General features: G+C 53.7%; 48 protein-coding genes, 1 tRNA gene, 3 pseudogenes and 1 riboswitch (2 of these 53 cut by a window edge). Of the genes and pseudogenes, 26 read left to right on the top strand and 26 right to left on the bottom strand.

Annotated elements, in window-relative coordinates; all coding sequences use genetic code 11:
- Window positions 1–1274 carry the 5' portion of an MFS transporter gene (locus CUN67_RS17530; protein WP_208717256.1) on the bottom strand. The gene continues 28 nt to the left of window position 1, outside the view, so only the first 1274 of its 1302 coding nucleotides appear in the window; its start codon is at window positions 1272–1274; its stop codon lies beyond the left edge, outside the window.
- Between the two features lie 397 nt (window positions 1275–1671).
- Between CUN67_RS17530 and uxaC the strand changes: the two genes are divergently transcribed.
- Genes uxaC through CUN67_RS17515 form a run of 3 tightly spaced genes read left to right on the top strand, consistent with a single transcriptional unit; the run spans window position 1672 to window position 6033 of the window.
- The gene (uxaC, locus tag CUN67_RS17525) at window positions 1672–3087 is read left to right on the top strand and encodes a glucuronate isomerase (RefSeq protein WP_208716560.1); all 1416 of its coding nucleotides are present in this window, start codon (window positions 1672–1674) and stop codon (window positions 3085–3087) included.
- Between the two features lie 2 nt (window positions 3088–3089).
- Window positions 3090–4538, top strand: coding sequence for a tagaturonate reductase (locus CUN67_RS17520; RefSeq protein ID WP_208717255.1), 1449 nt, complete (start codon window positions 3090–3092; stop codon window positions 4536–4538).
- 4 nt (window positions 4539–4542) lie between these two features.
- Window positions 4543–6033 carry a UxaA family hydrolase gene (locus tag CUN67_RS17515; protein WP_208716559.1) on the top strand — a complete coding sequence of 497 codons (1491 nt, stop codon included), beginning with the start codon at window positions 4543–4545 and terminating at the stop codon, window positions 6031–6033.
- 36 nt (window positions 6034–6069) lie between these two features.
- On the opposite strand, the gene sstT is transcribed toward CUN67_RS17515, so the two are convergent.
- The 3 genes from sstT to CUN67_RS17500 form a co-directional block, all read right to left on the bottom strand.
- Window positions 6070–7296: a serine/threonine transporter SstT gene (sstT, locus tag CUN67_RS17510; RefSeq protein ID WP_208716557.1), complete on the bottom strand. Its 1227-nt coding sequence runs from the start codon at window positions 7294–7296 to the stop codon at window positions 6070–6072.
- A gap of 232 nt (window positions 7297–7528) precedes the next feature.
- Complete coding sequence (locus tag CUN67_RS17505; protein WP_208716555.1) at window positions 7529–8500, bottom strand: TerC family protein; 972 nt, start codon at window positions 8498–8500, stop codon at window positions 7529–7531.
- A gap of 252 nt (window positions 8501–8752) precedes the next feature.
- A complete protein-coding gene (locus CUN67_RS17500; protein WP_208716553.1) occupies window positions 8753–9745 on the bottom strand; it encodes a Gfo/Idh/MocA family protein in 993 nt (330 codons plus the stop codon).
- A gap of 151 nt (window positions 9746–9896) precedes the next feature.
- On the opposite strand from CUN67_RS17500, the gene CUN67_RS17495 reads away from it, so the two are divergent.
- Window positions 9897–11585 carry a chloride channel protein gene (locus CUN67_RS17495; RefSeq protein WP_208716551.1) on the top strand — a complete coding sequence of 563 codons (1689 nt, stop codon included), beginning with the start codon at window positions 9897–9899 and terminating at the stop codon, window positions 11583–11585.
- Here the strand turns inward: CUN67_RS17495 and CUN67_RS17490 are convergent.
- Window positions 11582–12082 (bottom strand): M48 family metallopeptidase, encoded by a 501-nt coding sequence (locus CUN67_RS17490; protein WP_208716549.1) that lies wholly within the window; start codon window positions 12080–12082, stop codon window positions 11582–11584. The two genes, CUN67_RS17495 and CUN67_RS17490, sit on opposite strands and share 4 nt — an antisense overlap.
- Window positions 12083–12163: 81 nt before the next feature.
- On the opposite strand from CUN67_RS17490, the gene rlmG reads away from it, so the two are divergent.
- Complete coding sequence (gene rlmG / locus CUN67_RS17485) at window positions 12164–13282, top strand: 23S rRNA (guanine(1835)-N(2))-methyltransferase RlmG (RefSeq protein ID WP_208716547.1); 1119 nt, start codon at window positions 12164–12166, stop codon at window positions 13280–13282.
- On the opposite strand, the gene CUN67_RS17480 is transcribed toward rlmG, so the two are convergent.
- The gene (locus CUN67_RS17480; RefSeq protein ID WP_208716545.1) at window positions 13283–15286 is read right to left on the bottom strand and encodes an NADPH-dependent 2,4-dienoyl-CoA reductase; all 2004 of its coding nucleotides are present in this window, start codon (window positions 15284–15286) and stop codon (window positions 13283–13285) included.
- A 466-nt stretch (window positions 15287–15752) separates the two neighbouring features.
- On the opposite strand from CUN67_RS17480, the gene idnD reads away from it, so the two are divergent.
- The 4 genes from idnD to idnR all read left to right on the top strand — a co-directional run bounded on the left by idnD (window position 15753) and on the right by idnR (window position 20009).
- Window positions 15753–16784, top strand: coding sequence for an L-idonate 5-dehydrogenase (gene idnD, locus CUN67_RS17475; RefSeq protein WP_208716544.1), 1032 nt, complete (start codon window positions 15753–15755; stop codon window positions 16782–16784).
- A 10-nt stretch (window positions 16785–16794) separates the two neighbouring features.
- Window positions 16795–17559, top strand: coding sequence for a gluconate 5-dehydrogenase (gene idnO / locus CUN67_RS17470; RefSeq protein ID WP_208716543.1), 765 nt, complete (start codon window positions 16795–16797; stop codon window positions 17557–17559).
- Window positions 17560–17629: 70 nt separating this feature from the next.
- Window positions 17630–18949 carry a gluconate:H+ symporter gene (locus tag CUN67_RS17465; RefSeq protein WP_208716542.1) on the top strand — a complete coding sequence of 440 codons (1320 nt, stop codon included), beginning with the start codon at window positions 17630–17632 and terminating at the stop codon, window positions 18947–18949.
- A 31-nt stretch (window positions 18950–18980) separates the two neighbouring features.
- Window positions 18981–20009 carry a DNA-binding transcriptional regulator IdnR gene (gene idnR / locus CUN67_RS17460; protein ID WP_208716541.1) on the top strand — a complete coding sequence of 343 codons (1029 nt, stop codon included), beginning with the start codon at window positions 18981–18983 and terminating at the stop codon, window positions 20007–20009.
- Here the strand turns inward: idnR and CUN67_RS17455 are convergent.
- Complete coding sequence (locus CUN67_RS17455; RefSeq protein ID WP_208716540.1) at window positions 19973–20692, bottom strand: polyphenol oxidase family protein; 720 nt, start codon at window positions 20690–20692, stop codon at window positions 19973–19975. The two genes, idnR and CUN67_RS17455, sit on opposite strands and share 37 nt — an antisense overlap.
- Window positions 20693–20801: 109 nt before the next feature.
- On the opposite strand from CUN67_RS17455, the gene CUN67_RS17450 reads away from it, so the two are divergent.
- The 4 genes from CUN67_RS17450 to CUN67_RS17435 all read left to right on the top strand — a co-directional run bounded on the left by CUN67_RS17450 (window position 20802) and on the right by CUN67_RS17435 (window position 25960).
- Window positions 20802–21611, top strand: coding sequence for a 5'-nucleotidase, lipoprotein e(P4) family (locus CUN67_RS17450; protein ID WP_208717254.1), 810 nt, complete (start codon window positions 20802–20804; stop codon window positions 21609–21611).
- A 570-nt stretch (window positions 21612–22181) separates the two neighbouring features.
- Window positions 22182–22823: a carbonic anhydrase gene (locus tag CUN67_RS17445; protein ID WP_208717253.1), complete on the top strand. Its 642-nt coding sequence runs from the start codon at window positions 22182–22184 to the stop codon at window positions 22821–22823.
- Window positions 22824–22825: 2 nt separating this feature from the next.
- A complete protein-coding gene (locus CUN67_RS17440) occupies window positions 22826–24274 on the top strand; it encodes a SulP family inorganic anion transporter (RefSeq protein ID WP_208717252.1) in 1449 nt (482 codons plus the stop codon).
- A 261-nt stretch (window positions 24275–24535) separates the two neighbouring features.
- A complete protein-coding gene (locus CUN67_RS17435) occupies window positions 24536–25960 on the top strand; it encodes a GGDEF domain-containing protein (protein WP_208716539.1) in 1425 nt (474 codons plus the stop codon).
- Between the two features lie 3 nt (window positions 25961–25963).
- On the opposite strand, the gene ddlA is transcribed toward CUN67_RS17435, so the two are convergent.
- From ddlA to CUN67_RS17405, 6 genes and pseudogenes are all read right to left on the bottom strand, one after another.
- The gene (gene ddlA / locus CUN67_RS17430) at window positions 25964–27058 is read right to left on the bottom strand and encodes a D-alanine--D-alanine ligase (protein ID WP_208717251.1); all 1095 of its coding nucleotides are present in this window, start codon (window positions 27056–27058) and stop codon (window positions 25964–25966) included.
- 523 nt (window positions 27059–27581) lie between these two features.
- A complete protein-coding gene (locus CUN67_RS17425) occupies window positions 27582–28031 on the bottom strand; it encodes a lysozyme inhibitor LprI family protein (protein WP_208716538.1) in 450 nt (149 codons plus the stop codon).
- Window positions 28032–28503: 472 nt separating this feature from the next.
- Window positions 28504–28956 (bottom strand): lysozyme inhibitor LprI family protein, encoded by a 453-nt coding sequence (locus CUN67_RS17420; protein ID WP_254711365.1) that lies wholly within the window; start codon window positions 28954–28956, stop codon window positions 28504–28506.
- 295 nt (window positions 28957–29251) lie between these two features.
- Window positions 29252–29497 carry a hypothetical protein gene (locus CUN67_RS30420; RefSeq protein WP_254711364.1) on the bottom strand — a complete coding sequence of 82 codons (246 nt, stop codon included), beginning with the start codon at window positions 29495–29497 and terminating at the stop codon, window positions 29252–29254.
- Window positions 29498–30170: 673 nt separating this feature from the next.
- Window positions 30171–30785 (bottom strand): hypothetical protein, encoded by a 615-nt coding sequence (locus CUN67_RS17410; RefSeq protein WP_208716537.1) that lies wholly within the window; start codon window positions 30783–30785, stop codon window positions 30171–30173.
- Window positions 30786–30858: 73 nt separating this feature from the next.
- A pseudogene (locus CUN67_RS17405) lies at window positions 30859–31842 on the bottom strand (phage integrase).
- 194 nt (window positions 31843–32036) lie between these two features.
- On the opposite strand from CUN67_RS17405, the pseudogene CUN67_RS30690 reads away from it, so the two are divergent.
- Window positions 32037–32273, top strand: a pseudogene (locus CUN67_RS30690) (tail fiber assembly protein); the annotation flags it as partial.
- 357 nt (window positions 32274–32630) lie between these two features.
- Here the strand turns inward: CUN67_RS30690 and CUN67_RS17395 are convergent.
- Window positions 32631–33236, bottom strand: a complete 606-nt coding sequence (locus CUN67_RS17395) for a hypothetical protein (protein ID WP_208716536.1) — start codon at window positions 33234–33236, stop codon at window positions 32631–32633.
- Between the two features lie 261 nt (window positions 33237–33497).
- Here CUN67_RS17395 and CUN67_RS30410 point away from each other — a divergent pair.
- Window positions 33498–33621: pseudogene (locus CUN67_RS30410) on the top strand (phage tail protein); the annotation flags it as partial.
- A 130-nt stretch (window positions 33622–33751) separates the two neighbouring features.
- Here CUN67_RS30410 and CUN67_RS17390 read toward each other — a convergent pair.
- Together CUN67_RS17390 and CUN67_RS17385 are read right to left on the bottom strand one after the other, a co-directional pair.
- Window positions 33752–33827, bottom strand: a tRNA-Ile gene (locus CUN67_RS17390).
- A 199-nt stretch (window positions 33828–34026) separates the two neighbouring features.
- Window positions 34027–34812, bottom strand: coding sequence for an SDR family NAD(P)-dependent oxidoreductase (locus tag CUN67_RS17385; RefSeq protein ID WP_208716535.1), 786 nt, complete (start codon window positions 34810–34812; stop codon window positions 34027–34029).
- Window positions 34813–34947: 135 nt separating this feature from the next.
- Between CUN67_RS17385 and CUN67_RS17380 the strand changes: the two genes are divergently transcribed.
- Entirely contained in the window at window positions 34948–35535 is a 588-nt protein-coding gene (locus CUN67_RS17380; protein ID WP_208716534.1) for a TetR/AcrR family transcriptional regulator, read from the top strand.
- Entirely contained in the window at window positions 35532–36053 is a 522-nt protein-coding gene (gene mug / locus CUN67_RS17375; protein WP_208716533.1) for a G/U mismatch-specific DNA glycosylase, read from the top strand. The genes CUN67_RS17380 and mug overlap by 4 nt, the downstream gene beginning before the upstream one ends.
- 39 nt (window positions 36054–36092) lie before the next feature.
- Here mug and rpoD read toward each other — a convergent pair whose 3' ends face one another.
- The 3 genes from rpoD to rpsU form a co-directional block, all read right to left on the bottom strand.
- Window positions 36093–37937 (bottom strand): RNA polymerase sigma factor RpoD, encoded by a 1845-nt coding sequence (rpoD, locus tag CUN67_RS17370; protein WP_208716532.1) that lies wholly within the window; start codon window positions 37935–37937, stop codon window positions 36093–36095.
- 245 nt (window positions 37938–38182) lie between these two features.
- Window positions 38183–39928 carry a DNA primase gene (gene dnaG / locus CUN67_RS17365; protein ID WP_208716531.1) on the bottom strand — a complete coding sequence of 582 codons (1746 nt, stop codon included), beginning with the start codon at window positions 39926–39928 and terminating at the stop codon, window positions 38183–38185.
- Window positions 39929–40046: 118 nt separating this feature from the next.
- Complete coding sequence (rpsU, locus tag CUN67_RS17360; protein WP_001144069.1) at window positions 40047–40262, bottom strand: 30S ribosomal protein S21; 216 nt, start codon at window positions 40260–40262, stop codon at window positions 40047–40049.
- Window positions 40263–40543: 281 nt separating this feature from the next.
- On the opposite strand from rpsU, the gene tsaD reads away from it, so the two are divergent.
- Complete coding sequence (gene tsaD, locus CUN67_RS17355) at window positions 40544–41557, top strand: tRNA (adenosine(37)-N6)-threonylcarbamoyltransferase complex transferase subunit TsaD (RefSeq protein WP_208716530.1); 1014 nt, start codon at window positions 40544–40546, stop codon at window positions 41555–41557.
- A 31-nt stretch (window positions 41558–41588) separates the two neighbouring features.
- Here the strand turns inward: tsaD and plsY are convergent, their stop codons facing one another.
- Entirely contained in the window at window positions 41589–42194 is a 606-nt protein-coding gene (gene plsY / locus CUN67_RS17350; protein WP_208716529.1) for a glycerol-3-phosphate 1-O-acyltransferase PlsY, read from the bottom strand.
- Window positions 42195–42300: 106 nt separating this feature from the next.
- Here plsY and folB point away from each other — a divergent pair, with 106 nt between their 5' ends.
- Complete coding sequence (gene folB / locus CUN67_RS17345) at window positions 42301–42660, top strand: bifunctional dihydroneopterin aldolase/7,8-dihydroneopterin epimerase (protein WP_013510542.1); 360 nt, start codon at window positions 42301–42303, stop codon at window positions 42658–42660.
- Window positions 42661–42849: 189 nt separating this feature from the next.
- Window positions 42850–43668, top strand: coding sequence for an undecaprenyl-diphosphate phosphatase (bacA, locus tag CUN67_RS17340; RefSeq protein WP_208716528.1), 819 nt, complete (start codon window positions 42850–42852; stop codon window positions 43666–43668).
- A 16-nt stretch (window positions 43669–43684) separates the two neighbouring features.
- Here bacA and CUN67_RS17335 read toward each other — a convergent pair whose 3' ends face one another.
- Window positions 43685–44917, bottom strand: coding sequence for a multifunctional CCA addition/repair protein (locus CUN67_RS17335; protein WP_208716527.1), 1233 nt, complete (start codon window positions 44915–44917; stop codon window positions 43685–43687).
- 136 nt (window positions 44918–45053) lie between these two features.
- Window positions 45054–45674 carry a TIGR04211 family SH3 domain-containing protein gene (locus tag CUN67_RS17330; RefSeq protein WP_084876866.1) on the bottom strand — a complete coding sequence of 207 codons (621 nt, stop codon included), beginning with the start codon at window positions 45672–45674 and terminating at the stop codon, window positions 45054–45056.
- Between the two features lie 204 nt (window positions 45675–45878).
- Here CUN67_RS17330 and CUN67_RS17325 point away from each other — a divergent pair, with 204 nt between their 5' ends.
- Genes CUN67_RS17325 through hldE form a run of 3 tightly spaced genes read left to right on the top strand, consistent with a single transcriptional unit; the run spans window position 45879 to window position 51551 of the window.
- A complete protein-coding gene (locus CUN67_RS17325) occupies window positions 45879–47189 on the top strand; it encodes a CYTH domain-containing protein (RefSeq protein WP_208716526.1) in 1311 nt (436 codons plus the stop codon).
- Window positions 47190–47219: 30 nt separating this feature from the next.
- On the top strand, window positions 47220–50072 hold the full coding sequence (glnE, locus tag CUN67_RS17320; RefSeq protein ID WP_208716525.1) for a bifunctional [glutamate--ammonia ligase]-adenylyl-L-tyrosine phosphorylase/[glutamate--ammonia-ligase] adenylyltransferase: 2853 nt from the start codon (window positions 47220–47222) through the stop codon (window positions 50070–50072).
- A 54-nt stretch (window positions 50073–50126) separates the two neighbouring features.
- The gene (gene hldE, locus CUN67_RS17315; protein ID WP_208716524.1) at window positions 50127–51551 is read left to right on the top strand and encodes a bifunctional D-glycero-beta-D-manno-heptose-7-phosphate kinase/D-glycero-beta-D-manno-heptose 1-phosphate adenylyltransferase HldE; all 1425 of its coding nucleotides are present in this window, start codon (window positions 50127–50129) and stop codon (window positions 51549–51551) included.
- 84 nt (window positions 51552–51635) lie between these two features.
- Here hldE and ubiK read toward each other — a convergent pair whose 3' ends face one another.
- The gene (ubiK, locus tag CUN67_RS17310; RefSeq protein ID WP_208716523.1) at window positions 51636–51920 is read right to left on the bottom strand and encodes a ubiquinone biosynthesis accessory factor UbiK; all 285 of its coding nucleotides are present in this window, start codon (window positions 51918–51920) and stop codon (window positions 51636–51638) included.
- Window positions 51921–52090: 170 nt separating this feature from the next.
- A riboswitch (FMN riboswitch) is annotated at window positions 52091–52240 on the top strand.
- Window positions 52241–52347: 107 nt separating this feature from the next.
- On the opposite strand from ubiK, the gene ribB reads away from it, so the two are divergent.
- Entirely contained in the window at window positions 52348–53004 is a 657-nt protein-coding gene (ribB, locus tag CUN67_RS17305; protein ID WP_208716522.1) for a 3,4-dihydroxy-2-butanone-4-phosphate synthase, read from the top strand.
- A gap of 175 nt (window positions 53005–53179) precedes the next feature.
- Window positions 53180–53965, top strand: coding sequence for a 4,5-DOPA dioxygenase extradiol (gene ygiD / locus CUN67_RS17300; RefSeq protein WP_208716521.1), 786 nt, complete (start codon window positions 53180–53182; stop codon window positions 53963–53965).
- Between the two features lie 38 nt (window positions 53966–54003).
- On the opposite strand, the gene CUN67_RS17295 is transcribed toward ygiD, so the two are convergent.
- The 3 genes from CUN67_RS17295 to tolC all read right to left on the bottom strand — a co-directional run bounded on the left by CUN67_RS17295 (window position 54004) and on the right by tolC (window position 57453).
- Entirely contained in the window at window positions 54004–55167 is a 1164-nt protein-coding gene (locus CUN67_RS17295; RefSeq protein ID WP_208716520.1) for a glutathionylspermidine synthase family protein, read from the bottom strand.
- Between the two features lie 8 nt (window positions 55168–55175).
- The gene (locus CUN67_RS17290; RefSeq protein ID WP_208716519.1) at window positions 55176–55835 is read right to left on the bottom strand and encodes a DUF1190 family protein; all 660 of its coding nucleotides are present in this window, start codon (window positions 55833–55835) and stop codon (window positions 55176–55178) included.
- A gap of 142 nt (window positions 55836–55977) precedes the next feature.
- Window positions 55978–57453 (bottom strand): outer membrane channel protein TolC, encoded by a 1476-nt coding sequence (gene tolC / locus CUN67_RS17285; RefSeq protein WP_208716518.1) that lies wholly within the window; start codon window positions 57451–57453, stop codon window positions 55978–55980.
- Window positions 57454–57666: 213 nt separating this feature from the next.
- On the opposite strand from tolC, the gene nudF reads away from it, so the two are divergent.
- Window positions 57667–57671 carry the start of an ADP-ribose diphosphatase gene (gene nudF / locus CUN67_RS17280; RefSeq protein WP_084876856.1) on the top strand. 631 nt of this gene lie beyond the right edge of the window, so only the first 5 of its 636 coding nucleotides appear in the window; it begins with the start codon at window positions 57667–57669; the stop codon falls past the right edge of the window.

The raw sequence follows: 57671 nt of genomic DNA, 5'->3' as shown, positions 1-57671 counted from the left end.
GGAACTGAGCTTTCCAGCTCGGAAACCGGTTTATTTTTCAGCACGGTCCAGATCACCACAGCACCGATCAGGTCAAATACCGCCAGTGCGGCGAACAGCGGGCTGAAGCCCAGCGTATCGGCCAGTGCACCCACAACCAGAGCGAACAGGGTGCTGGCAGTCCATGCGGCCATACCCGTCAAACCGTTGGCGGTGGCAACTTCATTACGGCCAAATACATCGGACGACAGGGTGATCAGAGCACCGGACAACGCCTGATGCGCAAAACCACCGATACACAGCAAACCAATCGCCACGTAAGGGCTGGTAAACAGGCCGATGGTGCCCGGGCCGATCATCAGCACTGCACCCATGGTCACCACCAGCTTACGTGAGACGATCAGATTGACGCCGAACACGCGCTGAAAAAACGGAGGCAGATAACCGCCGAGAATGCAGCCGAAATCGGCGAACAGCATCGGCATCCAGGCAAACAGCGCAATTTCCTTCAAATTAAAGCCGTACACCTTGAACATAAACAGGGGAATCCAGGCATTGAAGGTCCCCCAGGCCGGTTCGGCGAGGAAGCGTGGCAGGGCAATACCCCAGAACTGGCGGTTACGCAGAATCTGACCCACTGACATTTTGCTGCTGTTGCCGGTTTGATGTTGTACTTCCTGGCCGGCAATAATGTAGTGGCGTTCCTCGTCACTCAGTTTGTCCTGTTGCTTCGGATGCTTATAAAACACCAGCCAGCACAGCGCCCAGATCATGCTTAGCACACCGGTGATGATAAACGCCATCTCCCAGCTATGCGCCACGATGGCCCACACCACCAGCGGCGGTGCCAGCATGGCACCAATCGATGAACCGACGTTGAAATAGCCCACTGCAACGGAGCGTTCTTTGGCCGGGAACCACTCGCTGCTGGCTTTTAATCCCGCCGGGATCATCGCGGCTTCGGCGGCACCCACGGCACCACGTGCCAGAGCAAAACCGCCCCAACTGCCCGCCAATGCGGTAGCGGCACAGAAGATTGCCCATAACACGGCAAATACCGCATAACCCACTTTAGTACCCAGCATGTCCAGTACATAACCGGCTACCGGCTGCATCACCGTATAACAGGCAGAGTAGGCGGCGACGATATATGAATATTGCTGTGTGGTGATGTGCAGCTGAGTGGCCAGTGTGGGTGCTGCTACGGCAATGGTGTTACGCGTCAGGTAACCCAGTACGGTGCCCATTGTCACCAGCCCAATCATGTACCAGCGTAGCCCTTTGATCTTACGCATCATTAACCTCTTCCAGTTTGTCGTTGCGGCGCTGCCGCTGTTGTTATCTGGAGCGGGACTGCACGTGATACAGCTCTCTTCACGCCCGCTGGCGCACAAACTGCCGCCTTATTTCCTTGCCTGTGCCATCGGTCTGGCATCAATGGAGCGAGAGATTAACTTGTTATACAACTTTAAAAGTTGAGAGCTATCACAAAAACCCTTAAAGCTGTGTGTGATACTGTCATACACCGTAATAACAGCCATTTAGCTGCGTTAGTGCGGCTTTTTTGTCCATATCCACACTAAAAAGCTGTCATTAATGTGAGGTGTATCGCAAAGAATTTTGCCGTTTAATAAAATTGGTATGATAACTTTGTGTCATTAGCCGACAGGCTACAAAAATGAGGAAGCAGGTATGCCGCGTTTTATGAGTGAGGATTTTTTACTGGAAAGCGAATTTGCGCGTCGTCTCTATCATGACTACGCCAAAGACCAGCCGATTTTCGATTATCACTGCCATTTGCCCCCGCAGCAGATTGCCGAAAACTACCGCTTTACCAACCTCTATGACATCTGGTTGAAAGGTGACCACTATAAGTGGCGAGCGATGCGTGCCAATGGCGTACCAGAAGCCCTGTGTACCGGTAACGCCAGCGATCGCGAAAAATTTAACGCCTGGGCGCGTACCGTGCCGCACACCATTGGTAATCCGCTCTATCACTGGACGCACCTCGAACTGCGCCGTCCGTTCGGTATCACCGATGTTCTGCTGTCTGAGCAAACGGCAGACCGCATCTGGGACAGCTGTAACGCATTGCTGGCACAGGATGCGTTCAGTGCTCGCGGCATCATGCAGCAGATGAACGTCAAAATGGTCGGTACTACTGACGACCCCCTCGACGATCTGCGCCATCATCACGCGCTGGCGCAGGACGCGAGTTTTAACGTCAAAGTGCTGCCGAGCTGGCGTCCGGACAAAGCCTTTAATATCGAGCTGGACACTTTCCTGCCGTGGATCCAGCGTCTGGAACAGGTGGCGGATGTCAGCGTGCAGCGCTTCGACGATCTGCGTCGCGCCTTAAGCAAACGTCTCGACCATTTCGCCGCTCACGGTTGCAAGGTTTCTGACCACGCGCTGGATGTGGTGGTGTATGCCGAAGCGGATGAGGCCACCCTTGATAGCATTCTGGCGCGTCGTTTACAGGGGAGTGCGCCGTCGGCAGAGGAAACTGCGCAATTCAGAACGGCGGTGCTGGTATGGCTGGGTAGCGAATATGCCCGCCGTGGCTGGGCGCAGCAGTATCACATCGGCGCGCTGCGTAACGCCAACCGCCATCACTTCGAATTGCTGGGACCGGACACTGGCTTCGATTCCATCAATGATGCGCCGCTGGCCATCCCGCTGGCACGTCTGCTGGATGCGCAAAACCGCCAGAACGGTCTGCCGAAAACCATCCTGTATTGCCTGAATCCGCGTGATAACGAAGTGCTGGCAACCATGGCCGGGAATTTCCAGGGCGAAGGCGAGCCGGGCAAAATGCAATTTGGTTCCGCGTGGTGGTTTAACGATCAGCTGGATGGCATGCAACGTCAGATGACCCAGCTGGCGCAGATTGGTTTGCTCAGCCGTTTTGTCGGCATGCTGACTGACAGCCGCAGCTTCCTGTCTTACACCCGTCACGAATATTTCCGCCGCCTGCTGTGCCAGATGATTGGCAACTGGGTAGAACGCGGTGAAGCACCCGCAGACGAAGCGCTGCTGGGACAGATGGTACAAAACATCTGTTTCAACAATGCGCGTGATTACTTCGGCATAGAGTTAGGAGCCTGATGATGCAGCGGCTTAACCGTCACGATTTTCCCGGCGCTCACTATACCGATCGCGTCATTCAGTTCGGGGAAGGTAACTTCCTGCGTGCCTTTATCGACTGGCAGCTTGACTGGCTGAATGAACATCAGGGCACCGATGCGGGTGTGGTGGTGGTGCGGCCGCGCAACAGGGAAGTGAAAGATTCACTGAATCAGCAGGATGGGCTGTATACCACGTTGATTCGCGGGCTGAATGCGGCGGGTGAGCAGGTCAGTGAAACCCGCCTGATTCGCAGCCTCAACCGTGAAATTCAGCCTTATCAGCAATTTGACGATTTCCTGGCGCTGGCACGCGCTCCACAGATGCGTTTTGTGTTTTCGAATACCACTGAAGCCGGTATCGCTTTTGCTGAACAGGACCAACTGGACGATGCGCCAGCCTCCTCCTTTCCCGGCAAACTGACCCAGCTGCTGTGGGCGCGTTACCTGCATTTCGCCGGTGCCGCCGATAAAGGCTGGTTGATCGTTCCCTGTGAATTGATTGATTACAACGGCGATACGCTGCGCGAACTGGTGCTGCGCTACGCCGGGCACTGGCAGCTGCCAGAGGCGTTCACCCTCTGGGTGCAGCAACATTGCGCGTTTTATAACACCCTGGTGGACCGCATCGTCACCGGCTTTCCGACCGACGCTGATGCAATCGCTGCGCACCTGGGCTACGAAGACCGTTTCCTGGTGGCGGGCGAGGTTTATTACCAGTTCGTGATTCAGGGGCCGGATGCGCTGGCGCAGGAGTTGCAACTGGCGGCGCTGGCACCGGAAGTGCGGCTGGTTGATGACATCACGCCTTACAAAGCGCAGAAAGTGGCGATCCTCAATGGCGCGCACACGGCGATGGTCCCGGTGGCGTTTCAGGCGGGGCTGGAGAGCGTGGGCGAAGCAATGGAGGATGCGCAGATCGCCAGCTTTGTTGATGGGTTGCTGCGTGAAGAAGTGATCCCGACGCTTGATCTGCCGCCTGTGGAACTGCACGCCTTTGCCGATGCGGTACAGCGTCGCTTCCGTAATCCGTTTATTCGCCATGCGCTGCTGTCGATTGCGCTGAATGGCATGACCAAATTCCGCACCCGGATTCTGCCGCAGCTGTTGCTGGCACAGCAGAAACAGGACAGCTGGCCGCCCCGTCTGACCTTCGCCTTTGCCGCATTGCTGGCGTTTTATCGCGGCAAGCAGGGCGATAAAAGCTGGCCGCTACAGGACGATGCCCACTGGCTGCAACGCTATGCTGAGCTGTGGCCTGCGCTGGAAGCGGATCAGCAAACCCCGGAACAACTGGTACGCACCGTACTGAGCGACGCCAGCCACTGGGGTGAAGATTTAACCCGGCAGCCAGGATTGGTGGCTGCGGTAAGCCATCACCTGCAAAACATCATCGTTCACGGGATGCGGACGGCGCTGACACAACTGAGATAACGCTATGCAAGATGCGATAAGAATACATTCACGCGATAACGTCGCTGTGGCGTTGCGCGATTTGGAAGCCCATACCCAGGTTGACATCAATAACGTATGTGTTGAGTTGCAGCAGGCGGTAGGGCGCGGGCATAAATTTGCCCTGCAACCGCTGGCAACCGATGCGCTGGTGATCAAATACGGATTACCCATCGCCCATGCTACGACACCGATCGCGGCGGGCGAAATCATCCATTCGCAGAACGCCCGTACTAATCTGAGCGATCTGGACGAATATGATTACCAGCCTGATTTCATTGAGTTACCACCGCAGGCCGGGGATCGCGAGGTACAAATTTATCGGCGCGCCAATGGTGAGGTGGGGATCCGCAATGAACTGTGGATCCTGCCGACAGTGGGCTGCGTTAATGGCATTGCCCGCCAGATCCTGCAACGTTTTCTGAAAGAGACGGATGATGCGGCAGGGATCGACGGTGTACATCTGTTCAGCCATCCGTTTGGTTGCTCTCAGCTGGGCCAGGATCATGAAAACACCCGTACCATGTTGCAGAACATGGTGCGGCACCCCAATGCGGGTGCGGTGCTGGTGATTGGCCTCGGCTGCGAGAACAATCAGGTGGATGTGTTCCGCGATACGCTGGGCAGCTTCGAAAGCGATCGTGTGCAGTTTATGGTGTGTCAGCAGCAGGATGATGAAGTTGAAGCGGGGCTGGAGCGGCTGCATGCCTTGTACAACGTGATGCGTCATGACCAGCGCCAGCCAGGTAAGCTGAGCGAACTAAAATTCGGGCTGGAGTGTGGGGGATCAGATGGTTTTTCCGGCATCACCGCCAACCCGATGCTGGGGCGTTTCTCCGATCAGATGATTGCCAATGGCGGTACCACGGTACTGACCGAAGTACCGGAGATGTTTGGTGCTGAGCGTATCCTGATGAGTCGCTGCCGTGATGAATCCACCTTTGATAAGACCGTGGCGATGATTAACGACTTCAAACGCTACTTTATTGATCATCAGCAGCCGATTTACGAGAACCCCTCTCCGGGTAATAAAGCCGGGGGCATCACGACGCTGGAGGAAAAATCGCTGGGCTGTACGCAAAAAGCCGGACAGAGCCAGGTGGTGGATGTCCTGAAATATGGTGAGCGGCTGAAAACGCCGGGTCTTAATCTGCTGAGTGCTCCGGGCAATGATGCGGTCGCCACCAGCGCACTGGCTGGGGCGGGCTGCCATATGGTGTTGTTCACGACGGGTCGCGGTACGCCTTATGGCGGCTTTGTCCCGACGGTGAAAATTGCCACCAACACGCAGCTGGCGGAGAAGAAACCGCACTGGATTGATTTTAATGCCGGACGGCTGATTGAAGGCATGAGCATGGAGGCGATGCTGGCGGATTTTGTCGACATGATTGTCGCCATTGCCAACGGTAAATCCAGCCGTAATGAAACCAATGATTTCCGTGAGTTAGCGATTTTTAAAAGCGGTGTGACGTTGTAAATTGGACGTAGGGTCGCCATTGATGGCGACCTGGTTTTATGCTGCTGAACGCTCCGCTTCGGCCTGACACACCGCTGCGGTAAACAGAATATCCGTTGAGGAATTCAGCGCGGTTTCGGCGGAGTCCTGCAACACGCCAATAATAAAACCGACGGCAACAACCTGCATTGCCAGGTCATTGGGAATACCAAACATATTGCAGGCGACCGGGATCAGCAGCAGCGAGCCACCGGCGACACCAGAGGCCCCGCAGGCGCACAGCGAAGCCACCAGGCTGAGCAGAATCGCGGTGGGCACATCGACAGCAATCCCCAGCGTATGCACTGCCGCCAGCGTCAGCACGGTGATGGTGATTGACGCTCCCGCCATACTGATCGTGGCTCCCAGCGGAATCGACACCGAATAGGTGTCTTCGTCGAGGCCCAGCCGTTTTGCCAGCGCCATATTCACCGGAATATTCGCCGCAGAACTGCGGGTGAAGAAGGCGGTGACGCCGCTTTCACGTATGCAGGTGAAGACCAGCGGGTAGGGATTACGGCGGATTTTGTTGAATACCAGCAGCGGGTTAACCACCAGCGCCATCAGCAGCATACAACCGATCAGCAATGACAGCAGGCTGGCATATTCCCACAATGCATCAAAACCGGTTGAGGCGAGAATCGACGCCACCAGGCCAAAAATCCCCAGCGGTGCGCAGCGGATCACGCAACGAACCACCCAGGTCGCCGCATTTGAGGCATCGTTGAGAAAGGCTTTGCTGCTCGGACTGGCATGACGAAACGCCAGACCCAGCCCCAGCGCCCACACCAGAATGCCGATGTAATTGGCGTTCATCAGTGCTTCAATCGGGTTCGACACCATGCTCATCAGCAGGCCGTGTAGCACCTCGGCAATACCGGAGGGTGGGGTGATTTCGGTCTTGCCGACGTTCATCGACAGCACCTGTGGGAACAGGTGGCTGAACACCACCGCGACGATGGCCGCGAAAAACGTGCTCAGCAGATACAGCATGATGATCGGGCGGATATTGGTTTTTTGCCCCTGCTGGTGATTGGCAATCGACGAGATCACCAGCACCAGTACCAGCAACGGCGCCACGGCTTTCAGGGCGCGAACGAACAGTTCCCCCAGCAGGCCAACAGCCAGTGCCGCATCGCGCGAAAACCAGGCCAGTGCCACTCCGGCAATCAGACCCAGCATAATTTGTTTTACCAGGCTGCCTGCGAACAGCGCGCCCAGGCGTCCAATGATGTTTGTTTGCATATCACGATCTTTTTATATGTCGGTAATCAGTTTACTGCGCGGAATCACCGCGCGGCGATAGTGTAGCTGGCGGAGTATAAGGAAAACATTCGATGAAGAAAGAGATAATTCTGTGCTTTGTGGTATGGGTGGGTTTTTGATCTACTGATGAAGTAAGGGGTTGCAGAATATCGGCAGGATGGAGCGTTATATCGCAAAATAAAGCAGGGGCGATTAACGCCCCTGTAGCAGATTATGATGAGATCTTCTTCTGGTCGTTTCTGCGGTTAACCCAGGCATTAATCAGCAGTGTGCCCCCCAGAATCACACCCACCACCGCCAGCGAGACGGCCACCGGAATGTGGTAGAACTCCACGATAAGCATCTTAATACCGATAAACACCAGTACGATGGCCAGGCCGTATTTCAGCATCGAGAAGCGTTCTGCCACGTTCGCCAGCAGGAAGTACATGGCACGCAGACCGAGGATAGCGAACAGGTTTGAAGTCAGAACGATAAACGGGTCAGTGGTGACGGCAAAGATAGCCGGGATACTGTCAACGGCGAAAATAACGTCGCTCAGTTCCACCATGATCAACACCAGCAGCAGCGGGGTGGCGAACAACACGCCGTTTTTGCGCGTGAAGAATTTTTCGCCTTCCAGGCTTTCGGTCATACGCAGGTGTTTACGCAGCCAGCGCACCAGCGGCTTATCGCCCACCGCGTTGTCATCATCCTCTTTCGCCAGTGCCATTTTCAGGCCGGTGAACAGCAGGAAGGCACCGAAGATATACAGAATCCAGCTAAACTGCGTGACCAGCCAGCTGCCGCCGAAAATCATGATGGTACGCAGCACGATCGCGCCCAGTACGCCGTAGATCAGGACACGGCGCTGCAACTGGGCCGGAATGGCAAAGTAGCTAAACAACATCAGCCAGACGAAGACGTTATCCACCGCCAGCGCTTTTTCCAGAATGTAACCGGTGAGGAAGGCGAGAGTCTGGGCGGTAGCCACTTCACGTCCGGCACTGCCGTCGAGATACCACCAGAACGCTGCGCTGAACAGCAGAGAGACCGAGACCCAAATCAGTGACCAGATGGCGGCCTGTTTGAATGACATGGTTTGTGCGCCGCGACGTCCCTGGAGGAAGAGATCGATCGCCAGCATGATCAACACTACAACGGCAAAACTGCCCCACAGCAGTGGCGTGCCTACAGTTTGCATAAACGTATCCTGTCCTGAAAATAAAAAAGGCCGAAGTCAGAAGACATCAGCCGCTTTTTTGTTATAAGCAAACCTCGCCTTCCGGCAAGGTCTCACTTACAACTCAGAATGGATTCCGGGTTGCCTGATGACCGGATGCTTAATGCATCGTAATGACGATCAATCAGCTTATAAGTTACTCCCCTTTGCGTTGGCTAACATACTTGCCACAACGCCAGGAAGCAATGGGATGGCGGAAATATTTTGCAATATTTACGTACCCGGCGATGGATTATCAGCCGGGAAAACGACACCCGTCTGGCGACGAATTTCTGTCAGTAACGCGGCGGTAATACGCGATGTTTGCAGGCCGGGATGCTCCACCTGACCCGCATTCACTAACCGGGAAAAGGTTTCGGCTTCATACAGCATAGTGTTGATGTGCTGGGTCTGCGTCAGATTCTGGCTTTCACCGCCGCGCGGGATAAAGCGCAGCTGCTGGCACTCAGATATTTTCTCAATCACCAGCGAGCCTGCCTCGCCCTGAATTTCGCTCGGTATCAGCGAATCACTCACCTTGGAATGCAAAATCGTTACATCGAAATCGCCATAGCCCAGCACCACCACGCCATGTGCATCCACGCCGCTTTCCAGCAGTGAGGCCTGGGCGGTCACCTGCCGGGGTTCGCCCCATAGGGTGACAGCTGCCGCGAGGCAGTAATATCCGATATCCATAATGGAACCGTTGGACCATTGCGGATTAAAGGTGTTGGGGTTCCCCCCTGCCAGATAACGTTGATAGCGGGAGGAGTACTGGCAGTAATTCAGCAGCGCTTTGCGCAGTTTTCCTACCTGCGGCAGGGATTTTTGCAGCTGCAAAAAGGTTGGCAGGCTGGCGGTTTTAAAGGCTTCGAACAGCACCACCTGGTTTTCACGTGCGCAGGCGATCATGGCTTCGGCCTCACGCAGGTTAGAGGCCAGCGGTTTCTCGCAAATGACATGCTTGCCGTGTGACATAAACAGCAGCGCCTGCTCGCAGTGCAGCGCGTTCGGGCTGGCGATATAGACCGCGTCAATGGCATCGCTGGCGGCCAGCGCCTCAAGTGAGGTGAAGAGGTGCTTGCAGGGATAATCGTTGGCGAAGGCTTCAGCCTGCTGCTGCTGGCGTGAATAAACGGCGCTCAGTTTCATTTTGCCACTTTCATGTGCGGCGTCGATAAACTGGCGGGTGATCCAGTTGGTTCCCACAATAGCGAAGCGAATCACGTGCGGTTTCTCCGGCAAGGATAAAACGGCAGAGTAGCACGCTGGCACGGCGACGTAATTAGCAAACACCGGCGAAATTTGATCCTGAGATCCGCATTCCAATATGATGATGCTGCTATGATTTTTATCCCGGACAGAAGAGGACGCGCGGGTGAGTGGAAGTAAACATGCACTGAACTGGACCACATTGCTGATTGCCATCCCGGTCGGTTGCGCGGCCTCACTGGTAACACTCGCTTTTCGCGGGGTTATCGAACTGATTAACCGTCTGTTGTTTCATAGCGATAGTGAAATCACCGTGGCGATGCATGTCTGGCCGTGGATTTTCTGGCCGCTGCTGGTGGGCGCGGGTGGCGTGCTGGCGGGGTGGTTTTTGCGTTATGCCGTGAGCATTGAGCAGCAGGAAACGGTGAAAACGGATTACCTCGAAGTGATCAACGCCCGGCTGGATGCGGTGCCGACCAAAACCTCGCTGTTTCGCGCGCTGTCGTCAATTGCCAGTATCGGCAGCGGCGCATCGATAGGTAAAGAAGGGCCGATGGTGCAGCTGTCGGCACTGTGCGGCAGTTTAATCGGCCGCTGGTTGCCGAAATCACTCGGTCTGCGTAATAGCGATATTGTGGCGATGGCCGCTGCTGCCGGGTTGTCGTCGGTGTATCACGCGCCGCTGGCGTCAGCGATCTTTGTCGCTGAAATTGCCTTTGGTATTTCTGCCTTGCAGCGTCTGATCCCGCTGGTTATCGCCTCTGCGGTGGCGGTGATGACCATGTGGTCGCTGGGTTTCCGCAATGCGCTGTACCCATTGTCTGACGTCAGCTTCCAGCTGGATGTCTCCAGCCTGCTGATGACGGTGGTGATTGGGCTGGCGTCCGGGCTGGCAGGATGGTTGCTGATCAAACTGATTGCGCGCAGCAAAGCGATGTTTGGGCGCGTGCGCTCGCTGCCGTTGCGTCTCGGTGCCGGTGGTCTGGCTGTGGGGTTTCTGGCGCTGATCTCCACCGATATTCTGGGTAACGGTTACGAAGTGATCATTAAAATCATCGATGGTCATTATTTGCTGGGGGGCCTGCTGGGATTGTTGATCCTGAAAACCCTGGCGACCACGCTTTCGGTCGGCTCGAATGCGGTAGGCGGATTGTTCACCCCTTCCTTATTAATTGGTGCATTGCTGGGAGCGTTGCTTGCCAGCCTGGGGGCCGTGCTGCATTTGCCGGTGGGCGATACGCTGCTGTATGCCGCTATCGGCATGGCGGCAGTGCTGGCGGCGGTCAGCCAGGCTCCGCTGATGGCGATGTTGATGGTGCTGGAGATGACGCTCAACAGCAGCCTGTTGTTCCCGCTGATGATTGCCTCAGTGCTGGCGTCAATGCTGGTTTATCGCCTGCAATCCGCCAGTACTTATCCGGTGGTGAGTGGGCATCTCAGCCGTTCTGAAGCCAAATATGATTTCGATAACATGCGCGTTGACCAGCTGATCATCCCCGGCGCGGCCCTGCAACCGGATGAATCGGTCGGGCAGGCGCTGGCGGTGAGTTCGCTCAAGCGCGAGCGTTATGTCTATGTCATCAATGCCAGCGGCCAGTTTCTCGGGGTGGTATCGATTCACGATATTGCGCGCAAGGTGCTGGCCGAGGAGATCACCTTACAGTCACCGGTGAGTACGGTGATGGATAGCAATTTCCCGTGTATTTATCAGAACCAAAGCATGCGTGAGGGCTGGGAGGCATTTGCCCGGGTGACGCTGGAGCGCCTGCCGGTGCTGAATAATCCGCAGGAGCGCCATTTCCTTGGCGCGCTGACGAAAACCAGTTTGATCCAGAAGGCGCAGGAGTTTCTTTAAGCCGCGTTACCGCGCAGCGCCTGCTCGGTCATCCACAGCCGGGCGTCGAATTCCAGCTGATGGTAATCCGGCTCCATATGGCAGCAGAGTTGATAGAAGGCTTTGCTGTGATCTTTCTCTTTCAGATGCGCCAGTTCGTGCACCACGATCATGCGCAGAAAGGCTTCCGGCGCGAGACGGAAAAAGGTGGAGATACGGATTTCTGCTTTGGACTTCAGGTTGCCACCCTGCACGCGGGAGATGGCGGTGTGCAGGCCAAGGGCGTGTTTCATCACCTTGATTTTATTATCCCAAATCACTTTGCTCACAGGCGGCGCGCTGCGCATGTAGCGGTTTTTCAGGCCCTGGGTGTAATCGTACAGCGCTTTGTCGCTCACCAGATCATGCATGTCCGGATAGCGCTGCTGTAAAAAAGCGCCCAGACGTTGCTGCTCAATCAGTTTCTGTACCTGGCTGAGGATATGTTCAGGGTAACCCTGCAGATAGATTAATGACATTGGGATTCCCGGCGAAAGACAGTATACTGCGCCCCCTTTTTAGGGCGAAAATCGCGCAAAGTGTACCACGCCGGAGATTCCATGAGCCAACTTGAACTGACCGATCGCACCCTGACGCTGCACCGCTTTCCACCGATGCGTGAAGAAAGCCCTTTGCAGGCGTGGGATGCGGCAGATGAATATCTGTTGCAGCAGACGCTGCCGGACGGTCCGGTGCTGTTATTTAATGACAGCTTTGGTGCGCTGACCTGCGGGTTGAGTCATCGCCAGGTCTGGCATGTCAGCGATTCATGGCTCAGCCAGCAGGCGGCACGGCAAAACCTGCACCTCAATGAGCTGGACGAAGATCAGGTGCAGTTTCTCGATAGCTTGGAGGCGCTGCCCGCGGCTCCGGCGGTGGTGATGATCAAAATCCCCAAAACCCTGGCACTGCTGGAGCATCAGCTGCGCGCCCTGCGTGACGTAGTGACGCCTGAGACGCTGATTCTGGCCGGGGCGAAAGCCAAAGACATCCATAGTTCCACCCTGCAACTGTTTGAACGCATCCTTGGCGAAAGCAAAACATCGCTGGCATGGAAAAAGGCGCGCCTGGTCTATAGCCGTTACACGGCACCAAAGCTGGCTGCGCAGGCACCGACCACCGTCTGGCCACTGGATGACACCAACTATCAGATCCACAACCACGCTAACGTGTTTTCCCGTAGCTCGCTGGATATTGGTGCACGCTTTTTTATGCAGCATCTGCCACATGATGTGGAGGGGGAGATTCTCGACCTCGGCTGTGGCAATGGGGTGATTGGCCTGATGGCGCTGGAGCAAAACCCACAGGCGGAGGTGCTGTTCTTTGATGAATCCTATATGGCGGTGGCGTCGAGCCGTCTTAACGTCGAAGTGAACCGCCCGCAGGATTTAGCGCGCTGCCAGTTCCGCGTGAACAACTCGCTGAACGGATTTCCCTCCGATCGTCTGCACGCGGTGCTGTGTAATCCACCGTTCCATCAGCAGCATGCCGTTACCGATCATCTGGCCTGGCAAATGCTGCGTGATGCCAAACGTTGTCTGCAATATGGCGGCGAGTTGCGCATCGTTGGCAACCGTCACCTCGATTATCACCACAAGATGAAAAAGCTGTTCGGCAACTGCACGCTGGTGGCGTCAACGGCCAAGTTTGTGGTGCTGCGTTCCGTTAAACTGCGTTGATTACAGGCTGAGCGCCAGTTCAGTCGCTTGTGCAATGGCGCGGCGGGCATCCAGCTCCTGCGCCACGTCCGCACCGCCAATCAGCCGGACCGGTTTACCGCGCGCCCTGAGCTGATCGGCCAGCTCGCGCAGGGGTTCCTGACCGGCACAAATCACCACATTATCCACCGCCAGGGTGATGTCCTCACCCAGATGGCGCAGGTGCAGCCCCTCATCATCAATCTTCAGATACTCCACATCGCCCCACATTTTCACGCCGTGTGCCTGCAAGCTGGCGCGGTGGATCCAGCCAGTGGTTTTAGCCAACCCGGCACCGGGTTTGCCGGATTTACGTTGCAGCAGCCAGATCTGACGATCGGCAGGCAGTGGCGCAGGCGGCAGTAATCCTCCCCGCGCCTGCAACGAAGGATCAATGCCCCAGCTTTGATAGAAATCTTCCTGATGGGTGGCCTGATGCAACAGAAATTCTGCGGTATCGAAACCAATGCCGCCCGCGCCAATAATCGCCACACGTTGACCCACCGGCTGTTTATCGCGCAGCACGTCGAGATAGCTTAAAACGCTGGGGTGATCGATGCCGGGTAACGTCAGCTGGCGTGGGGCAATGCCGGTGGCAACGATCACTTCATCGGCGTCATCCAGTTGCTCAGCCGTGACGCGGCAGTGGGTATGGATGGTCACGCCAGCGGCCTGTAGCTGATGGCGGAAGTAACGCAGCGTTTCGCCGAATTCCTCTTTGCCGGGGATTTGCCGGGCAATATTAAATTGCCCGCCGATCTGCTCCCCGGCTTCATACAGCGTGACCTGGTGACCGCGCTGCGCTGCCTGCAACGCAAATGCCATCCCCGCCGGACCCGCGCCGACCACGGCCAGCCGTTTTGGCGATGCAGCGGCAGTCACCGGCATCAGCGTTTCATGGCAGGCGCGTGGATTCACCAGGCAGGACGTCACCTTGCCGACAAAAATCTGATCGAGACAGGCCTGATTACAGGCGATGCAGGTGTTAATGGCCTCGGCATTGCCGGCCTGAGCTTTACTGACAAATGCCGCATCGGCAAGGAAAGGGCGCGCCATCGACACCATGTCGGCGATGCCGTCACGCACGATCTCGTCGGCCACCGCCGGGTGGTTGATGCGGTTGGTGGCAATCACCGGTACGGAAACATGGTCACGCAGGTGCTTCGTGACCCAGGCAAATCCGGCGCGTGGTACGCAGGTGGCGATGGTGGGAATCCGCGCTTCATGCCAGCCGATACCGCTGTTAAACAACGTGACGCCGCACTGCTCCAGCCCTGACGCCAGCTGTAGCGTTTCGGCCAGCGTGCTGCCGTTGTGCACCAAATCAAGCATGGAAATACGAAAGATAATAATGAAGTCGTTGCCCACCGCAGCGCGCACCGCACGGGTGACCGCCAGCGCAAAACGCTGACGTCGCGCGATATCGCCGCCCCAGTCATCCTCGCGCTGGTTAGTGTGCGCCACCAGAAACTGGTTAATCAGATAGCCTTCCGACCCCATGATCTCCACGCCATCATAACCCGCCTGCTGCGCCAGCCGGGCGCAATGGGCGAAATCGGCGATGGTTTGTAGAATGTCGGCTTCGCTCAGCGCTTGCGGCATAAAGGGATTGATCGGTGCCTGTAACGGCGAAGGGGCCACCAGATTGCGTTGATAGCTGTAGCGTCCCGCGTGCAGAATTTGCAGGGCAATTTTGCCCCCCGCAGCATGCACCGCATCGGTAAGGGTACGATGCCAGCCGCACTGGCTCTCCTGATGAAGAATCGCGCCGCCCTGTGCCACCACACCTTGTGGATTGGGGGCTATCCCGCCGGTGACAATCAGCGCCACGCCTTCACGCGCCCGTTCGGCATAAAAGGCGGCCAGCCGTTCAGCCCCGTCGGTATGTTCTTCCAGACCGGTGTGCATGGAGCCCATCAGAAAGCGATTTTTAAGTTGGGTAAAACCTAAATCCAGCGGGGTGAACAGCGCAGGGTACTCAGTCATAATCACTCACTAACGAAGTGGTCGGATGAGTTAACTTTAATGGGTATTTATCAGGAAGGAAGTGGGACGTATTCAGCCTGTGAGTCACATCAAAAAAAGCAGGGTGGTAAGTACGGGCGCAAGAATCGGACATCCTTTACCCAGGCACGGGAAAGACTTACTCACCCTGAAATGGCATTAAGGTCATGGCTAATTGCTTAGCTCTGTAGTTATTAATTACTGAGACTCAATCCAGCTATCCCCATAGAGGATGGGCGTATCCTCTCATGTCGATGGCTGCGGGTAACCAGGACCGGTCTGGCGATAACCTGGATATTTCTCTCGTAAGTTGCGGGTGCGGCGATCCGGTATCACGTTATGCGTAACAGCTTTTTCGTAACATGTTTTTGAGTGATCTTCGTCACAGTTTTAACCCCGGTAACCCGGTTTTATGGCCCCCATTGCAACACCATTGAATGGGGAAGTTATGAATATCGAAACGCAATCCTGCGTGATCACCGGAAAACAACAAGTCAGCGTGGCACAGCAGCAGGTGGAGTGGAACGGCAAAGGCACGCTGGTGCGCATTACGCGCGGCGGCATTTGCGGCTCGGATCTGCATTATTATCAGGAAGGAAAAGTTGGCAGCTTTGAAGTCAAAATGCCGATGATTCTTGGCCATGAGGTGATAGGTTTCGTGGTCGAAAGCGACGATCCGCGACTGAAGCCCGATCAGAAAGTGGCAGTAAACCCTTCTAAGCCCTGCGGCACCTGCAAATATTGCCAGCGTGAGCAGGAGAACCAGTGCGTCTCCATGCGTTTCTTTGGCAGCGCCATGTATGTGCCACACGTTGACGGCGGTTTCACCCAGTACAAAGTGGTGGATAGCGCGCAGTGCATACCCTTTCCCCAGGATGCGGATGAAAGTGTGATGGTATTTGCCGAGCCGCTGGCGGTGTGCATTCACGCCACCCATCAGGCAGGCGATCTCAGTGGCAAGCATGTATTTATCTCCGGGGTTGGCCCGATCGGTTGCCTGATTGCCGCCGCGGCTAAAGCACGCGGTGCGGCGTCGGTGGTGTGCAGCGATATCAGCGAGCGTTCGCTGGCCATGGCGCAGCAGATGGGGGCCACTGACGTGATTCATGCTGCCAGCGGCGACTTCACACCGTATCTGGCCGATAAAGGCTATTTTGATGTGGCGTTCGAAGCCTCCGGGCATCCGTCATCGCTGCAACGTTGCCTTGATGTGGTGTGCGCCAAAGGCACGCTGGTGCAGGTGGGTATGGGCGGTGCCATCCCCGCGTTCCCGATTATGCAGCTGATTGCCAAAGAGATTAACCTGGTCGGTTCCTTCCGTTTTACCCACGAATTCAACACCGCCGTCGAGTGGCTGGCTCAGGGCATTGTCAACCCACTGCCGTTGTTCAGCGGCGAGTATGGCTGGCAGGACATTGATGCTGCGCTGCAGTTTGCGGGTGACAAAACCCGTGCCGCAAAAGTCCAGTTAACATTTTAAGGAGATGGTTATGAGTCAGCTTTTTTCCCTCGAAGGTAAACGCGTCCTGATCACCGGTTCGGCGCGCGGCATTGGTTTCCTGCTGGCGCGTGGCCTGGCCGAGGCGGGTGCGGAAGTGATCGTTAATGCCACCACCCTGGGCGGTGCGGAACAGGCCGCCGCCAAACTGCGCGATCTGGGGCTGCGCGCCCAGGCGAAGGCATTTGATGTGACGCAGTCAGCCCAGGTTCAGCAGGCCGTGGACGAGATTGAAGCCGAGTGGGGTGCCATTGATGTGCTGGTGAACAACGCCGGGATTCAGCGCCGTCGGCCGTTCCTCGAATTCCCGGAACAGGACTGGAATGACGTCATTGCGGTTAACCAGACGGCCGTGTTCCTCGTCTCACAAACCGTGGCGAAGAAAATGGTGGATCGTCAGCAGGGCAAAATCATCAACATCGGTTCGATGCAGAGCGAACTGGGGCGCGACACCATCACGCCTTACGCCGCATCCAAAGGGGCGGTGACCATGCTGACACGTGGCATGTGCGTGGAACTGGCGCGCCACAATATCCAGGTCAACGCCATTGCTCCCGGTTATTTCGTGACTGAAATGACTCAGGCACTGGCGGACGATCCCGCCTTTACCGGCTGGCTCACCAAACGTACTCCGGCAGCGCGCTGGGGCAAACCCGAGGAACTGATCGGTGCTGCCGTGTTCCTGTCCTCCAAAGCCTCTGATTTTATTAATGGTCACCTGTTGTTTGTCGATGGTGGTATGCGCGTGGCGGTGTGATTCAATTGGCGCATTCACCAGGGTGCGCCTAAACCTTAATCACCTCTTGTCTCTCTATGGATAATAAAAAATGCCAATAACCATAATTGTTTTGGGCGTGGTTCTCCTGCTGGTGTTGATGATTGTATTTAAGATCAACGGCTTTATCGCGTTGGTGTTTGTCTCTGCGGTGGTGGGAATCGCCGAAGGGATGACGCCGCTGAATGTCATGGCGTCGATCCAGAAAGGGATCGGTTCGACGCTGGGCGGGCTGGCGATGATTCTGGGCTTTGGTGCCATGCTCGGGCGGCTGGTGTCTGACACCGGGGCCGCGCAACGTGTCGCCACGACGCTGATTGCCGCCTTCGGTAAGGAACGGCTGCAATGGGCGCTGGTGGTCACTGGCCTGATTGTGGGCCTGGCGATGTTCTATGAAGTGGGGTTTGTGCTGCTGCTGCCGCTGGTGTTCACCATCGTGGCGGCGGCCGGTTTACCGTTGTTGTATGTCGGTGTGCCGATGGTGGCTGCGCTGTCGGTTACCCACTGCTTCCTGCCGCCGCATCCGGGGCCAACGGCGATCGCCACCATTTTCGGTGCGAACCTCGGCACCACGCTGCTGTATGGCATGATCATCACCATTCCAACCGTCATTGTCGCAGGCCCAATCTTCTCAAAATTCCTCAAAAGCTTTGAAAAATCACCGCCGGAAGGGCTGTATAACCCGAAGATCTTCACTGAAGAAGAGATGCCCGGCTTTGGTATCAGCATCTTCGCCGCCGTCATCCCGGTGGTGTTGATGGCGATTGCTGCGGTGTTTGAGCTGACCACGCCGAAAGAGAACCCGCTGCGCCAGTTCTTTGAATTTATCGGTAACCCGGCAGTGGCGTTGTTTATCGCCGTGGTGATTGCGGTGTTGACGCTGGGTCTGCGCAACGGTCGTAAGATGGGTGAGGTGATGGACATGTGCGGAGAGTCTATCGCCGCCATCGCCATGATCGTCTTTATCATCGCCGGTGGCGGAGCCTTCAAACAGGTGCTGGTGGACAGCGGCGTCGGCAACTATATCGCCGATATGATGAAAGGTTCCTCGTTGTCTCCGCTGCTGATGTGCTGGACCGTGGCCGCGATGCTGCGTGTTGCGCTGGGTTCGGCGACGGTGGCGGCCATCACCACCGCCGGGATTGTGACGCCGATTATCGCGGCGACCCACGCCGATCCGGCCCTGATGGTGCTGGCCGTGGGATCGGGCAGTGTGATCGCCTCACACGTTAACGATCCGGGGTTCTGGCTGTTCAAAGGTTATTTCAACCTCAGCGTGGTTGAGACGCTGAAAACCTGGACGGTAATGGAAACGCTGATCTCGGTGCTGGGTCTGGCTGGTGTGTTGATCCTCAATTCATTGATTCACTAACCGATGTGGCTGCACAGGGAGGTGAGCCATCATGACTGAGCAGCGTATCTCACTCCAGGACATTGCCGAGCTGGCGGGTGTCACCAAAATGACCGTCAGCCGCTACCTGCGCACGCCGGATAAGGTGGCGAGCCAGACCGGTCAACGCATTGCGCGGGTGATGGAGGCGCTGAACTACGTGCCCCAGCCTGTGGCCGGGGTGCCGTCACCCGCAAAAAGCAACACGCTGGGCGTGCTGATTCCTTCGTTTAAAAACCAGATCTTTGCTGACCTGCTGAGCGGCATCGAACATGCCACTCGCGCCGGTCACTACCAGACCCTGATTGCCCACTACAACTACGATGCGATGAGCGAAGAAGAGCAGGTGCTCAATCTGCTGTCGTGGAATATTGATGGCATCATCCTGTGTGAAAAGCAGCATACGCGGCGCACGGTAAAGTCTCTGCGTGCAGCAAAAATCCCCATCGTCGAAGTGATGGATACCCAGGGGCCGTGCCTCGATATGCAGGTGGGTTTTAACAACTTCAATGCAGGTTATGATATGACGCGCACGTTGCTGGAGCAGGGGCGGCGCTGTGTGGTCTATCTTGGCTCGCTGGACGATCGTCGGGATGAGTTTCGCTTCCAGGGATTCCGCAAAGCGATGCAGGAACGGGGGCTACGTGCGGCGCGGATGAATCCGCGTACCCTTTCATCGCAGCGGCTCGGCGCGACAATGCTGGAGCAGGCGCTGCGGCTGCATCCGGAGCTGGACGCGGTCTTCTGTACCAATGACGATATTTCGCTGGGCGCGCTGCTGTGGTGCCAGCGACGGGGGATTGCGGTGCCGGATAAGATTGCCATTACCGGCTTTCACGGCCTTGATATCAGCCGGGAAATGTATCCCAGCCTCGCCAGTGTGATCACGCCGCGCTACGCCATTGGCCTGCAGGCGGCGGAGCTGCTATTGAAGAAAATTGCCGATCCGGCCTTCAATGCCGACAGCATCGATCTTAACTACCAGATCTTTATGGGCGAAACCATTCAATCGCGACAGCGAATCCATGAGAAGCGGGATTGATAACCGCTGGCAAAATGGGTGTTGTAGCGGTAGCTGGAACCGGCTTCGGCCATGCAATAGGTACATACCGGCACCACTTCAATCTGTTGGGCCGGAATGCCGCGTTGCTGCAATAATCCCCGTGCCAGATGTGGCAAATCAAACCAAATGCCCTGCTGCTGCGCGCGTGCCTGAGGCCGGATGGCCTGCGGGTTTTGCGGCTGGGTGGCGGACCAGTTCAGCGTGGGCAAGCTGGGCTGAGCCTGCATTTGCGTCACTAAATCCTCGCCCAGTTCATAGCAGCACGGCCCAATCGCCGGACCGATGGCGACATGCAGGGTATCGGGCTGAGCGCCCAGCGCCAGCAGGCGGTCAATGGCGCTATTCAGTACGCCGGATAAGGTTCCTTTCAACCCGGCATGTACCGCGGCAACCTGATGTTTGCGGGTATCGGCGAACAGCACCGGCAGGCAATCGGCCGTGTAGATCGCAACCGGGCGCGTACCCTCACCAATCACGCCATCGGATTCGCAGCTTTTTGGCGGCAGGTTGTCACCCGCCATCACCACGTTGGCGCTGTGGCGCTGATGACCATAAGCAGCGTCACTGGGGGCCGGTACGCCCGCAGGCTGAAAGGCATACTCCAGCCAGCCCAGTGCATCGAGTAATGCTGAGCGTGCTACCTGATGTTCGGGGTGAGCCATAAGTATCTCCTTTATCGTGTCGATCGCTTTCTGCTGCCAACAGCTTACGTTAACTGCTACATTTTGACAGCTTTACACAAACTGACCGTAATCACTTAAGGATGAAATGATGAAAAAAACCACCTGGCTGGTCACCTCCGGCCTGATGGCGCTGGCGCTCACCGGCTGTGCGCAGCCCTCGAAACAGCAGGCACAGGCGCAGCTCGGCCAGCAATCGGTACTGGCGGTAAACTGGTTCCAGCAATCGGGCGAGTATCAGGCCCTGAGCTGGCAGGCGTTCAACACCGCGCGTATGGCATTTGATCAGGCACCCTCGCTGGCCGGTAAACCCAAGGCCGTGATCGTCGACCTTGATGAAACCATGATCGATAACAGCGCCTACAGTGCGTGGCAGGCAAAAAATGGTCAGCCATTTAGCGGAAAAACCTGGTCAGCCTGGACTCAGGCACGTCAGGCTTTAGCGGTGCCGGGTGCAGTGGAATTTGCCAACTACGTTAATAGCCACGGCGGCACTATGTTTTACGTCTCCAACCGTGATCAAAAGGATTACGCCGCCACGGTGGATAACCTGAAGAAGCTGGGTTTCAGCGGAGTTAATGATAAAACGGTACGACTCAGCACCGGCAGTTCCAACAAACAGGCGCGTTTTGATGCGATCAAAGCCGAAGGCTATAACGTGGTGCTGTACGCCGGAGACAACCTGAATGACTTTGGTGGTACCACCTGGCACCAGGGCAATCAGCAGCGTCAGGCGTTTGTCAGCAGCAATCATCAGCGCTTTGGCACGCAGTTTATCGTGCTGCCCAACCCGCTGTACGGTGACTGGGAAAGTGGGATGGCGGAAAATTACAACAAGCTGACGCCGGAACAGCAGTTGCAGGTACGTGAAGCGCGTCTGAGAGCGTGGAACGGTAAATAATTCGTCAGGATAAAAAGCGCCTGCTGTGTCGGGCGCTATTTATCTCCTTTCCGGTCCGGAAATATTTACTTTTCATCGCAACTATTATTCATCTCATTATTTTCGTGATCTCTTGCCGCAACCGGGCGCTACAAATAGCGTAATGCTCGGCGTATTTGCCAGAAGGGCAGTGAAATCATCCAATCATAAATTTTATAATTAAGAAATTTCCTGGTATTAAATGGCCCACAAGGTTAAAAGAAAATTAACCATAATTTTATTGTGTGTATTTTTTTGTCATTGCATTGATTATGCATTATTTAATTTTCAACTTAACTATATGATATTAATACGTATCATTCTGCGTAACATTTTCCCTTCGCCTTGCAAAACCTTACCATCCCCTGACACAGGTTGAATTTAAATTTACATTTAGCTGCATGTTGAAGGGTCTGGAAATAACAGGGGTGCATTACTACTCTTAAGCGTCTATAACCATTTTTTGTGAGGAAGCTCCGCTTTTTCCCCTGAGCCCTGTCTTATTCACGGCGTAATTTGCCTGGATACGGTATTCCCGGACATTAAGAGAAGATAATTGTGACGACACTCAAACCCTTATTAGCGAAAAATCGCAGTTGGGCATTACAGCGCCGCCAGCGTAATCCGCACTATTTCGAAAAATATCTTCATCAGCAAAAACCGCATTCGCTCTGGATTGGCTGTTCCGATAGCCGTGTCCCGGCCGAGGTATTAACCGGCGCGCATCCGGGCGAGTTATTTGTGCATCGCAATATCGCCAATATGGTGGTGCCTGATGACGACAATCTGATGAGCGTGTTGCAGTACGCGATTTTCTATCTCGGCGTTCAGCGCGTGGTGTTATGCGGCCATTACGGCTGTGGCGGGGTACAGGCCGCGCTTGGGCTGCCGGAAAGCCCGCTGGCACAGGAAGATTCGGCACTGGCGCGGCGTATTGCTGCCCTGCGCAGCGGTTTAGCTCAGGGGCTGGTGGAATATCGTGCGGCCAGCGCGCAGGAAGCAGAGGGCAGCAAACTTAATCGTCTGGTGGAAGCTAACGTGATTGCCCAGTTTGCGCAGTTAGTGGCAACTGAACCGGTACGGCTGGCGTGGCAGGCCGGACAACAACTGGATGTGTTTGGCTGCGTATATGACCTGCAGTCTGGCCATCTGAAAGAGTTAATTCAGCAATCTGCAGAGGAATCGATACCATGAATCTGAATACCCTGCGCCAGGATATTCCGGCCGGTCTGGTGGTTTTTCTGGTGGCACTGCCACTTTGTCTTGGGATTGCCCAGGCCAGCGGTTTGCCGCCATTTGCCGGCCTGCTGACCGGCGTCATTGGTGGATTGCTGGTCACGGCGCTCAGTCCGTCACGTTTTGCCGTGAGCGGCCCGGCGGCGGGCCTGGTCACCATTGTGGTGGCTTCGATTGAGACGCTCGGCAGCTTCTCTGCCTTTCTCACCGCGTTGATGCTCGCTGGCTTGTTGCAGTGCCTGTTTGGTTTGCTGCGCGCCGGGCGTTTTATTGCCCTGGTTCCGGGGAGTGTTATCAAGGGTATGCTGGCGGCGATAGGTATTTTGCTGATTATCCAGCAAATACCCGTCGCGCTGGGAGCGGCGGGTGATGCGGAGCTGGTGTCACTGGTGAAGGGTGAATTTGCTTTCTCAGCGTCCGCGATGCTGGTGGCGGGTGCGGGGCTGCTGATTTTGTGGTTCTGGACCACGCCGTTTATCAAATCAGTTAAAATGCTGAGCTGGATCCCCGGCCCGCTGGTCGCGGTTCTGGTGGGTTGTCTGGCGACAGTGCTGGGTGTGGGCGGTTTGCCACGCATCACCCTGCCAGCCTTTGACAGCATGGCGGCATTGGCGGCCGAACTGGAAACCCCGGACTGGCTGGCCTGGCAAAACCCTGCGGTATGGGTGGTGGCGCTGACGCTGGCGCTGGTGGCGAGCCTGGAAACGTTACTCAGCCAGGAGGCGCTGAAAAAACTCCGTCCACAGCATCCGGCTCCCTCACCAAACAAAGAGATGTTTGCCCAGGGGGTGGGTAACCTCACCGCCGGTTTGCTGGGGGCGATGCCGATCACCGCGGTGATTGTGCGCAGTTCGGTAAACGTCAGCGTAGGGGCGCAAAGCAAGATGTCGATTCTGCTGCATGGCGTGCTGCTGCTGATTTGCGGGCTGTGGTTTAGTGATTTGCTGAATGCCATCCCACTCGCCAGCCTCGCGGCCGTGTTGTTGTACACCGGATATAAACTGGCAACGCCACGTCTGCTGATCGAGCAAATGCGCATGGGGGCGCAGCAATATGTGCCATTCCTTGCCACCATCGGCGGTATCATCGGGTTTGGTATGCTGGCCGGAATTGGAATCGGCATTGTCACTCAGATACTTTTCAGCCTGTATCAGAGCCACCGCAATGCGTTGCAGTTGACCCGTTATGACGATCATTACGTGCTGCGCTTCCAGCAAAATCTGACCTTTATGCATAACCCCAAATTGCAGGGGTTGCTGGCAGAGATTCCGGAAAACAGCGTGGTGATTGTGGACCACGATAACGCCGAGTATCTCGATCCGGATGTCAAAGCGGTGCTGCAGGATTTTGGCGAAAATGCGGATAAACGCGGCATTCGCCTGAGTCAGTGGCCAGTCGCGGTAAAATAGCAATCCTCCTGCGCCTGAAATTTGTGTTATTAGTTAAAAATCGGATATCTCGGATATCCGATTTTTTTATTTACAGGGCATAATTGTCGCGCTTTTCTCCATAAATGCCTGGCTTCTCTCAGCACGCGCTCCGCCTTCAGGCGCAGAGTTGAATGATGAACACGGGCTTAATTAACGAATCAGAATGTCCTTTTTTCAGGTTTAATGCCTGCTGATGCCCCGGCATATGGCAGCGACTTTCCAGGTTACAGGGTTCGACGTATGCGCGTTAAGCTGTTTGCAGAGAATAATTTTAAAAAGAATGCTCTCTCGCTGTTCCTCATCACGCTGTTTTTCTGCTTTATTGGCAGCCATTTGCGTGTGCCGCAGGAGCTGTCGCTGTTCTGGCCAGTCAACGCGCTGATTGCCGGGCTGATGGTGCGCAATCCTTTTTTGCATCGTATCTCAAGTTACGTCGTCTGTTTTGTAGCGATGGTGTTTAACGATACGGTGTTCTCTGGCTGGGCGTTGCCCGCCGTGACCCTCAATGTAGCCAATATCCTGTTTATTCTGGTGGCGGTAAGCATGCTGATTAAGCATCTTCTGCCCCCATCGGCCAATAGCCGGGTGATCAATGCCATGCGTATTTTCCCCGCCTGTCTGCTGGCCGCGCTGTCCTGTGCGACCTGGGGAGCCTGGGCGCAGGAGGTGGATTTTAACGCGCGTTTTGTTACCGCCTGGGGGGATTGGTTCAGCGAGCAATTCTCCACGTCGCTGATGCTGCTGCCGGTGCTGCTGGCGCGCCCGTTGCGTACTGTCGCCTGGCGTTCGTTATTACATCCCAGCAAGCTGCTGCCGCTGATTGGCGTGGTGTTGTCTCTGACCATCGGCGCGATGATTGGCGGGGCGGGTAGCCTGACTTTCCCGGTTCCGGCATTGATCTGGTGTGCGATTGTGCTGCCGATTCCGATCACCAGCCTGGTCCTTTTGCTCACCGGGATCACCGAGATCATCCTGGTTTCTCACGGCGTGATGAATATTCAGGGCGATGATGCCTTGCTGCCGATCAGCCATCTCACCTCGGTACGACTGGGTGTCGCGACTATCACTATCAGCCCGTTGCTGGTGGCCGTCAGCATGGATGCCATTCGCCAGCTGAATCAACGGCTGTCACTGCGCGCCAATTTTGATTTCCTCACCCAGCTGTTGTCACGTTCTGGCTTGTATGAAAATCTGCGCCAGGAGCCTTTCTCGCTGCATCGTGTAGCCGGAGTCGTGATGCTGGATGTTGACTACTTCAAGGCAATTAACGACAACTTTGGTCATGATGCCGGTGATGGCGTGCTGGAAGAAATTGCCCGGCGTATTCAGGATGTGGTGAACAATCGTGGGCTGGTTTGCCGTTTTGGCGGCGAAGAATTTGTGGTGGTGGTGTTTGACTACAGCTACACCCAGCTATATCAACTGGCCGAAGCGATTCGCCAGTCGATGGTCAAAGATAAGTTCTGGTTGCAAGGCAACACCGTTACGATCACCGGCAGCCTTGGGCTGGCGCATGGCAGTGCGGTGAACGAGCGTGAGTGGCAGGGGGTCATTAACCGCCTGATTTCGGCGGCAGATAAGAACCTTTACCTTTCAAAGCGCAACGGCCGCAATCAAACTTCGCCAGCCGTTGAGCCTCGCCCGATGGTGAATGACGTCGCCTGATATTTACACGCTGCTTTTCAGTGCGCTGCTTTGCTGATGGCGTTCCAGCGCCAGCTCAATCAGACGGGTAATCAGCGCGCTGTAGCCCAGACCTGCCGCCTGCCATAACTTCGGATACATGCTGATGTTAGTGAAGCCGGGCAACGTATTGACTTCATTAACGATGATCTCTCCGCCTTCCGTGAGGAACACATCCACTCGCGCCATACCGCTGCATTCCAGCGCCTGAAAGGCTTTCAGCGCCACGGCACGGATCGCTTCGCTATCTTCAGCACTGATCGCGGCGGGCACGACCACCTGCGCACCGTTCTCGCTGATGTATTTGGTGTCATACGAGTAAAACTCATCGTGCACCACCACTTCACCACAGGGGCTGGCGACGGGGTCGTCATTACCCAGCACCGCACATTCGATCTCGCGACCTTTAATGCCTTGCTCAATCAGGACTTTGCGGTCAAAGGTAAAGGCAAGGTCAAGTGCAGCCGCTAACTCCTCAATATGGCTGACTTTACTGACACCTACCGAGGAACCCTGATTCGCTGGTTTGATAAACAGCGGCAGACCAAAACGATTGACCAGCGCCTGCACATCAAGCTGGGCGCGCTGTGCCTGGGTGATGCTGACCCACGGCGCGACATTCAGTCCGGCATCGCGCAGCAGACGCTTGGTGAAATCTTTGTCCATACTCACGGCTGAACCCAGCACACCCGAACCGACAAATGGCAGGTTAGCCATGCGCAGCAGGCCCTGTAGCGAACCATCCTCGCCCAGCGTGCCATGCACAATCGGGAAAATGACGTCGACCTGCGACAGGGGATGGGCGTTGTGGCGGGTGATCAGCTGCTGCGATGCCTGGCCAGGAACCAGTGCCACATTCTCACCGGAGCGATTAAGCGCTATTAATGCGGGATTTTCCGCATTAAGCAGAAACCCGGATGCATCGTTCAGATGCCATTCACCCTGCTTATCGATACCCAGCAATACCACCTCGAATTTGCTTTTATCGATAGCCTCAAGAATGTTTTTTGCTGATTGTAATGACACTTCATGTTCGGCCGTCTTTCCACCAAAAATGATTCCCACGCGCTGTTTTGCCATTGTTTTTTGTCCGATTGCGGTAAAGCGAATGGGTAAGATACCACGGGGCGGATGGAGCGGACATAGCGGGTAATTGATGTCATCAGGGAGTGAGGTGGGTGGCTGAAACGCCAAAAAAATCCCCTCGGACGAGGGGATGCCAAATCAGGCCAACACCAGGGAAAAACTTGAACAAACTGTACCTTGGTATAGTTTGGTGAGATGTGAGGTGGATCATAAAAATGATGATTGGTTTGCAGGCAGGCATTTCAGCCTGTCTGATACACAGATATGCCAATCCAGGATGCAGTAAAGCGGATGGTTAAGACAATACGGAGATATTGCGGGTGTGAGTCTTTGGGTTGTCTGAAGTTAAAAAAATCCCCTCGGACGAGGGGATGCCAAATTAGGCCAACACCAGGGAAATACTTGAATAAACTATACCTTGGTATAGTTTGCGGGAATGTGAGGTAGATCATAAATTTGAGAAAGATCGGTGTTTTTTTCATCACTGTGTCAGGCTATGACTCCCTATACCTCAACTTCAGGTGGTGGGTGGTAATCCCATCTGTTTGATTTCACTCGCGTGATTCTTATTCAAGTTTATCTGGCACTGGTCAATGTAGGATTGATAATCATAAGAGTCTTCATTCAGTTCTGTGGCAACCGAGAGACAAAGTTCGTTCCGGTAGGTTTTCCATTGTTGTTGTGCCTCCAGAAAACGCTGGCTATATACTTCGCCCGAAGTCTCATTGTTCTCTTCTTTTCCGTTAAAAGGCCCAACATTATTGGCTTTTATCCGTTTGACCGTTTCGGATATAAGTTCATCCAATTTTTTGCTGCTGGCATCTTTTTGGGTTGATAGGCAGTTATACGCAGCCGGGATACTACTATTTTGCCTGAAGCAGGTATCACGTTCAGGCCCTGATGAAAGTTCTGCATATGCTGCTACAGGAACAATCAAGGTGATGATAAGGATGATGGCTTTTTTCACTGAAGATACCTTATTCTGTTTCTGTGAGGCTCGTAAGTCATATATATCGGACTGTTTTTTATATGCGATATCAAAGCGGTTCTGCCATCAATAGCAGCTTGAAACAATGACCTGGCGTTGTGAAAATGAACGGTTTATATCGGTAATCGCTGTCGGATTAAATCGGAAAGCGTGGCTGGTTTACGCCGGAATTGGTGATTGAATTGGGGCAGATATGGCTGAAGGCTCTGCTTTTAGGTATGTGTGACGTTAAAAAAATCCCCTCGGAAGAGGGGATGCCAAATTAGGCCAACACCAGGGAAATACTTGGGTTAACTGTACCTTAGTATAGTTTAATGGAACGTGAGGCAGATCACAAATTTAAGAAAGATCGGTGTTTTATGCATCAAGAGTACCAGGTGGTGGTTTAGGCATTGCTGAGGAGCGGATTGGGTGATGTGAAGAGGGCTGATACCTACCCCCCTCCATAAGTTCAGTCGGCGATATCTGGATTGATGAGGCTGATTTCTTCAATACGCCTGGCGTTCATATTGAGAGTGCAGGCTGTTATTGCATTTCCTAAATTATGTGTGCTTTGAGCGCTGGTAGTGGCAGACTGGCAAAAGGTCTCTCTGTAATTTATCCAGATATTTTGACTGGATTTGAATTTAGTGATCATCACACGTTTTTGTTCCTTATTTCCCATCCACCATTGGGTATAGTCCAGGGATTTAATCTCTTTAAGTTTTTTTTCGTAAGCCTGATTTAACGTTTCATCTGATTTTTTAGTAATTTTATCTAAACACTCATCATTATTTTCGCCGAATTTTGAAATGCAAATATTGACATCAATATTGGAAGAAATATCAATCGGTTGCTGATTAGCGGGAGCATAACCCGTGTAGAGAAGCAGCATGCTAATCTGTGTTGCTAAAAAGATTTTCATTTCAGATACCTGATTCTGGATTGATTTCTTCTTGGGTCAAATGGCATTAAGTTGTCTTCAATGTATTTGATGATGTTATGACGATTGTTTCCAGACGCCATAATCTCAACCATTTTAGAGGCCGTATTGTTGCCCTGACGTGCCTGGAGTTGCGTGAATATACCCTCTTTCCATAGTCACGTTTTTCCTGGTAGGCAATTTCAAAAAGTCTGACTTGAACTTTTAACGGCCCGGAAATGTTACGAGGCCGCCAGTGAGGCGAAGTTGCTTCACTTAACGCTTTAATGAACCAGGTTTAAGTAGGTTGAATTAAACCGCTTGGTGACATGTTTAACAGCAGCTGATACCAGCGTATCGCTTCTACAGTCGCGGTGTCGCAGCGGCGATTGACTTGAAGAGTACGGCCAGTAGCTACATGATATCCGGCGTTATCTATCAGGCGTTGAATTGTTTTCACCGCGTCGGGATTATTGGTTCCAAATACATCGACAGATGAGGATAAATACAAGAGGTGTGGGGTATAATTACGATTATGGCGCATATGAATTCCTTTTCATGTTTTTGTGTGTGGTGGAATATTAACCAGGTGTGATGCTTTATTCAACAGCTATCTCATTAATCATATCTGTGAATTTGAGTTGGGTTGATTTTTCTATTTCTTCATATGTCATTATTTAGAACATTGCTGAAAGAATATTCCTATTCTTCGGGTTCGTATTTTCTACAAAATATAACCGCTTGATTGGATAGAGCAATGTCAGCAATAAAGGGATTGCGCAAATAAATAACAGACAAGATTTGTAAGTGCCATTTTGAATAGGACTTTTAACCCGTAAGGATATAGTCTAATCCTGAGGTGGCTTGATGATTATTTTATAACAATGACGATATTATAAAAGAAGAAATTAATTATGAACTGCGGTTGTTAAAAGCATGTTTATCACACGATTGTATAGACGAAAACGAGATAAAAAATAAACTTCCTGTGAAAAAGATAAAGACATCTGCTGTGGCGTTTCTAATGACGGGTTTAGATCTTGAAATTTGATGGCCCCTGCTGGGTTTGAACCAGCGACCAAGCGATTATTAGTCCTAATTTGAAGTGAGTTAAATCAGTAACTTACTGATTTTTATATTTTCTTTAGGCCGAATAGTGATGAAAAGTGGCACATAGCGTTGCGCTCTGCTGCCACTTTGCTGCCATTCCCTTCAACTCATTGATCGTTTTTGAGGTTGCACAAATTAGTCAAGGTCACTCTTGGGAGAGGATATCTGTTTGCAAGGTGCTGTGCTATGCTCTCATTGCCCCAGAAATCGTTTATGACCAACCTATTTTGGAAGAATCCTATCCAATAATCAGGTGCGGTAATTTCATCTTTGTTTATTGGACAAAATATAGAAATGGAAAGTATTCCCCAAACTACCTTTTCAGGGAATATGATATTTTTTTCTGCAAGAAGTACAGCTCCTTCTTTGTGGAAAGAAAATCCCTCTGATAATGAATCACTATGAACCAGACCACACCTTACAACATGATACATTAAGTCTGAAAAATCTGGTTTTAGTATTGGTTCACGTACTCCATCAGTGATTGGGAAGTTGTCGAATATGGTTTCATCGAGATTTATTCCACCAAGTGCCATAAACTCAATCAACCAAGAATATTTTTTTATGATGTTTTTGAAGTGTCTTCGGCTACTGTTTTTTTGCTCATAGTAACGCTGGGATGTCACATCAAGAGCATTACAGGCGTGTTCTAATGCCGCATAAATCTCACCTCGCTCCATGTGATCTATTGCGTACTTAACCCTTTCCCCGATAGTCGGCATGTTGCCTCCGTTACTAAATACCTATTTTAAAATGATCATCATGAATTTTTGTGCAGTGAAGGTTCTATTTCTTTCATATTTCAAACTGATTCAATGGATTAAATGAAATCTCTTCTGACAGATGATCCGGAGAAAAATGTACGTACCGCATCGTTACCTTGATATCTGTGTGCCCTGGTATTCGCTGAAGCACAAGTATATTACCGTCGTTCATCATGAAATGAGAAGCGAAGGTATGCCGTAAAACATGTGCTAGCTGGCCTGGCGGTGTCTCAATGCCTGCGCGTTGTATGGATTTCCTAAAAGCTGAATAGCATGGTTTAAAGGGCAACTGCGCTTTCCTGCTTTGTGGCAGTTCAGCCTGTAATTTTTCAGTTATCGGTACCGCTCGGTTTTTCTTGCCTTTAGTTTTCACGTAGATGATCTGACCGGCGCGGATTTGACTTCCCTTCAAGCCTTCGGCCTCACCCCATCGAACACCAGTTGCCAGGCAGACTTTCACAATAGTCGTCAGATCTTTAGAGCGACTGTTCTCACACTCGGTGAGAAGGATTCTAATTTCCTCGATGGTGAGATACGCCATCTCGGATTCACTGAGCTTAAACTCGCGCACGTTCTCTAACGGATTGGGTGCGGTCCATTCATCCAATCGGCGCAGTTCGTTAAACATCGCCCTGAAATACGCTAGCTCTAAATTTACCGTGCGAGGCGTAACAGTCTTAACTCGACTGGAGCGAGTGATCTTCCCGCTTAACCGATGCTCGCGATAGGACGCGAAAATTTTCGCGTTAAACTCGGTTGCGAGTGGATTTCCCATCGCCTCGCAGGCGAATGCCATTGTGGTTCGTCGCTTCTCCCCATCCGCCAACGTAATGCCATGCGTGTTGAACCGCAATTCAACTAGCTCAATTACTCACCGTTTATCTGTCTTCTCTCCCAGCCAGGGCTTATCTTGAGCCTGTTCTTTTACGTATTTCTCATATGACAGAGCTTCGCCTTTTGTCGCAAACTGGCGGCGTATGCGCTTTCCGTTGCGTCCGTTGGGGAAAATCTGCACCTGCCATTTGTCAGATGGTCATTTACTAACTGCCATTACCTACCTTAAAAAAGCTCGGTCCGAGTGATGACTTTGCCCAAGATTTTGATCTAGTCGCCAGGCACTTGAATGAAGACTTTCCATTCTCAACACGTATTCTCCTGCCGGGAAAACGTACAACCGGGTTTGATCAATAGGACTGTGAAACGTGGGTAACGGATGCCGATGCACAGAAGCAGGCCGACGTTGCAGAGGCTGAGAAACAGAAAACCACGCTAATCAGCAGTGCCAATACCACCACGCAGGCATGACAGACACAGCTGATGCTGGGCATTATCTGTGACGCCGATGATAAAAGCCGCCTTACCGAATGGATGAAATACATCCAGGCGGTGCAGGCCATTAATACCAGCAAAGCACCGGATATCAGCTGGCCCCAGAAACCGGAATAACTGCCAGTATCATCATGTTATAAGGGCTACGGAAGATAAAAATCTCGCAGCTTATGAATTTTTTAACGACACTATTTTTTGTATTTAACTGCAATATAGATGTACGTAACAATCATAAAGAGGATGAAAATCCCTATGCTTCTGATCGCGTACTTTTCCCAGTAAGTTACTGCAATCATGGAGAAAATAACCACCAGAATAGCGGGGAGTGCCCCGGAAAAGTACCAGGTAAGATCTTTAAATATTATCTTGAAGAGTCTGCTTATCATTTCATTAACCTGTATAAGCCCTCGGCCAGTTCTTTATCGGATTTACCAAAAGTACGGAAGTGATTGTTGCGTGACAGTACAGGTTCAACTAAAAATACATCATTTCGAGATTAAGGCTGTAGAGAGCAGAATAATACGCAGGTTGGTACTTATGTAGTTCTTCTGCTTTTTTTGCCGCTTCAGTTGCAAAGCTATAGACGGTTAAGCCCCAGAGGGCGTATTGTGCACCACTCCTGATTTTATTGCGCGCAAAATGGGATGTTAGCGAAAATGAGTGAGCAATAGCTTGTGCGACTGCGAAGGTGAGGGCGCGACTCGTTAAAACACCGTTGGCAGCATGCGAACCCATCCTTGATAGCTCACGGGAAATATTTGTTATTTTATCTTCCGACGCGCTCTTTAAATAGGTCTCCACATATAGTCTGATAAGAAAAAATATAATATCTTTTCTTTTTACGAGTTCAACTAACCCCTTGGCAAACCTGACGTCCTCATTGCTAAGTTTACTGCAAACATCCTGATAGTTTTCCGTCAGGCATGATGTATACCAGGTTGCGCGGGTAAAAGCATCTGAGAGCTGCTGACCTTTCTCCAATACCTCATCTTTAACACCTTTAAGGGCATGCTCCAGTCTGATTGCTAATTCTTTGTCAGCTTCCATCCAGTTAATAATGTAATAATTACTGTAAGCCATCCCTGTTACCTTCCTGGTTAATATATCAATCATTGTTATGCACATTCATTGTGCAAAGGTGAGCTTGCAGAATACTACACGATGAAAATTGAGTAAAAAACCACCTTATGCATTTTTCGGGATCAGAATATTGCTTTTGCATCATTTAACTGTCGTGAAAGGCATTTTCCTCATGTGCCAGCCATTACACAACAGCCAATGCGTGCCTCGTCGTTACGGAGCGCCGACCATAGCGAAACCCCTTAACCGGAGATTCCCCACACTGCCCAGGTACTCATGGACACGATGGCTGAAGCGCAGATATGGGCGGTGGGTGGCGCGCTGAACCCGCGGCATCATCGAGAGCATCTGCGCGAAGCTTCGCAGCCTGGTGAATCAGGGCTGGCCGTTTTGCACGAAAGGCGGTGTCAGCAAGCAGAAGGGGGGTGAGAAAAAATTTGCTGCCAATCGATTTTTTGGCTACAAAAAAACCGCTTCGGAGAGCGGCTCAAATGCATGATTAATATCACTAAATTTGGTGGCCCCTGCTGGGTTTGAACCAGCGACCAAGCGATTATGAGTCGCCTGCTCTAACCACTGAGCTAAGGGGCCAGCGGAGCGGGGATTATAAAGTATCTCGCCAGGGCGATCCAGCCATTGATAGCTGGTTGCTGAAAATTAAACCAGCCTCTGACCCCTTGATATCAATGAGAAAATTCGCAGATCCCACATCCGTTGTCGCAAAAATAACCTAATCTGCAGATGATTCTGAGACAGGGCGGGAAAGCCCTGTCCCTCATTACCATCATGCTTACTGATAACGTGACGCCGGTTTATTGCTCGACAGGTAAGGCTGGAGCGCCACACGTGCGTTATCAAAGTCTTGCCACAGGTCAGTATTCTCCAGTGAGGGGATGGTTACCAGCTCACCAGCGTCGAGCCCACGCAGCGCAGCGCTGACCAGATCCTCAACCTCCATCAACATCTCTGCCGGGAATGATGTAATCGGGGTGCCCGAACGATCAAAAATTTCAGTGCGGGTAGCACCGGGGAGAACTGCCTGTACATGTACGCCGCTATCAACCAGCTCGCGCTGCATGGCGCGCGTCAGCGTGAGTACAAAGGATTTTGTCGCGTTGTAAGCTCCATTGAAGCGTTCGTGTATCAGCGACAGCACGGAAGCGATATTGATGATGGTGCCGTGACCACGCGCGCGAAACGCCTGCGCGGCAGTATGAGCCAGTTGCGTCGGAGCCACGATATTCAATGCCAGCATGGTTTGAATGCGTTCCAGGTCAGCATCGATAAATTCCCCTTCGACACTCATACCTGCGTTATTCAGCAGCAACGTGATGTGGTGGTTTTCACGTAGTTCCTGTTCGATACGCTGCAAATCCTGCGTTTTAGTGAGATCCGCAGGTAAGACGCTGACTTCCACGCCAGCCGATTCACGTAAGCTCTGCGCCAGCGCATTGAGGCGGGTGACATCGCGTGCCACCAGAATCAGGTTATAGCCGCGAGCAGCCAGCTGTTTCGCATAAGTTGCACCAATACCGCTGGATGCGCCGGTGATTAAAGCCAGTTGAGATGATGACATGGTCGATTCCTCTAAATGATGGTTATCATATTTGATGTGCTAAATATGACGATCATAATATTTATCGTCAAGCTGGAATATGATGGTCGTAATAATTACTATGATTGTCGTAACTGATGAACCGGAGAGCAGAGGATGGAAAAGCTGAGTCACAAAGCGCGCACGCGTCAGCGCATACTGGATGAGGCAGCTAAAGTGATGCGTGAATGCGGCACGGAGAGCATTGGTGTTGCGTCGTTGATGAAGCGTGTTGGTTTAACGCATGGCGGTTTCTACGCTCATTTCGCCTCACGTGATGTGTTGGTAGAAGCGGTCATTGCACAGATGTTTGCAGATTCCGCGCAACGGTTAGCGGCGATTGTGCAGATTGAAGATCCGGCGCAGCGGTTGAATCAGTTGATCGACAATTACCTCTCTGATGTGCACCGTGTCACGCCAGGTGAGGGGTGTCCTCTCCCCGCACTTGCCAGCGAAATGGCGCATTTGCCACTTGAGGCGCGCACGCTGTTTTCGCAACGACGCGAAGTGGTGCGTCAGAGACTGGCTCAGCCATTGCAGCAACTCGGCAATCCTCACGCGGACAGGCTGGCCGCCAGCATCCTCGCTGAGATGGTCGGTGCCATGGCGCTGGCACGCGCCTGCCCGGATGACACTGAGGCGAGTCATATTCTGGCTGACAGTCGTCTGTCCGTGAAACAACGTGCCGGGCTGGTGATGGTATGAGTGAACACAACATTCGTGACATCATCGCACCACATTTACAGGTGTTGTTCTGTGGCATCAATCCAGGCCATTCCTCGGCACATACCGGCTATCATTTTGCTCATCCGGGTAACCGCTTCTGGAAGGTGATCCATCTGGCTGGATTCACTCATGAGCAACTGAAGCCGGAGCAGGAACAGCGGCTGCTGGAGACCGGTTGCGGTATTACCATGCTGGTGGAAAGACCAACTGTGCAGGCAACGGAACTGGCGGGGGATGAGCTGCGTGATGGCGGCAGTCGATTGCAGGAGAAAGTGCTGAACTATCAGCCGCGTGCGTTGGCGGTATTGGGCAAAGATGCGTTCCAGCGTGCATTTCGACAGCGCAAAGTGGAGTGGGGTGAGCAGCCACACACTCTCGGCAATACCCGGTTGTGGGTGTTACCTAATCCAAGTGGTTTGAATCGTGCCTCAGTAGAAGCAATGGCATCCGCCTATCGACAGCTGTATGAATGGTTGCAGAAAAACGAGCAGGCATAAAAAACCCCGGTAAACCGGGGTTTTTTTGCTTCAGACTGATTAGTCGTCAAGGAAGCTACGCAGCACTTCGGAACGGCTTGGATGGCGCAGTTTACGCAGCGCCTTAGCTTCAATCTGACGAATACGCTCACGCGTTACGTCAAACTGCTTACCAACCTCTTCCAGCGTGTGGTCGGTATTCATATCGATACCAAAACGCATACGCAGTACTTTCGCTTCACGTGCCGTCAGGCCAGCCAGCACGTCGTGGGTGGCAGAACGCAGGCTCTCAGACGTTGCAGAGTCCAGCGGCAGCTCCAGCGTGGTGTCTTCGATAAAATCGCCCAGATGTGAATCTTCATCATCACCAATCGGCGTCTCCATAGAGATTGGCTCTTTAGCAATTTTCAGCACTTTGCGGATTTTATCTTCCGGCATCAGCATACGCTCAGCCAGTTCTTCCGGCGTCGGTTCGCGGCCCATCTCCTGCAACATCTGGCGCGAAATACGATTGAGTTTGTTGATGGTCTCAATCATATGCACCGGAATACGGATGGTACGCGCCTGGTCGGCGATAGAACGGGTGATTGCCTGACGGATCCACCAGGTGGCATAAGTTGAGAACTTATAACCACGACGATATTCGAACTTATCAACGGCTTTCATCAGACCGATGTTGCCTTCCTGGATCAGGTCGAGGAATTGCAGACCACGGTTGGTGTATTTCTTCGCGATTGAAATCACCAGACGCAGGTTAGCTTCCACCATCTCTTTCTTCGCACGACGCGCTTTGGCTTCGCCGATAGACATACGACGGTTGATATCCTTCACCTGCTCGATGGTCAGGCCGGTTTCTTCTTCAATCTGCGACAGTTTCTGCAGACAACGCATGACGTCATCCTGCACTTCCAGCAGTTTTTCCGACCACGGCTTGTTCATCGCCAGCGCGGCTTTGAACCAGCTTTCACTGGTTTCATTACCGGTGAACAGGGTGATGAAGTTTTTCTTCGGCATTTTGCACAGTTCAACACAAAATTTCATGATGATGCGTTCCTGAGTACGCACTCGCTCCATCATTTCACGCATGTTGTTGACCAGGTAGTCGAACTGCTTCGGTACCAGGCGGAACTGTTTAAATACTTCAGAAAGATTCTGAATCTCGGCAACCGCGTCAGCGTGGCTACGGCCTTTGGCCTTGATCACAGTACGGGTAGTTTCGTACTGGGTACGCAGCTCAACGAATTTCTCGCGCGCCAGTTCCGGATCGATAGAGTTATCGTCATCAGAACTGTCGTCATCGCTCTCTTCGTCGTCATCTTCGTCATCATCGCGGTCTTCTTCAGACAGCTCAGAACCAACGTGAGTGGCGGTCGGTGCCAGATCTTCTTCAGCGTTCGGATCGACAAAACCGGTGATCAGGTCGGACAGACGTGATTCGCCTGCTTCAACACGATCGTACTGATCGAGCAGATAGGTGATTGCTTCCGGATATTCTGCAACGGAGCACTGAACCTGGTTGATGCCGTCTTCGATGCGTTTAGCGATGTCAATTTCGCCTTCGCGCGTCAGCAGTTCAACAGTACCCATTTCGCGCATGTACATGCGCACCGGGTCGGTGGTACGGCCAATTTCAGATTCAACGCTGGATAACACCTGAGCGGCGGCTTCCGCAGCATCTTCGTCAGTATCGGCACTGTTTTCATTCAGCATCAGATCATCGGCATCAGGGGCTTCTTCCACCACCTGAATACCCATATCGTTAATCATCTGGATGATGTCTTCGATCTGATCGGAGTCGACGATATCTTCCGGCAGATGGTCATTGACCTCAGCATAGGTCAGATAGCCCTGCTCCTTACCACGGGTGACAAGTAGCTTAAGCTGTGACTGCGGGTTTTGCTCCATAAGACGGTATCCACACTTCTGTTAATTAGATTGGTGTCGGTCGGCAGCGAGCCAACAATAACAGTGAAGGCGTTGTGTTTTTGCCGCTGCCTTCGTCGCGGCCAGGGCATTTGCCCTCGAGTATTCGGCACTTAAGCCGCTTGGATTCTTTTTTCGGGCCTGGCTTCTCGCCAGGTTCCGCTAATGCTTATCGCCCCGGTTCCCTGCCATTTTAACGGTATCGGCAACCAGAGCGTCTAAAACGGTTATTTCTTTGCCAGTGCCTGGCTCAGCGCCCAGAATTCGCGACGTTCGGCGGCATTTAACCCCTCGGTGCGATCGCGTGCGATGAGCGCTTCAAGACGCTGTTCCAGCGCGGAATCGTAAAGGCTCGCCAGCGAGTCCTGGAACACCGTTTCCGCCTCTTCATCCACTATCATGTGGTTCCAGGTGGCCAGTGTTTCAAGTGTCTGACTAAAATTTGTCCCGCGATATAACTCTAGTAGCTGTCCGGTCGTCAGGCCAGGATTCTCACAACAACGGCTGACTAACTCCACAAACAGCGGCAACCCTGCCATTTTTGACTGCTCCAGGCCTTCGAGAGCAGGCACCATGGCGGCGAATTGCGGATTCTGCACCAGTAATGCCACCAGTACGCGCATGGTGGTGCGCTTCAGCGGTGGCGCGGTGGGTGCGGCTCCACTCTCAGCCTGCTTCGGCAATAACTTCTCTAACTGGTTATCGTCAAGAATGCCGAGTTTATTACCTAATTCCTGACGCATATAAATGCGCAGGGTTTCACCGGGGATCTGTCTAATCAACGGTAACGCCAGCGTACTCAGGCGTGCTTTACCGTCGCGTGTACTCAGATCAACCTGCGGCATCAGGCTGTCGAACAGAAACGTGGAGAGCGGCATGGCCTGCTCCATCCTCGCTTCAAACGCGGCTTTGCCTTCTTTGCGCACCAGCGTGTCCGGGTCCTCGCCATCAGGCAAAAACATAAAGCGTAGCTGACGTCCGTCATTCATGTAAGGCAATGCGGTTTCGAGTGCACGCCAGGCGGCTTCGCGGCCAGCACGGTCACCGTCGTAACAGCAAATCACGTTTTCCGTCGAGCGAAACAGCAGCTGGATATGTTCTGCGGTGGTCGCTGTTCCCAGCGAGGCAACGGCATAATCGATGCCGAACTGCGCCAGAGCCACCACATCCATATATCCTTCCACCACCAGCAGGCGAGCCGGTTGCGGATAATTTTTCAGCGCTTCATACAGGCCGTATAACTGACGACCTTTATGGAAAATCGGTGTTTCCGGCGAGTTCAGGTATTTCGGCGTATCGTTGCCCAGCACACGGCCGCCAAAACCAATCACCCGGCCGCGTTTATCGCGAATCGGAAACATCACCCGGTCGCGAAAGCGATCGTAAGTGCGGCCTTTGTCATTGCTGACCAGCATGCCCGCTTCCATCAGCGACTCACGATCTTCTTTCTGCTGACCAAAACGCTTCAGCGCGTTATCCCAGCCGGGCGGTGCATAGCCAATGGCAAAGTGGTCAATCACTTGCTGGCTAAGGCCGCGCGTGGCGAGGTATTGCTGAGCGGGCTGAGCCTGCGGTTGTCGCAGACTCTGCTGATAAAAGGTGTTCAGACCTTCCAGCAGCTGATAAAGGCTTTGGCGCTGATGGCGTTCCATCTGGCTGGGGCCGTTGCCCGCTTCATAAGGCACTTCAAGGCCGTGCTGTGTGGCCAGTTCTTCAATGCTTTCGACAAACTCAAGACGGTCGAAATTCATCAGGAAGTCGATGGCATTGCCGTGGGCACCACAGCCGAAGCAGTGATAAAACTGCTTATCACCGTTTACGGTGAAAGAGGGCGTTTTCTCGTTATGGAATGGGCAGCACGCATGATAGTTCTTACCCTGCTTTTTCAGCTTAACGCGGGCATCGATAAGATCCACGATGTCCGTGCGGGCAAGTAAATCATTGATAAATACGCGTGGAATTCGTCCAGCCATAAGCCCCGATTTTTCAGCTCATAAACGGCAACAAGCCGCGCTTCCTTTCGGAAAGCACGGCCTCTTACTTGACTCTGTCTGCGTTTATCACGCGGCGGAGGCGAACCTCCGAAAGAAATTAGTACAGACGAGTGCGGCGTGCGTTTTCGCGAGCCAGTTTCTTGGCATGACGCTTAACTGCAGACGCTTTAGCGCGCTTACGTTCGGTAGTCGGTTTTTCATAGAACTCACGACGACGAACTTCAGCCAGAACGCCTGCTTTTTCGCAGGAACGCTTGAAGCGACGCAGTGCTACGTCGAACGGCTCGTTTTCACGTACTTTAATTACCGGCATGTAACTCTCACCTCGATAAAATTCGGTTTTTGCTGCTGACTGCGGCGCCAGCACATTTCAAAATGGTGCATAATTCTACTCCAACCGGGGTTGGCTTGTAAAGCACCAGGAACAAATTGAAACCAACAGGGGCTTGTGCCTTGCGGCTGCCGGTTTTTTCAGGCCGTGGAGTATAGCGCACTCTTTGTGCGACGGAAAAACACTTTTTCGCGGTCAAAGTTGCCCGACCGGCGATCTCCCTGTGGTACACTGCGCGCCGCAAGAAGAGGGTACGAAAAGCTATGCGAGTTCTGGGTATTGAAACGTCCTGCGATGAAACCGGCATCGCGATTTATGACGATGCGTCCGGTCTGCTGGCAAATCAACTATATAGCCAGGTAAAATTGCATGCCGATTACGGCGGCGTGGTGCCAGAACTGGCATCGCGCGATCACGTGCGTAAAACCGTGCCGTTGATTCAGGCGGCGTTAAAACAGGCTGGATTGCAGCCGCAGCAAATTGATGCCGTGGCATATACCGCCGGGCCAGGTTTGGTTGGCGCGTTGCTGGTTGGTGCCACCATTGGTCGCGCACTGGCGTTCGCCTGGAATGTTCCGGCGGTGCCGGTCCATCATATGGAAGGCCATCTGCTGGCACCGATGCTGGAAGAAAACCCGCCAGAATTCCCGTTTGTGGCGCTGCTGGTTTCGGGCGGACACACTCAGCTGATTAGCGTCACTGGCATTGGCGAATACACCCTGCTGGGTGAGTCCATTGACGATGCCGCAGGTGAAGCCTTTGATAAAACCGCCAAACTGCTGGGTCTCGACTATCCCGGTGGCCCCATGCTCTCGCGCATGGCACAGCAGGGCACGCCCGGTCGTTTCACTTTCCCGCGCCCGATGACCGACCGTCCCGGCCTTGATTTTAGCTTTTCCGGCCTGAAAACTTTCGCCGCTAATACCATCCGCCAGCATGCGGATGACGAACAGGCACGCGCTGATATTGCCCGTGCCTTCGAAGATGCAGTGGTGGATACGCTGATGATCAAATGTAAGCGCGCTCTGGAGCAGACGGGTTTCAAACGCCTGGTGATCGCCGGGGGCGTGAGTGCCAACCGCACCCTGCGTGAGCGCATGGCTGAGATGATGCGTGCGCGCGGTGGTGAGGTGTTTTACGCCCGCCCGGAATTCTGTACCGATAACGGTGCCATGATTGCTTATGCGGGTATGGTGCGTCTGAAAGGCGGAACACGGGGTGAACTGGGCGTCAGTGTCCGGCCTCGCTGGCCGCTGGCTGAGCTGCCTGCCATCTGACATAAAAAAACCGGCCTTCGCGCCGGTTTTTTTATTTCTGCTGCTTTTTTTTCCGCTTCCAGATTTTATTTTCCTGGCCGCGCCACAGGCGCTGAATGTTGTCGTGATGACGCAACAAAATCAGGCAGGAAAGCATCGACACCGGAAAGGTGAATTGTGGTTTGAACCACCAGACATAAAAAGGCGCGATCAAGGCGCTGACAATGGCACCCAGCGATGAGTAGCCACTCAGGAGTACCGTCAGCAGCCAGGTGCCGGTCATCAGTCCGGTCAGATCCCAGCCAATCGGCGCAATGGCACCAAACGCTGTCGCCACGCCTTTGCCGCCGCGAAAACGAAAGAAAACGGGATAGATGTGGCCGAGGCAGGCGGCAATCGCCGTCAGGCCAAGATACAGCGGCGGAACATGCAACAGATAAGCGATCCACACCGGCAGCATCCCTTTGGCGATATCAAAGATCAGTACCGCCGCTGCGGGCGCTTTCCCGCCGATGCGTAATACGTTGGTCGCACCGGGGTTACCTGAACCCTGGGTGCGTGGATCCGGCAGACCAGCGAGTTTGCACACCAGTATCGCGCTGGAAATGGAGCCGCATAGATACGCGAAAATAATCATACCAAGCGCGATAGCACTCATAGTTCCATACCGTTCCTGTAGGGTCGTTTTGTTCTCGGTAAGTGTGGATAATACGCATAATCCGCCGGAAGTGGTATCCGGCTTAGCCAAAAACAGAGACTACATCATGGATATCGTATTTATTGAGCAACTCACCGTGTTCACCACTATTGGCGTTTACGACTGGGAACAGGGCATGCAGCAGAAGCTGGTGCTCGATGTCGAAATGGCGTGGGACAACCGCCAGGCAGCGGCCAGCGATGATGTTGATGATTGCCTCAGTTATGCCGATGTCACGGAAGCGATTTTAAACCATCTCAACGGCCAGCGTTTTGCTCTGGTTGAGCGGGTAGCGGAAGAAATTGCGGATCTGTTGATGAATCGTTTCAAAACGCCCGGCGTGCGCATCCGCGTAGGCAAACCGGGGGCTGTAGCGCAGGCAGCAACGGTTGGCGTGCGAATTGAACGCGGGACTATTCCTAAATAAATCTGGCGTGATTGCCATCACAATGAAACCAACCCAAATTATGTTGTGCCTCAGCCAGGGCCGCTGCGTTAAGGGCAGCTTAGTTGTCGAAAACCTTAAGGTTTCCTTCAGACTGGCGCAGGCATAATTTAAGGCGGTAGGCAGATGCGACCGCCTTTTTACTGTTTAAAACGGATAGAGGAAAATTTGATGGCAGATATTCATCAGCTGTGGGTAGCTGCAATCCTGGGGATAGTGGAAGGTCTGACCGAGTTCTTACCGGTCTCGTCCACTGGCCACATGATTATTGTTGGCCACTTATTAGGTTTCGAAGGGGATACCGCCGATACCTTTGAAGTGGTAATTCAGCTCGGTTCTATTCTTGCTGTTGTGGTGATGTTCTGGCGTCGACTCTTTGGCTTAATCGGTATTCATTTTGGTGAAGTGAAACATGAAGGTACCGGCAAAGGCCATCTGACTCTGATCCACATTCTGCTGGGCATGGTGCCAGCGGTGGTCATTGGTCTGCTGCTGCACGATAAAATTAAAGCGCTGTTTAACCCGATTAACGTGATGTATGCGTTGGTGGTGGGTGGCGTGCTGCTGCTGGTGGCGGAATACCTTAAACCAAAGCAGCCGAAAGCGGTGGGGATTGACGATATCACCTATCGTCAGGCGTTTATGATTGGTTGCTTCCAGTGTCTGGCGCTGTGGCCGGGCTTCTCGCGTTCAGGTGCCACCATCTCTGGCGGTATGTTGATGGGCGTGAGCCGCTATGCTGCCTCGGAGTTCTCCTTCATCCTCGCAGTACCGATGATGATGGGTGCGACAGTGCTTGATCTGTACAAAAGCATTGGCTTCCTGACGATGCAGGATCTGCCGATGTTTGCCGTTGGCTTTGTCACCGCTTTCGTGGTGGCGCTGATTGCTATCAAAGCCTTCCTTGAACTGATTAAACGCATCTCCTTCGTCTCATTCGCTATCTACCGCTTTATCATCGCGGGCGTGGTTTACATGCTGTTCATGTGATGCAATGCGCGGCCAGTTACGCTGGCCGCGCGTTAATTAGTCCTTCCTGCAGTGCTTCAATTCGCCGCCGCGTTAACTCTTCCCGTACTTCAGCCCCTTTGAATCCTGCGTCCACCACGGCTTTGGTGGGAACGGACTGCGCCAGCGCAAATGCTTTACGCAGATAATCGCCCTGTGGATAGGCATGGCTCTCCAGCCCGGCACGACCGCGTGCATCGGCTTCACTGGTCAGAGCCATTTGCTCCACACGCTGCGGCTTGCGCCAGGCATCAATGCGATCAAACAGCGCCTCCAGTGCTTCAGCTGGCTGGCGTTCGATGGTGTGAACCATATCGTGAAACTCGGTGACGATAAGCGCCAGATCGCGCACCGAGTTAGGTACGCGCAGTCGCTCACACAGGGTTGCCACAATCGGTACACCGGCCAGACCATGACCGTGATGACTTGGCCATTTCTCTGGTGGCGTGAGGGCTTTACCGGCATCGTGGAACAGCGTGGCAAAGCGTACATCCAGCTGGTCGGACAGCGCAGCCGCCATCGTCAGGGTCATCAGCGAATGGATACCGCTATCAATCTCCGGGTGCCATTTAATGGGGGCAGGGATACCAAACAGATTATCGAGTTCCGGGAACAGCACCTGCAACGCGCCGCAATCACGCAGTACCTGGAAATAAACCTGTGGGTTACGCGTCAGCAGCGCCTTTTCCGTCTCTTTCCAGACACGTTCGGGCGTGAGATGCGCCAGCTCGCCACTGGCGACCATATCTCGCATCAACGCCTGCGTTTCATCGGCGATACGGAAATTGAGGTGGGCAAAACGAGCAGCAAAACGCGCCACACGTAAGACGCGCAGTGGATCTTCATTGAAAGCGGCAGAAACATGGCGCAGGGTGCGGTTGGCCAGATCGCGCTGTCCGGAATACGGATCGATTAACTCACCACTCTCCGTCTGCGCGATGGCATTGATGGTCAGATCGCGTCGCAGCAAATCCTGCTCCAGCGTGACATCCGGCGCAAACCAGGTCACAAACCCGGTATATCCGTTACCGCTTTTGCGCTCAGTACGCGCCAGCGCATACTCTTCACGGCTTTGTGGATGCAAAAAAACCGGAAAATCCCGGCCAACTTGCTGGAAGCCCTGTGCCAGCATCGCATCAGGCGTGGCACCTACTACCACCCAATCTTTATCTTTTACCGGTAAACGCAACAACGCATCACGCACTGCGCCACCGACCAGAAACGTCTTCACTCAACTACTCCAGAGGTCATCTATCTTTGCGTGTCGGGCACGCATCACTCTCTAATTGTTGCACAGTTTGGCCAAAATTCGGGCATGCCAAAAGGGGCATCTTACGATCCCCTCGAAAAAAAGAACGATGATCGGCTTAATTCATCCAGCGATCGTTCTTTTTGCGACGCGGCACCATATGCGGCAACAACAGGCCCAGCAACAGACCCACGCCCAGCACGCCACCGCCATACATAAACCATTGCATGATGATGGTGCGTTGTTTGTCATCCAGCTGGACGTTAGCGGCACTGACTTTTTTCTGCGCGACAATCAGTTCGTTTTTCAGCTTCTGATTTTCGTCTTTCAGGCCGTTGATGGTGCTGTCGCTGTTGGCTACCTTGTTCTGCATATCGGACGTTCGCTGGTTCCAGCTGTTGTCGATGTTCTGCAATTTATCGGTGAGGTCTTTCACCTGCTGCTCCAGCTGCGGCACGCGGGTGCGCAGGCTGGGATCGGCACTCAGCTGGGAGAGCGGAATCCAGGTGGTGCGGCCCTGCGAGTCTTTAATCTGGCCGTACTGGGTATCGTTGTTGGTTTGCAACAACTGTACTTCTTCCCCGGCATTCAGCTTGCCAACCAGGCGAAATTGATCGCCAGGGCCGCTGCGCACCCAGGTAGATAATTCATCGGAAATGTAACGCTTTTCGTCTGCATGAGCTGGAGTGATGGCGCTGAAAGCCAGCAATGAAAGAGCTGCAAGAGTGATTTTTTTCATTCGATATCAATTTTTCGTCATGGCGTAAAATTACCGGCACAGTCTGGAGAGGCTTCCCATAAATCTGAATGAGAACTATCCTGGTCTCAATCTGGTGCGAAAAGGGTCGTAAAAGCAAAAGAAAGCCGAGACAGCATGCATTCTGTGCATTACTCTTCGCCAGATTAACTTCTTAAGTGCCAGCAGCGTATTCAATAAAAAATTATGACCATCGAAATCGAATTAAAGTTCATTGCCACGCCGGAAGCGGCCGAAAAACTGGCTACAACCCTTGCAGCATGGCCACATCAACATGTATCGGCGCGTGAGCTGACCAACATCTATTTTGAAACGGATGACAACCAGCTACGGCGCTGGGATATGGGGCTGCGCATTCGTGGCGTTGATAAGCGTTTTGAAATGACGCTCAAAGCGGCAGGAAAAAGCGTGGGTGGTCTGCATCAACGCCCGGAATATAACGTCGATATCAAGACGCCGGATCTGGACATCTCATTACTCCCCGCCGAAATCTGGCCGCAAGGGACAGATGTGGCGGCGTTACAGCAGCGGCTGGAGCCACTTTTCAGCACCCATTTCCAGCGCGAGATGTGGCTGGTGCAGTTTGCTGACAGCGAAATCGAGGTGGCGTTTGATCGCGGAGCGGTAGCCGCTGGTGAGCTTAGTGAACCTTTATATGAGGTGGAGCTGGAGCTGAAACAGGGGCAGCGTAAAGATCTGCTGCAATTTGCTGCACAGCTTATTGCTATGGGTGGCTTGCGCCTCGGTAGCCTGAGCAAGGCTGCACGGGGTTATCAGCTGGCACAAGGCAATATGCCACGGCCATTGCGCACTTTACCGCTACTGAAAACCCCGGCAAAAGCGACGGTAGAGCAGGGCATGATCAACGCTCTGTCAGCGGGACTGAGTCACTGGCAATACCATGAAGAAGTGTGGTTGCGCGGTAATCCGGCAGCGCAAGACTCGGTGCTGGAAGCTTTAGAAACTCTGCGCCAGGCATTCTCGCTATTTGGTGCGCTGGTGCCTCGCAAAGCCAGCAGTGATTTGCGTCAGAAGCTGACTCGCATGGAAGAGTTGCTGGCTGATAACCCGCAGGATGCAGCGGCACTCAGTTTCTCACTTATCTCTGTCGATGCTCAGTTAGCACTTACTCACTGGTTGGTCGAGGCGCAATGGCAAAACTGGCTGGACGAGAAGAGCAAAAGCAAACTGCAAGGCTCCTTCAAACGCTTTAGCGACATCATGCTGAGCCGTATCACCGCTGATTTGAAAGACACATTTGCTGATGTGCAGCTGTTTAATGAGTTTCAGGACAAAGCGACTCGTCTTAATCGCCAGCTGCTGGCGGTGCATCTGCTGGCAGGCGCGTATCCGGCTGAAGAGGTGAACAACTGGCTGTCAGGCTGGCAGACATTGCAGCATGCCATTGCCATCCAGCAGGAGCGAGGCCTGAATACGCTGGTGAATCAGGCGGTTAAGCAAGCACCATTCTGGCTTAACAGCGGGACGCCACGCTAACGCCACACCAAACAGAATCAGGGAGGGAAGATGTTGTTACCGTTATCGGCGCTGATGCAGGCGCAACTGACCAGTGCGGCAGAAAAGCTAAATGTGTCGCCCGACGTACTGACGCCTGAGCAGGCTGGTGCACTCGCCTTCAGTGACTTTATTGTCGACAACCTGCAGCAGCATCCTGAGTGGTGGCAACAGCTGCAACAACATCCCCCTGAGCCTGATGAGTGGCAGTCGTATGCCAGCTGGCTGAATCAAACGCTACAAAATGTCGATGGCGAAGCCAGCCTGATGCGTGAGCTGCGCCTGTTCCGCCGCCATATGCTGGTGCGTATCGCCTGGATGCAGTGCCTGCATCAGGCCAGCACCATGCACAGTTTGCAGCAACTTAGCGTATTGGCAGAAACCCTGATTGCTGCTGCGCGCGACTGGGTGTGGCAGGATTGCTGTCGCGATTTTGGCACTCCCTGTAATGAAGCCGGTGAGGCTCAGCCGATGCTGATTCTTGGCATGGGCAAACTGGGCGGCAACGAGCTTAACTTCTCCTCAGATATCGACCTGATTTTTGCCTGGCCGGAAAACGGCGTGACGCGCGGTGGCCGACGCGAACTCGATAATGCCCAGTTCTTTACCCGCATGGGCCAGCGCCTGATAAAAGTGCTCGATCAACCGACGGTGGATGGTTTTGTCTACCGGGTGGATATGCGACTGCGTCCGTTTGGCGATAGTGGCCCGCTGGTGCTGAGTTTTGCCGCTCTGGAAGATTATTATCAGGAGCAGGGGCGTGACTGGGAACGCTATGCCATGGTCAAAGCGCGCCTGATGGGCGATGACCAGGGACGCTGGAGCCAGGAATTGCAGCAAATGTTGCGGCCTTTTGTTTATCGCCGCTACATCGATTTTAGCGTCATACAATCGCTGCGTAACATGAAGGGCATGATTGCCCGTGAAGTGCGCCGCCGCGGCCTGAAAGACAACATCAAACTGGGCGCAGGCGGTATTCGCGAGACCGAGTTTATCGTGCAGGTCTTCCAGCTGATACGTGGCGGACGTGAGCGTTCACTTCAGCTGCGCTCCTTGTTGCCAACGCTTGCGGCCATCGGTGAACTGGGTTTGTTGACGCAGCAGCAGGTGGAACATCTGCGCGAGGCCTATCTGTTTTTGCGTCGGCTGGAAAACCTGCTGCAAAGCCTGAATGACGAGCAAACCCAGACGTTACCGGAGAATGAACTTGATCGTCAGCGCCTGGCCTGGGGTATGGGGGCGATTGACTGGTCAACGCTGATTGCCAGCCTTGAACAGCATATGGCGGGTGTGCGTGCCATTTTCGATGAGTTGATTGGCGACGATACGCCAGATATTGATGACCAGCGCGAACTGGCCGAATTCGCCGTATTGTGGCAGGACACGCTCGAAGAGAGCGAACTGGCGGCGCTGGTGCCGCAGCTGGATGAAGCACAGCAACGTGTGTTGTATGAGGCGCTTAACGCTTTTCGTCTGGATGTGGGGCGTCGCACCATTGGGCCACGCGGTCGTCAGGCGCTCGATCAACTGATGCCGCGTCTGCTGAGTGAGGTCTGCCCACGCCCTGATGCCGCAATGATCCTCAGCCGCCTGACCCCGCTGCTGCTGGGTGTCCTGACGCGCAGCACCTATCTGGAGCTGTTAACCGAATACCATGGTGCGCTACGCCATCTGATCCGCCTGTGCGCCGCCTCACCGATGATTGCCAGCCAGCTGGCGCGTTATCCCCTGCTGCTGGATGAACTGCTCGACCCGGCGACGCTCTATCAACCCACCGCCACGGATGCTTATCGTGATGAACTGCGCCAGTATCTGATGCGCATTCCCACGGATGATGAAGAGCAGCAGCTGGAAGCGTTGCGCCAGTTTAAGCAGGCACAGCATTTGCGCATTGCGGCAGCCGACATAGCCGAAACGTTGCCAGTGATGAAAGTGAGTGATCACTTAACCTGGCTGGCCGAAGCGATTATCGAATCGGTGGTTCAACAGGCGTGGAACATGATGGTGCAGCGTTATGGACGACCGTCCCATCTGACGAATGACAGCGAACGGGGTTTTGCGGTGGTCGGCTACGGCAAGCTCGGCGGTTGGGAACTGGGCTATAGCTCCGACCTTGACCTGGTTTTCCTGCATGATTGCCCGAATGAAGCGGTAACCGATGGCGAACGCTCCATTGATGGTCGCCAGTTCTATCTGCGTCTGGCGCAGCGTGTGATGCATCTGTTCAGCACGCGCACCTCTTCCGGCATTTTGTATGAAGTGGATGCACGCCTGCGCCCGTCCGGCGCAGCCGGGATGCTGGTTAGCACGTTTGCCGCGTTTGATGATTATCAGCGTAACGAAGCATGGACCTGGGAACATCAGGCGCTGGTGCGTGCGCGCATTGTGTTTGGTGCCCCGGCGCTGTGTGATCAATTCAATCAGATCCGGCGCGGCATTCTCTGCCTGCCACGGGATGAAGATACGCTGCGCAAAGACGTGCGTGAGATGCGGGAAAAAATGCGGGCGCACCTTAGCAACAAACATAAAGGGCGCTGGGAAATCAAAACCGATGAAGGTGGTATCACCGATATTGAATTCATCGCGCAATATCTTGTCTTAGGCTACGCCGCCCGGCAGCCCGCTCTGACGCGCTGGTCCGATAATGTACGCATCTTCGAGCTGATGGCACAGCATGACATTATGCCGGACGAGGAAGCGCGAGCGTTGACGCATGCTTATGTCACGCTGCGCGATGCGCTGCATCATCTGGCTTTGCAGGAGCTGCCTGGCCATGTGGAGCCGGAAGCATTTGCGGCAGAACGCGCCACGGTTAATGCCAGCTGGCAACGCTGGCTGGCCGAATCTGACAGCGCGGAACACTAAGCATTCTGTGCTATTATCCGCGCACTATTTTTATCGCAGTCTGGAGTCTCTGGAATGAAAGTAACACTGCCCGCATTTAACCAGGCCGCTGTGCTGGTTGTCGGTGATGTGATGTTAGACCGCTACTGGTATGGCCCTACCAGCCGTATCTCTCCTGAAGCCCCGGTGCCGGTGGTGAAAGTGGATACCGTGGAGGAGCGTCCTGGCGGCGCGGCCAACGTGGCGATGAACATTGCAGCACTGGGGGCGGCTTCACGTCTGATCGGCCTGACCGGCGAAGATGATGCGGCGCGTGTGCTGAGCAGCACATTGCAGCAGGTGAAGGTGGACTGCGATTTCGTGGCGGTAAAAAGCCATCCGACCATTACCAAATTGCGCGTACTGTCGCGTAATCAGCAGCTGATTCGCCTCGATTTTGAAGAGGGGTTTGAGCAGGTCGATCCCGAGCCGATCCATCAGCGTCTGCGTCAGTCGCTGGCCCAGGCGGGCGCGCTGGTGCTGTCTGACTATGCGAAAGGGGCGCTGAATAGCGTGCAGACCATGATCCAGCTGGCGCGTGAAGCCAAAGTGCCCGTGTTGATCGACCCGAAAGGCACCGATTTCGCCCGCTATCGCGGTGCGACGCTACTTACGCCGAACCTGTCAGAGTTTGAAGCGGTGGTGGGTAAATGCAAAAACGAAGACGAGCTTGTCAGTCGTGGCATGCAGCTGGTGGCCGATTATGATCTTTCTGCGTTGCTGGTGACCCGTTCAGAGAATGGGATGACCTTGCTGCAACCAGGCAAAGCACCGCTACATCTGCCAACTCAGGCGCAGGAAGTGTACGACGTGACGGGTGCCGGTGACACGGTGATTGGCGTGCTGGCTGCGGTACTGGCCGCTGGTGAAAGTCTTGAAGAAGCGTGTTTCCTCGCGAATGCGGCGGCTGGTGTGGTGGTTGGCAAACTGGGTACGTCTACCGTCAGCCCGGTAGAACTGGAAAATGCTATCCATGCCCGCCCGGACAGCGGTTTTGGCGTCATGGACGAGGAACAGCTGAAAGCGGCGGTGGCCATGGCTCGCCAGCGTGGCGAAAAAGTGGTGATGACCAATGGCGTGTTTGACATCCTTCATGCGGGGCATGTTTCCTACCTGGCGAATGCGCGCAAGCTGGGCGATCGTCTGATTGTGGCGGTGAACAGTGATGCTTCGACCAAACGCCTGAAAGGTGAGACACGTCCGGTCAATCCGCTGGAAAACCGTATGATTGTGCTGGGTGCACTGGAGGCAGTGGATTGGGTGGTGTCATTCGAAGAAGACACGCCACAGCGTCTGATTGCTGAAGTGCTGCCGGACCTGCTGGTGAAAGGCGGTGACTACAAACCGGAAGATATTGCCGGTAGCAAAGAGGTGTGGGCGAACGGCGGTGACGTGCGGGTGCTCAACTTTGAAGATGGTATTTCTACCACCAATATCATCAAAACCATTCGCAGCCATTAAGCTGAAAGCTTACCCGCATTGATTTGTAGCGGCGCGATTTATCGCGCCGCTACAAAATGTGTTTTTGAGCCTTCGCTCGCGTTGTTATTTGGTTTCTTCAGCCTTCACTACGTCAGCGGCGGGTGGCACGCTGCGGCTTTCCAGCTGAGCCAGACGCTGTTCCAGCGCGGCCAGTTTCTCACGGGTACGCAGCAGTACCTGGGTCTGTACATCAAACTCTTCACGGTTAACCAGGTCCATACGGGTTAATTGCGCCTGCAAAACCTGACGAATTTTCTTTTCGACATCGTCGCCAAATTCGCGAATTCCTTTCGGCATGGCTTCGTGCACCTGGCGAGCCAGTTGTTCAATTTTTTTCGTGTCGATCATGATAATTTCCTGGTTACGGGGCCGATGACAGCGCGTGTTCGGTCTTTATAAGCCTTAAGTGTAATGCCAGAAACGAAAAGGTTAAACCTGAAATCTGCACCGCAGGAAATGCAAAAGCATTTGCGCTTTTGTTGATTGCCCGACCAGATGATTGGCGCTATAGTGATTTTGCTTATTCTCAGGGCGGGGCGAAATTCCCCACCGGCGGTAAATCAGCTTCGGCTGAAAGCCCGCGAGCGCTTCCACTGCAAAGGGGAAGGTCAGCAGATCCGGTGTAATTCCGGGGCCGACGGTTAAAGTCCGGATGGGAGAGGGTAACGACATCAAACGGGCTATGCCCGCGTCACGTTATTGCCATGTGTTTTTTACGCACTCCTAAGCTCGCCCTGATTCTGGTAACTCATATTTTAAATAAAGGTTTTTTACCATGAATCAGACGCTACTTTCTGAATTTGGCACGCCGGAACAGCGTGTAGAACGCGCCATTGATGCACTGCGTAATGGTCGCGGTGTGATGGTGCTCGACGATGAAAATCGTGAAAACGAAGGCGATATGATCTTTGCCGCCGAAACCATGACCGTTGAGCAGATGGCACTGACCATCCGCCACGGCAGCGGCATTGTTTGCCTTTGCCTGACTGAAGAACGCCGTCAGCAGCTCGATCTGCCAATGATGGTGGAGAATAATACCAGCTCCTTCGGCACCGGTTTTACCGTGACTATCGAAGCCGCACAGGGTGTGACCACCGGCGTTTCTGCCAAAGACCGTCTCACCACTATTCGTACCGCCGTCGCTGATGGTGCTAAACCAAGCGATCTGAACCGCCCAGGTCATGTGTTCCCGCTGCGCGCCCGTGAAGGCGGCGTGCTGGCACGTGGTGGTCATACTGAAGCCACTATCGATCTGGTTACGCTGGCCGGGTTCAAACCCGCCGGTGTGCTGTGTGAACTGACTAATGATGACGGCAGCATGGCGCACGCTCCGGAAGTGGTTGTGTTTGCTAAGCAGCACGATATGCCGGTGGTGACGATTGAAGATCTGGTGGCCTATCGCCGCCAGCGCGAAACCCGTCAGGCAAGCTGAGCCGACATAGCACCACAGAAGGCCGGATCATTATCCGGCCTTTTTTATCCTCCTTTCTCACCGCTGATCTTATTCAAATTCCCTGATAAAGATCATCATGGTTATCAGCGTTAATCCGGCAACGAATCGGCGTATCTTAAGCTTAAGAAAACGACAATTCGTCAGAGGATTAATCATGAGCAACACCCGCATGCCCGCTCTGTTTCTCGGTCACGGTAGCCCGATGAACGTGCTGGAAGACAACCGCTATACCCAGGCCTGGCAACATCTGGGCGCAACGCTGCCGCGTCCACGTGCAATTCTGGCGGTCTCGGCGCACTGGTACACGCGAGGCACGGCGGTGACGGCGATGAACAATCCACGCACCATCCACGACTTCGGCGGTTTTCCGCAGGCGTTGTTTGATGTGCGTTATCCGGCCCCAGGTTCACCGGAGCTGGCCCAGGAAGTCGCCGATTTGCTGGCACCGGTGGCGGTGCATCTCGATCAGGAATGGGGATTTGACCACGGCTCATGGGGCGTGCTGGTAAAAATGTACCCTGATGCGGATATCCCGGTGGTGCAGCTGAGTGTTGATGGCACCAAACCCGCCGCATGGCACTTTGAGCTGGGGCGTAAACTCGCGGCATTACGCGATAGCGGCGTGATGATTGTTGCCAGCGGCAACGTGGTGCATAACCTGCGCATGCTGCGCTGGGAAGGAGCAACCGAAGCCTATCCGTGGGCGGAAAGCTTCAACCAGTATGTGCTGGATAACCTGAATTATCAGGGCGATATCGAGAGCAATCCGCTGGTAAATTACCTGCAACACGAAGGGGCGAAATTGTCTAACCCCACCCCTGACCATTATTTGCCGCTGCTGTATGTGCTGGGCGCACGCAGTGAAGATGAGCCAGTATCCATTCCGGTTGAAGGAATGGAGATGGGAGCCATCAGCATGCTTTCGGTTCAGGTAGGCTAAGGTTGATGCCGCCCGCGATGATGGCGGGCGGTAATTGATTACCCGATAAAGGTATGTGGATAGAATCGGGAAAGATCCTGCGTGATCAGCGCCCGATCTTCACGTATTCCGATCCCGGCAGGCTGATCATCAATCAGCCAGCTACCAATCAGGGTGTAGCTATCGCCGAATTTTGGCAGTGGATAGAACTCCTGCACAATCATCCCTTCTTCGCCATATGGCCCATCGACACGCGCAATCTCCTGGCCGTGTTCGATAATGCGGATATTGGCACCTTCACGCGAAAACAGCGGTTTCACCACGTATTTATCCATCTGCGGCACATTCGCTGCATCGGCAAAGTAAGCCGGCAACAGATTAGGATGGTCAGGGAACATCTCCCACAGCAATGGCAGCAATGCTTTGTTGGAAATGATGCTCTTCCACGCGGGTTCCAGCCAGCGTACCCCGGCATCCGCCAGCTTGGTGGAGAACACCTCGCGCAGCATAAATTCCCACGGGTAAAGCTTGAACAGATTACTGATGATCTGATCGTTGGGATCAGTAAACTGGCCTTTTTCACCCAGCCCAATTTCGTCGATGTACAGAAATTCGCTCGGTAACCCGGCCTCGGTGGCGCAATCCTGCAAATATTGCACCGTGCCGCGATCTTCTTCAGTATCGCGGCAACAGGCGAAATGCAGCCAGTTAAAGCCATGCTGCTGATGCAGCTCAGAGAAGCGGGCAATCAGCTTCTCCTGCAGGCTATTAAACTGGTCACTGCCCTGCGGCAGGTTGCCTGCATTCTGTTGATCTTCCAGCCAAATCCATTGGAAAAATGCCGCTTCATACAGTGAAGTTGGCGTATCGGCATTATTCTCCAGCAGTTTGATATCGCCCTTGCCGTCCCAGGCCAAATCGAGACGCGAATAGAGCGAGGGCTGACGCGATTTCCACGAGTCACGCACAAAATCCCAGGTGTGCTTTGGAATGCAGAAGCGGGTGAGCAGTGCTTCACTGTTCACCACTTTATCCACCACCTGGAGGCACATCTGATGCAGCTCCGCAGTGGTATCTTCCAGCTGCTCAATTTGCGCCAGCGTGAACTGGTAATACGCCTCTTCACTCCAGTAAGGTTCGCCATGCATGGTGTGAAACTGAAAACCATACTCGGTGGCCTTTTCGCGCCAGTCCGGGCGCTCGGTGATGGCAATACGTTGCATGATGCTGCTTAGCCTCCCAGCGAGCGTGAGCCGGTGCCGGAGGCACTGCTGCGCTGCATGGTATTTTGCTTCGCGACTGTTTCCCCAAAACCACCACGGGTGATGGTGGAGGTGGTCGCGGGTTTCGGTGCCATGGCGGTTTTCGGCACGTTCATGGTACGGCCAGAGGTTGCCGCCCCATAGTTCTTACCGGACGCATCAACAAACTGGCCATTTGCCGGGCTGTTGGGAGTTTTGGGCGAGAACAATGGCTGCTGCGCAAAGCCAGCGCCACCGCCCATCATGCGGCCCATCATATAACCGGCCATCAGCGGCATCCAGAAGCTGCCACTCTGCTGTGCTTCGGCATTGGTGCCCGCCTGCGCAGGGGCCTGCTGGCATTGGTTTTCACCAAATTCCGCCACACAATCTTCACGCGTTGCGTATTTCGGTGCGGTACGTTCCGCTTCTTTTTTCGCGTTGTTATACGCGGTGGTGCATTGCGCGCTCTGGCTCGGATTGGCCTTAGCGCAGTCGTCTGCATTCTGATAAAGCGAGACGGTTTCATCACTCTGTTCGCAGCCAGCCAGCATAAACACTGCGGTAACCGCGAGTGCCACTGGCGTTAAATGGCGTGCCTGCCAGCTTTTACGGAAAGCGGCATGACGAATATTTTTAGTCCGTTTCATTTCATTTCATCCTGTGCCCAAAGGTAACGCTTAGGATAAGGGGTGAGTGGTTGAAATTAAAGCGGCAGGCCGGGTGGTGAGGGGATCTTTACGTAGCTATACGTTTGAATGAGAAAGGGGCCGTAAACGGCCCCGAATTCACTTAATTACTGAAAGGATTGCTGCTGGTACGTGCTGCTGCCGGGCGCGCTTTTGCGGCGGCTGGCGCTGCTGAAGACGCTTTCGGACCGTTATCCACACGCGATGCCTGCTGCGTGTTTTCCGGCGCGACGGCTTCCGGAGACGTGGAGGTCTCTTTACCCAACTGGGCATTCAACAGTTGCAGATCCTGTTCATTCAGCGTACCCAGCGCATATTTGATGTTGAGCTGGTTAATCATGTAGTTATAACGCGCATCAGCCAGTTGCTGTTTAGCGTTATACAGGGTGGTGGTGGCATCCAGCACATCAACGATGGTACGGGTACCGACCTGATAACCGGCTTCCATCGCATCCAGCGAGCTTTGCGATGACACGACAGCCTGTTTGTAAGCATCGATGCTGCTGATTGACGCGTTCACGTTATTAAAGGAGGAACGCACGGTCTGAATCGCACTGCGATGCGCGCCTTCTAACTGTTCACTGGCGCTGACAAAGCTGTACTGCGCTTGTTTAACCTGTGAAGTCACTGAGCCACCACTGTACAACGGCAGTGAGAAGCTCAGACCCACCTGGTTCGAACCGGTGATGGAGTCGGAGGTGCTGGAACTCTGGTTAGCACGGCTGCCGCCATATTTGCTGTTGGACAGGCCGGTTGAGGCGGTTAAATCCAGCGTCGGCATATGGCCAGATTCTGCGGAGCGAATCTGCTCGCGAGCCAGATCCTGGCTCAGACGTGCGGACAACAGGCTCAGGTTGCGGCTTTCAGCTTCTTTCAGCAATGTATTCACGGCATCCGGGCGGGTCGTTTTGAAACGATCAATATTCAGTTCCGCCAGAGACAGGTAATCCATACCGGTGATTTGGCGCAGCGCTTCAACCATGTTGTCGAGGTTGTTACGCGCGGTAACTTCACTGGCCAGCACGCTGTCGTATTGAGCACGGGCGTTCTGCACGTCGGTGATCGCCACTAAGCCCACGTTGAAGCGCTGTGTGGTTTGATCCAGTTCGCGGTAGATCGACTGTTTCTGTGCTTCTGTATAAGAAAGCGTATCAATGGCATTCAGCACATTGAAGTAAGCGGTGGCGGTGTTCAGGATCAGATCCTGCTGAGCAACCTGATAGGTGACATCCTGAATACCGGCAGTTTTTTCCTGCAACGTCAGCGCACGCCATTTCGACATATCGAAAATCGTTTGGGTTAATTGCAGTGATGCGCTGGTCGTGTTGGAATGAAGGCCGCTGCTGTCGCGGTAGCCGTTGTTATAGGTATAATCTGCGCCAAGGCCTAACTGCGGCAGTAAAGGACTGCGCGCTTCGTTAATTTTCTCAAAAGCAGCATCGCGGTCGGCAGCAGCAGAGCGTAAAGTCGGGTTGCTTAAACGCGCCTGTTGATACACCTGCAGCAGGTTCTCTGCCTGGCTGGCAAGGCTGAAACCGCCCAGGCTCAATCCAATAAAAAGTGGGAGCAGTTTTTTCATTTGCATTCCTTTTGTTGCAGCAAATTGCACTGGTAGCGCTGCAGGTAAGCCAAAAAATAATCGCCGATTCTAGCAGAGACGGCGCGACAGATAAGTTGGCTGAACGTGCCTTCTTCCTCTAATTTACGTAAATAATTCAGAAAGAACCACTCGGACGGAGCACAAGGGTTGGCTTTTCTTCGCTCCATCCCAATCTGCATAAGGAGCCAGAAGATGGC

Source organism: Pantoea cypripedii (assembly GCF_011395035.1).
GTDB classification, from domain to species: domain Bacteria; phylum Pseudomonadota; class Gammaproteobacteria; order Enterobacterales; family Enterobacteriaceae; genus Pantoea; species Pantoea cypripedii_A.
Note: the sequence above shows the minus strand (reverse complement) of the source record. Positions and strands in the feature narration are given on the sequence as shown.

Bases quoted from the DNA above. Each gene is read 5' to 3' on its own strand.
- uxaC (WP_208716560.1), top strand. From the start codon at position 1,672: ATGCCGCGTTTTATGAGTGAGGATTTTTTACTGGAAAGCGAATTTGCG.
- CUN67_RS17520 (WP_208717255.1), top strand. From the start codon at position 3,090: ATGCAGCGGCTTAACCGTCACGATTTTCCCGGCGCTCACTATACCGAT.
- CUN67_RS17515 (WP_208716559.1), top strand. From the start codon at position 4,543: ATGCAAGATGCGATAAGAATACATTCACGCGATAACGTCGCTGTGGCG.
- sstT (WP_208716557.1), bottom strand. From the start codon at position 7,296: ATGCAAACAAACATCATTGGACGCCTGGGCGCGCTGTTCGCAGGCAGC.
- CUN67_RS17505 (WP_208716555.1), bottom strand. From the start codon at position 8,500: ATGCAAACTGTAGGCACGCCACTGCTGTGGGGCAGTTTTGCCGTTGTA.
- CUN67_RS17490 (WP_208716549.1), bottom strand. From the start codon at position 12,082: ATGTCATTAATCTATCTGCAGGGTTACCCTGAACATATCCTCAGCCAG.
- rlmG (WP_208716547.1), top strand. From the start codon at position 12,164: ATGAGCCAACTTGAACTGACCGATCGCACCCTGACGCTGCACCGCTTT.
- CUN67_RS17480 (WP_208716545.1), bottom strand. From the start codon at position 15,286: ATGACTGAGTACCCTGCGCTGTTCACCCCGCTGGATTTAGGTTTTACC.
- idnD (WP_208716544.1), top strand. From the start codon at position 15,753: ATGAATATCGAAACGCAATCCTGCGTGATCACCGGAAAACAACAAGTC.
- idnO (WP_208716543.1), top strand. From the start codon at position 16,795: ATGAGTCAGCTTTTTTCCCTCGAAGGTAAACGCGTCCTGATCACCGGT.
- CUN67_RS17465 (WP_208716542.1), top strand. From the start codon at position 17,630: ATGCCAATAACCATAATTGTTTTGGGCGTGGTTCTCCTGCTGGTGTTG.
- idnR (WP_208716541.1), top strand. From the start codon at position 18,981: ATGACTGAGCAGCGTATCTCACTCCAGGACATTGCCGAGCTGGCGGGT.
- CUN67_RS17455 (WP_208716540.1), bottom strand. From the start codon at position 20,692: ATGGCTCACCCCGAACATCAGGTAGCACGCTCAGCATTACTCGATGCA.
- CUN67_RS17450 (WP_208717254.1), top strand. From the start codon at position 20,802: ATGAAAAAAACCACCTGGCTGGTCACCTCCGGCCTGATGGCGCTGGCG.
- CUN67_RS17435 (WP_208716539.1), top strand. From the start codon at position 24,536: ATGCGCGTTAAGCTGTTTGCAGAGAATAATTTTAAAAAGAATGCTCTC.
- ddlA (WP_208717251.1), bottom strand. From the start codon at position 27,058: ATGGCAAAACAGCGCGTGGGAATCATTTTTGGTGGAAAGACGGCCGAA.
- CUN67_RS17420 (WP_254711365.1), bottom strand. From the start codon at position 28,956: ATGAAAATCTTTTTAGCAACACAGATTAGCATGCTGCTTCTCTACACG.
- CUN67_RS30420 (WP_254711364.1), bottom strand. From the start codon at position 29,497: ATGCGCCATAATCGTAATTATACCCCACACCTCTTGTATTTATCCTCA.
- CUN67_RS17410 (WP_208716537.1), bottom strand. From the start codon at position 30,785: ATGCCGACTATCGGGGAAAGGGTTAAGTACGCAATAGATCACATGGAG.
- CUN67_RS17395 (WP_208716536.1), bottom strand. From the start codon at position 33,236: ATGGCTTACAGTAATTATTACATTATTAACTGGATGGAAGCTGACAAA.
- CUN67_RS17385 (WP_208716535.1), bottom strand. From the start codon at position 34,812: ATGTCATCATCTCAACTGGCTTTAATCACCGGCGCATCCAGCGGTATT.
- CUN67_RS17380 (WP_208716534.1), top strand. From the start codon at position 34,948: ATGGAAAAGCTGAGTCACAAAGCGCGCACGCGTCAGCGCATACTGGAT.
- mug (WP_208716533.1), top strand. From the start codon at position 35,532: ATGAGTGAACACAACATTCGTGACATCATCGCACCACATTTACAGGTG.
- rpoD (WP_208716532.1), bottom strand. From the start codon at position 37,937: ATGGAGCAAAACCCGCAGTCACAGCTTAAGCTACTTGTCACCCGTGGT.
- dnaG (WP_208716531.1), bottom strand. From the start codon at position 39,928: ATGGCTGGACGAATTCCACGCGTATTTATCAATGATTTACTTGCCCGC.
- rpsU (WP_001144069.1), bottom strand. From the start codon at position 40,262: ATGCCGGTAATTAAAGTACGTGAAAACGAGCCGTTCGACGTAGCACTG.
- tsaD (WP_208716530.1), top strand. From the start codon at position 40,544: ATGCGAGTTCTGGGTATTGAAACGTCCTGCGATGAAACCGGCATCGCG.
- plsY (WP_208716529.1), bottom strand. From the start codon at position 42,194: ATGAGTGCTATCGCGCTTGGTATGATTATTTTCGCGTATCTATGCGGC.
- folB (WP_013510542.1), top strand. From the start codon at position 42,301: ATGGATATCGTATTTATTGAGCAACTCACCGTGTTCACCACTATTGGC.
- bacA (WP_208716528.1), top strand. From the start codon at position 42,850: ATGGCAGATATTCATCAGCTGTGGGTAGCTGCAATCCTGGGGATAGTG.
- CUN67_RS17330 (WP_084876866.1), bottom strand. From the start codon at position 45,674: ATGAAAAAAATCACTCTTGCAGCTCTTTCATTGCTGGCTTTCAGCGCC.
- CUN67_RS17325 (WP_208716526.1), top strand. From the start codon at position 45,879: ATGACCATCGAAATCGAATTAAAGTTCATTGCCACGCCGGAAGCGGCC.
- glnE (WP_208716525.1), top strand. From the start codon at position 47,220: ATGTTGTTACCGTTATCGGCGCTGATGCAGGCGCAACTGACCAGTGCG.
- hldE (WP_208716524.1), top strand. From the start codon at position 50,127: ATGAAAGTAACACTGCCCGCATTTAACCAGGCCGCTGTGCTGGTTGTC.
- ubiK (WP_208716523.1), bottom strand. From the start codon at position 51,920: ATGATCGACACGAAAAAAATTGAACAACTGGCTCGCCAGGTGCACGAA.
- ribB (WP_208716522.1), top strand. From the start codon at position 52,348: ATGAATCAGACGCTACTTTCTGAATTTGGCACGCCGGAACAGCGTGTA.
- ygiD (WP_208716521.1), top strand. From the start codon at position 53,180: ATGAGCAACACCCGCATGCCCGCTCTGTTTCTCGGTCACGGTAGCCCG.
- CUN67_RS17295 (WP_208716520.1), bottom strand. From the start codon at position 55,167: ATGCAACGTATTGCCATCACCGAGCGCCCGGACTGGCGCGAAAAGGCC.
- CUN67_RS17290 (WP_208716519.1), bottom strand. From the start codon at position 55,835: ATGAAACGGACTAAAAATATTCGTCATGCCGCTTTCCGTAAAAGCTGG.
- tolC (WP_208716518.1), bottom strand. From the start codon at position 57,453: ATGAAAAAACTGCTCCCACTTTTTATTGGATTGAGCCTGGGCGGTTTC.